The following is a 57,671-nucleotide window of genomic DNA, read 5'->3' on the forward strand; positions in this document are numbered from 1 at the left end:
GAAGCCGGTAAACGCTATTTGCTGCGCTGCGAACAGATCCTGGCCTACGTCGAAGAGGCCGAAGCCGAAGCCAGCGACGCCCACGCGCGCCCCGCCGGGCAGTTGAAAGTGCACACCATGACCGGCATCGGCCAGCACTTCGTGATCGACGCCATCGCCCGTTACCGCCGCACCCACCCGGACGTGACCTTCGACCTGACCCTGGCCAACCGCGTGCCGGACTTGCTCGACGAGGGCTACGACGTGTCCATCGTGCTGGCCAGCGAGCTGCCGGATTCGGGTTTCGTCTCTCAACGCCTGGGCATCACCTACAGCATTGCCTGCGCCTCGCCGGATTACGTCAAGGCCAAGGGCTGCGCGCAACGCCCCAACGATTTGCTCAACCACGCCTGCCTGCGCCTGGTCAGCCCGGTGATCCAGCTGGACAAGTGGACCTTCAACGGCCCTGAAGGCCAGGAAAGCGTGGCCATCAACAGCTCGCCGTTCCTGGTCAACTCGGCCGACGCGATGAAAACCGCGATCACCAGCGGCATGGGCGTCGGCCTGTTGCCGGTGTATGCGGCCATCGAGGGCCTGCGCAACGGCACCCTGGTACGGGTGATGCCGACGTACCGCTCGCAGGAGCTGAACCTGTACGCCATCTACCCGTCGCGCCAGTACCTGGATGCGAAGATCAAGACGTGGGTGGAATACCTGCGCGGCTCGTTGCCGGAGATTCTCGCGGCGCATCAGGCGGAGTTGGCGGCGTATGAGTTGAGTGGGGGGTTGGGGGCCGTGCGGTTGACCACTTGAGTCGCAGCCGTGTTCGTAAACAGCGCCGGCAATTACCCTTATCGTAGAAAGATCTGAAAAAATGCCGATAACTGTTATTTATGACAGTAGAAGCGCATGGCTCAACTTCTGACAATAAAGCGGAATCTCACTGTGGAGTTCCGCCATGTCGTCTTCCTCTCCCTCCGCCGTTCGCGAATGCACCGCCACGATAGCGACAAAACCTCGGTTTACCGCGACGCAAATCTCGTACTCAGTGAATCCTTTCTTCACCATTATCAAGGCCGTCGAAGACGTTGACGCGAACCTATCCAGGTCAATCGCAATAACGTTGGGCGTCTATATCCCCCTCGGCGACACCCCTTACGAACAAGGCAGCGAGCACTTCGCGCACTTCGCCTACTCGGAGACCACCCACCAATCAGGTTCCAGTACGACGATCACTTACAGCGGCGTTGATCATTCCGGTGGGGTAACCGTCATCCGTTCTGATCCTTCCAACAACGCAGTGCATGCCACCTTCAAGCTTTCGGTGCAAAAGGATAACGAGCAGCCATTGTCAGTGGACGGGTTGATCAACTACGACCTCAATTAAGGCCGTACCCACAGCAGTTTCTGCGGCGCGGGCTGCCCAATCGCCACGAGGAATGTTAGCTTGCTTGGCATTCTTCCGTAGTCGATGAGCCCGCCTGCAATGAAAAAGACTGTCCTCGCCTTCAGCCGCATCACCCCGCCCATGATCGAACGCCTGCAAGAGGATTTCGAGGTGATCGCGCCCAACCCCAAGCTGGGTGACATCAACGCGCAGTTCAATGAAGCCCTGCCCCACGCCCACGGCCTGATCGGTGTGGGCCGCAAGCTGGGCCGTGCGCAACTCGAAGGCGCGGGCAAGCTGGAAGTGGTGTCCAGCGTATCAGTGGGCTATGACAACTACGACGTGCCGTACTTCACTGAACGCGGGATCATGCTCACCAACACCCCTGACGTGCTCACCGAAAGCACCGCCGACCTGGCGTTCGCCCTGCTGATGAGCAGCGCACGCCGCGTCGCCGAGCTGGACGCCTGGACCAAGGCCGGCCAGTGGAAAGCCAGCGTTGGCGCGCCGTTGTTTGGCTGCGATGTGCACGGCAAGACCCTGGGCATCGTCGGCATGGGCAATATCGGCGCGGCCGTGGCCCGCCGCGGCCGCCTGGGGTTCAACATGCCGATCCTCTATAGCGGCAACAGCCGCAAGACGGAACTGGAACAGGAGCTGGGCGCGCAGTTCCGCAGCCTCGACCAGTTGCTCGCCGAAGCGGACTTTGTGTGCCTGGTGGTGCCATTGAGCGACAAGACCCGCCACCTGATCAGCACCCGCGAGCTGGGCCTGATGAAATCCAGCGCGATCCTGATCAACATCTCCCGTGGCCCGGTGGTGGATGAGCAGGCGCTGATAGAAGCGCTGCAAACCCAGCGGATTCGCGGGGCGGGGTTGGATGTGTATGAGCAGGAACCGTTGGCGGAGTCGCCGCTGTTCCAGCTGAGCAATGCGGTGACCTTGCCGCATATTGGCTCGGCGACCCATGAAACCCGTGAGGCCATGGCCAATCGTGCGCTGGAGAACCTGCGCAGTGCCCTACTGGGCCAGCGTCCGCAGGATCTGGTGAACCCGCAAGTGTGGAAGGGCTGACATAAATCTCCCTGTGGAAGCGGGCTTGTGTGGGAGCGGGCTTGCTCGCGAATGCGGTGTATCAGGCACAGATGTGTTGTCTGACCCACCGCATTCGCGAGCAAGCCCGCTCCCACATTAAGATCGAGTCCACAGAAAATCCGGTTAAAGCCTGGCTCCCCCAAGTCGATAACTCTGTATAGATCATCATCCCTGATCCACAGAAGGTTTTTATGTCCACCACCAAAGCCCGCGCAGATTCACTCTCGCTTCTGCTCTTTACCTTGCGCAGTGGCAAGCTGATGGCAATCAACCTGCTGAAAGTCAGTGAAATCATTCCCTGCCCGCCGCTGACCAAGCTGCCGGAGTCCCATCCCCACGTCAAAGGCATCGCCATCCTGCGCGGCGCTTCGCTGTCGGTGATCGACCTCAGCCGTGCGCTGGGGGAAATGCCCCTGCAAGACCCGGACGGTGGCTGCCTGATCGTCACCGATGTGAGCCGTTCCAAGCAGGGCCTGCATGTGCAGGCAGTGAGCAAGATCGTGCATTGCCTGACCACCGACATCCGCCCGCCACCCTATGGCTCTGGCGGCAACCGCGCGTTTATCACCGGGGTGACCCAGGTGGAAGGCGGCCTGGTGCAGGTGCTGGATATCGAGAAAGTCATCCACGGCATCGCCCCGGCGCCGATCGAAGCCGCGCCGACCGACCTGACCATGGAAGAAGCCGAAGTGCTGGGCAATGCCCGCATCCTCGTGGTGGACGACAGCCAGGTGGCGCTGCAACAATCCGTGCATACTTTGCGCAACCTCGGCCTGACCTGCCACACCGCGCGCAGTGCCAAGGAAGCCATCGATGTGCTGCTGGAGCTGCAAGGCACGGCCGAGCAGATCAACGTGGTGGTGTCAGATATCGAGATGTCCGAAATGGACGGCTATGCGCTCACCCGCACCCTGCGCGAAACCCCGGATTTCAAGGACCTCTACGTACTGCTGCACACCTCCCTGGACAGCGCGATGAACAGCGAAAAAGCCCGCCTGGCCGGTGCCGATTCGGTGCTGACCAAATTCTCGTCGCCCGAGTTGACCAAGTGCCTGGTGGTGGCCGCGCAAACGGTGGCGCAAAAAGGCCTGTGAGCGAATATTTCCAACTGCTGCGCCGCGATCTCACCGCCAGCCTGCCCGCGCCGCAATGGCCGGCGGGCACGCAGTTGGATCATTACCGCGACGAGCTGGCCCCGGCGATTCATGCGGTATTGCGCATGACCCAGGACCAGGGCGGCGGCCGCGTGCCAAGCCTGGAGGAATGGCGCCAGCAGTTCGTCAGCGATGCCGAGTTCGACCCCACGCTATGCCTGGTCGCCAGTAACGCCGAGGGCATCCTTGGCGTCGCGCAATGCTGGACCAGCGCCTTTATCAAGAATCTTGCCGTTCATCCCTGCGCCCAAGGCCAAGGGCTGGGCCGCGCGTTGTTGCTGCACAGTTTCCAGGTATTCAAGCAACGCGGCGAACCCTATGTGGACCTCAAGGTGCTGGAGAGCAACCTGCGCGCACGCAAGCTCTACGCCAGCGCAGAAATGCGACTTGTCCTACGCGATGTAGTGGCAGCGGACTGAAGGCACTGGCGCACAACTTGCTTCCAGAGTGGCAATACGGTGAACAGAGGTAAAATCCCGTCACCGTTCCAGCGAGCCCTCTGACCTAGCCTGGTGACAGATCCGCCCATGAACACCCATTTTTCCTGCGTCGGTTGCGGCAAGTGCTGCACCGACCACCACGTCCCCCTGACCCTCGACGAAGCCCGCATGTGGGCGGCGGACGGCGGCAATGTCATCGTTTTGGTCGAAGGTTTCCTGGCCAACGGCCTGGGCCTGCCCACGCAACAACGCGAGCATGCCGAGCGCCGTTCGGTGGTGGTGCCCAGCGGCAACACAGAGGCATTTGTAGCAATCACCTTTGCCGCCTACAACGCCGGGCGCTGCCGGAATCTTGACGAAGACAACCTGTGTCGCATCTATGAGCGGCGACCGTTGGTGTGCCGGATCTATCCGATGGAGATCAACCCGCATATCCCCTTGAACCCTGGTGCCAAGGACTGCCCACCCGAATCGTGGGAGCAAGGCCCGGCGTTGATCGTCGGCGGTGAGCTGGCGGATCCGCAGTTGGCCGCGCTGATCCAGCGCTCACGCCAGGCCGACCGCGACGACGTGCAGACCAAGGAAGCGGTGTGTGCCTTGCTGGGTATCCGTACCACGGCGCTCAAGGGCGATGGGTTTACCGCGTATCTGCCGGACATGGGCGCGTTTGCCCAGGCGATTGAATTGGCGGGCGAGCAGCCATCGGTGGCCAATGAGTGGGTGTTTCATGTGTCCGGGGTGGATATCGCCGGGCAGCTGTTGGATGCCGGGGCGCAGATTGCCACTGAGGTGCCGGCGAACTATGCGTTTATTTCGTTGAGGGCGGCGTAGGGCTTACCGGCCTCATCGCGGGCAAGCCCGCTCCCACAGGGAAGCGCATTCCAAAATGTGGGAGCGGGCTTGCTCGCGAAGAGGCCCGCACCTTCACTACAAATTCCCGCTAGTGCCGCTTCCCCCAAAACTCCTGCGCCAACTGCCGCAAATCCTCCGCCAACGCCGCTACATCCCCTGAACTGAGCTGGCTCTGCTGTCCCGCACTGACAGTGGCCTCCCCGGCATTGCGAATACCGACGATATTGCGATTGATATCTTCACTCACCGCACTTTGCTCCTCCACCGCCGCCGCAATCTGCTGGCTCATGGCGGTGATCTGGCCAACACGCTGGCTGATCCCATCCAAGGCCGCTGCCGCCCGTTGCGCCTGCTCGACGCTGGCATCGACATGCTCGCTGCTTTGCGCCATGGCCTGCACCGCATCCCGCGCGCCGCCTTGCAGGGTGCTGATCATGCGCTGGATTTCGTTGGTTGATTGCTGGGTGCGTTGCGCCAGCCCGCGCACTTCGTCGGCGACCACGGCAAAACCACGGCCCTGTTCACCCGCTCGCGCCGCTTCGATGGCGGCATTGAGGGCCAGCAGGTTGGTTTGTTCGGCAATGGTGCGGATCACCTCCAGCACACCGCTGATTTCACCGCTGTGGCTTTCCAGCTGGTGAATCACCTCGGTCGCGCGGGCCAGTTCCTGCGACAGGCGCAACACCGCGTCGCGACTTTCATCCACCCGCAGATGGCCCTCGCGGGTTTCACTGCCCGCCTGGTCCGCCGCCTTCGAGGCTGCGACAGCATGGTTGGCCACCTCGGCCACGCTCGCCGCCATCTGGTGGATCGCCGCTGCGACCTGATCGGTCTGGGTCTGCTGGCCCAGGCTACTGGTGTGGCTGCTGTCCAACTGCTCGACCAGTTGCGCCGCATGCCCAGACAGGCGCAGGGACGCGTCGCCGATCCGCCCGACCACTGCGCCCACTTGGGCTTCGAGCATGTGCAGGGCAAATTCGATCTGCCCGCATTCATCATCGCGCCCGGTGTAGACCCCCTGGCTCAAGGGGTTGTCGGCGATTGCGCGCGCGCGTTGATCCAATTGTGCCAAGGGCCGCAGGATGGCTTTGACACCCACCGCGCCGACCACGCCGCCCGCCACCAACGCCAGCAGTTGCCAGACCAGCGAATAGGTGGCCAAGCCCAGTCCCAGCGCCCAGGTCACGCTACTGATAGCAGCCACCCAGGCCGTTAATTTCACCCCCAGGCCGAGCCTCGGCAAGCGCCGTCGCTTGCCCGCCCGCAGCCGCGCGTAGGCACGTTCTGCTGCTGCCACCCTGCGCGCATCGGGCTTGGTGCGCACCGATTGGTACTCCACCGTCACGCCATCCCGGGTCACCGGTGTGGCGTAGGCGCTGACCCAATAGTGGTCACCGTTCTTACAGCGGTTTTTCACCATGCCCATCCACGAGCGCCCGCTTTTCAAGGTTTTCCACATGTGTGCGAACGCCGCAGCAGGCATGTCGGGATGACGCAGGAGGTTATGCGACGCGCCGATCAGCTCCTCACGGCGGTAGCCGCAGACGTTGATAAAGTCCTCGTTGGCGTAGGTAATCGCGCTGGTCAGGTCGGTGGTCGAGAGGATATTGGCGTCAGGGGCAAAGTCCACACTTCGACCGGTAACCGGCAGATTGATTTTCATGGATAAGCGCGCTCGTGATTGTTGAAGGAGTCGGCAGGGCGACCGACTCTAAGCGCACGGAGGGGGCAAATACTGATCCAGCGCATGTTCTGCGCAATTAGTTCGCCATCATTGCGTGGCGGAAGGGCTGGCATCCAGGCGATAGGGTTGGATGATCCGCTGGTACTCGCCGTTGTGGATCAGTTGCTCAAGGGCGCGGTTGAGGTCGCTGCGCAACGCCGTATCGGGCTTGCGCACCGCAATCGCCACGCTATCACCCAACAATTGCGCTGAGACGGCCGGCCCGAGGAAGTCGAAGTCCTGGCCATCGGCGGTGTCGAGCAGGGCTTCGCGAATTTCTACGGTGCCTTGCAATGTTGCATCGATGTCGCCGGCCACCAGGCTGCGGACCAGATCCTCGTTGAGCCAGAAACTCTTGACGATTACGCCGGCAGGCGCCCACTTCGCCAGGGCGAAAGCCTCGCGATTACTCTTCAATAGCACCCCGACACGCTTGCCTTTGAGTGACTGCTTGGTCGGCAGCAAGCCGGAAGCCTTGCGCGCCACCAGGCGCGTGGTAAAGGGATAGAGGTCTTCGGTGAAGCTCACCCGCTGGCGCCGTCTGGACGTAGGAGCCATGCCCATGATCGCGTCGAACTGCCGCGCTTCAAGGGCCGGAAAATTTTCCACCAGGACCTGATCGACCCAGATGCAACGCACATTGAGTTGCTGGCACAGCGCATTCCCCAACTCGATGTTCAAGCCCACCATCTGCCCTTGGCTGTCACGGCTTTGGAAAGGGGGGAACTGTGCGGCGACGGCGAAGCGGATTTCGCGGCGTGCCGGCTCCTCGGCCAGCGTGTTGGCGCAGGCGAGCACGCCCAACAACAGCACGACGAGGGAAATACGCAGGTAGACAAGTACCATCAGGAACGTCCTTTTCCAGAAAGCCGGCGCCACCCTCACCCAGTCCGATGAAAAAACCGGGGCGAGCAGGCGGCGTGAAAGCTTTCAAAAAAAAGACGTGGGCCTACAATCAGAAACGTCAGCGCTAGCTGTAGGCGATAACCACTACATAACGTGGATTCTACTCTTAGCGTTTACCCATGGAACGACGAGTACCCGGTGGCGCCATGCCTGGGGATTTGGTGTGGCCGTTCTTTGCGCCGTTTTTGTACCAAGGCTGGGCAGCATTCTTGGCACCCGATAGTTCACCGGGTTTAAACGGAAACTTGAAGGCCGGAATCTCGGCTTTTTCAACGCCGTCGGCATTGGCCGATTCGACGAGGTCGACCGCTTCAATAGGGGTTTGTGTCGGGGAAGTCATGAGCGCTCCGGAGCGTGCAAAAAATGATGCGGACCCGAGTTGCGAGCCACAATGGCTGGAAGTATACCTGCGCACCTCAGATCTTTGACCAACGTCGTACGAATGGTCAGGCGCTAACTGTCGTGGCTGTCAGATAGCGGTCACTTTACTGACCGGGTCTACGCGCTATAAATACTCCCCCGTCTCTCCATTCCCTGCCCTGGCGCCTTACAAGCATGCACACCCTTAAAAGAAGAACTGTATTGATCGTGGCAGTCCTGCTGGTACTGGCTGTCGCGGCCTGGGCGTTGACCCGGCCCGCCAAGACCAGGTTGGTGGCTTCCACGGCCGTGCCAGTACGGGTGATGAAAGTCGTTGAGCAAGACCTGCCACGTTATGTCACGGGGATCGGCTCGGTGCTGTCGCTGCACAGTGTGGTAATCCGCCCGCAGATTGATGGCGTTCTCACCAAGCTGCTGGTCAAGGAGGGTCAGTTGGTCGAGGCCGGCGACCTGCTGGCAACCATCGACGACCGTTCGATCCGCGCCAGCCTCGACCAGGCCAGGGCGCAATTGGGGCAAAGCCAGGCGCAACTGCAAGTGGCGCTGGTCAATCTCAAGCGCTACAAGGACCTGAGCGTCGATGACGGCGTGTCGAAACAGACCTACGACCAGCAACAAGCGCTGGTCAACCAGTTGAAGGCGACGGTGCAAGGTAACCAGGCCGCTATCGATTCTGCCCAGGTACAACTTTCCTACACCCAAATACACTCGCCAGTCACAGGTCGCGTTGGCATTCGCACCGTGGATGAAGGCAACTTCCTGCGTATGAGCGACGCCCAGGGGCTGTTCTCAGTGACCCAGATCGACCCGATTGCCATCGAGTTCTCCCTGCCGCAGCAGATGCTGCCGACACTGCAAGGCCTGATCGCCGCCAGCGACCCCGCCCGCGTCGATGCCTACCTGGGTGCCGATACCGAGGGCGCCAACAGCGACCTGCTGGGCCAGGGCCGCTTGAGCCTGATCGACAACCAGATCAGCAGCACCACCGGCACCATCCGCGTCAAGGCCGAATTCCGCAACAACGCGCAGAAGCTGTGGCCTGGGCAACTGGTGACGGTCAAGATCCAGACCGCACTCGACCGCAACGCCCTCGCCGTCCCGCCCACTGTGGTGCAACGCGGCCTCGACGCGCACTTTGTGTACCGCGTCAACGGCGACAAGGTGGAAATCGTGCCGGTGCAGGTGGTGTATCAGGACAGCGATCGCAATATCCTCAAGGGCATCCAGGCCGGTGATGTGCTGGTCAGCGACGGTCAGTCGCGGCTCAAGGCGGGGGCCCAGGTGGAGATTCTCAAGGACACGCCCCAGGTGAACCAGACCGCCGATATCCAGGTGCAACCATGACGTCGCGGGGTTCGATTTCCGCCTGGTGCATCGACCGCCCGGTCGCCACCTTGCTGTTGACGTTCGCCTTGGTGCTGCTTGGGCTGATTGCCTTCCCTAAGCTACCCATCGCCCCACTGCCGGAAGCGGAATTTCCGACGATCCAGGTCACCGCACAGTTACCCGGAGCCAGCCCCGACACCATGGCATCGTCGGTCGCCACGCCGCTGGAGGTGCAATTCAGTGCCATCCCCGGCATGACCCAGATGACCTCCAGCAGTGCCCTGGGCTCCAGCCTGCTGACCCTGCAATTCACCCTCGACAAAAGCATCGACACTGCTGCGCAGGAAGTCCAGGCGGCGATCAACACCGCCGCCGGCAAACTGCCCAGCGATATGCCAAGCCTGCCGACCTGGCGCAAGGTCAACCCGGCGGACAGCCCGGTACTCATTCTCAGTGTCAGCTCCCATGACATGCCCGGCACCGAACTGAGTGACCTGGTGGAAACCCTGCTGGCCCGGCAGATCAGCCAGATCGACGGCGTCGGCCAAATCAACATCACCGGCCAGCAACGCCCGGCGATCCGGGTGCAGGCCTCGCCCGACAAACTCGCCGCCATCGGCCTGACCTTGGCCGACGTGCGCCTCGCCATCCAGCAATCGAGCCTCAACCTGGCCAAGGGCGCGCTGTACGGCAAGAACAGCGTCTCGACCCTGGCGACCAACGACCAACTGTTTCACCCGGACGAATACGGCGACCTGATCATCTCCTACAAGAACGGCGCTCCGGTGCAGCTGCGTGATGTGGCCAAAGTGGTCAACGGTTCGGAAAACGCCTACGTCCAGGCGTGGGCCGTGGACACGCCCGGCGTCAACCTGGTGATCACCCGCCAACCCGGCGCCAACATTGTCGAGACCGTCGAGCGTATCCAGGCCGAGCTGCCGCGCCTGGAGGCGATGCTGCCCGCGTCGGTGCAGGTCAGCGTATTGATGGACCGCACCACCACCATCCGCGCCTCGTTGCACGAAGTGGAAATGACCCTGCTGATCGCCGTCTTGCTGGTGGTCGGGGTGATGGCGATTTTCCTGCGCCAGTGGTCGGCAACCCTGATTGTGTCCAGTGTGCTGGGGGTGTCACTGATCGCCAGTTTTGCCCTGATGTATGTGCTGGGTTTCAGCCTGAACAACCTGACCCTGGTGGCCATCGTGGTCGCCGTGGGGTTTGTGGTGGACGATGCCATCGTGGTGGTAGAGAACATTCATCGCCACCTCGAAACCGGCCTGGACAAACGCGAGGCGGCGCTCAAGGGCGCCAGCGAAATCGGCTTTACCGTGGTGTCCATCAGCGTGTCACTGGTGGCGGCTTTCATTCCGTTGCTGTTCATGGGCGGGGTGGTCGGCAGGCTGTTCAAGGAGTTTGCCTTGACCGCCACCTCGACCATTCTGATTTCCGTGGTGGTGTCCCTGACATTGGCCCCGACATTGGCCGCACTGTTCATGAAAGCACCGAGCCATCGCCCCCACGACAAGCCCGGTTTTGGCGAGCGCCTGCTGGCGGCCTACGAACGCACCCTGCGCCGCGCTCTCGCCCACCAACGCACGATGGCGGGCATCTTCATGCTGACCCTGGCATTGGCTGTGGTGGGTTATGTGTTTATCCCCAAGGGTTTCTTCCCGGTGCAGGACACCGGTTTTATCCTCGGCACCAGCGAAGCGGCGGCAGACGTGTCTTACCCGGACATGGTCGCCAAGCACAAGGCGCTGGCAGAAATCATGAAAGATGACCCGGCCGTACGGGCGTTCTCCCACTCGGTGGGTGTGACCGGCAGCAACCAGACCATCGCCAACGGCCGCTTCTGGATCTCCCTCGTGGACCGGGGTGACCGGGATGTGTCCGCCAGCCAATTTATCGACCGCATCCGGCCCAAGCTGGCCAAGGTACCGGGGATCGTCCTGTACCTGCGCGCCGGCCAGGACATCAACCTCAGTTCCGGCCCCAGCCGCAGCCAATACCAATACGTGCTCAAAAGCAACGACGGGGCGACGCTGAACACCTGGACCCAGCGCCTTACCGAAAAACTGCGGTCAATCCCCGCCTTCCGCGATATTTCCAACGACCTGCAATTGGGTGGCAGCATCACCCACATCAGCATCGACCGTCGCGCCGCCGCACGTTTCGGCCTGACCGCCACCGATGTCGACCAGGCGCTGTACGACGCCTTCGGCCAGCGCCAGGTCAATGAGTTCCAGACCGAAATCAACCAGTACCAAGTGGTGCTGGAACTGGACACCCAACAACGCGGCAAGGCCGAAAGCCTGAACTACTTCTACTTGCGCTCGCCACTGACCAACGAAATGGTGCCGCTGTCGGCCTTGGCCACGGTGGATGCGCCCACGGTCGGGCCGTTGTCCATCAGCCATGACGGCATGTTCCCGGCGGCCAACCTATCGTTCAACCTGGCGCCCGGGGTGGCGTTGGGGGATGCGGTGATCCTGCTCAACCAGGCGAAAAACGAGATCGGCATGCCGGCTTCGATCATCGGCAACTTCCAGGGCGCAGCGCAGGCGTTCCAAAGCTCGCTGGCCAGCCAACCGTGGCTGATCCTTGCGGCGCTGGTGGCGGTCTACATCATTCTCGGCGTGTTGTATGAGAGCTTTGTACACCCGCTGACGATCATCTCGACGCTGCCCTCGGCGGGCCTGGGAGCACTGATCATGCTGTGGCTGTTGGGCCAGGACTTTTCGATCATGGCGCTGATCGGCCTGGTGCTGTTGATCGGCATCGTCAAGAAAAACGGCATCCTGCTGATCGACTTCGCCCTGGAGGCCCAGCGCGAGCGGGGATTGTCGCCTCACGATGCAATCTTCGAAGCCTGTATCACGCGGTTCCGGCCAATCATCATGACCTCCCTCGCCGCGTTGCTCGGTGCTTTGCCGCTGATGCTCGGCTACGGCGCCGGCGCGGAGCTGCGCCAGCCGCTGGGTATCGCGGTGGTCGGCGGCCTGCTGGTGAGCCAGGCGCTGACGCTGTTCACCACACCGGTCATATACTTGTACCTTGAGAAGTTCTTCCACAGGCCCAAACCAGCGCTTGAGCTGGCGACCACACATTAAGGCCTAGGCCCCGTCCTGGAACAAAAGGCTCATGCGCGTCCTGATTATTGAAGATGAAGAAAAAACCGCGGACTACCTGCACCGCGGCCTGACGGAGCAAGGCTACACCGTCGATGTGGCGCGCGAAGGCGTCGAGGGGTTGCACCTGGCGCTGGAAAACGACTACGCGGTGATCGTGCTCGACGTCATGCTGCCGGGCCTGGATGGCTTTGGCGTATTGCGTGCGTTGCGCGCCCGCAAGCAGACGCCGGTGATCATGCTCACCGCCCGCGAACGCGTGGAAGACCGCATTCGCGGCCTGCGTGAAGGCGCCGATGATTACCTCGGCAAGCCTTTTTCCTTCCTGGAACTGGTGGCGCGCCTGCAAGCCCTGACCCGCCGCAGCGGTGGCCATGAACCGGTACAGGTCACAGTCGCCGACCTGTGGATCGACCTGATCAGCCGCAAGGCCAGTCGCAATGGCCTGCGCCTGGACCTGACCGCCAAGGAGTTCTCGCTGCTCAGCGTGCTCGCGCGACGCCAGGGCGAGATCCTCTCCAAGACCGCAATTGCGGAAATGGTCTGGGACATTAATTTCGACAGCGACGCCAACGTGGTGGAAGTGGCGATCAAGCGCCTGCGTGCCAAGCTGGACGGGCCGTTCGAACAAAAATTGCTGCACACCATTCGTGGCATGGGCTATGTGCTGGAGAGTCGCAGTGTCGACTAACTCAATCGCGCTGCGCCTGAGCGGCATGTTCACCCTGGTGGCGCTGCTGATTTTCGTATTGATCGGCGGTGCGCTGTATCAACAGGTGGACCGGGGCCTCGGCCTGTTGCCGGAGGCTGAACTGGATGCGCGCTACAGCGTGCTGGAGTCGTCGGTGGGCCGCTTCGGCACGCCCGATCATTGGGCCAAGATCACCAGCAAGCTCAAGCTGCTCAGTGAAGAAGACAAGCGCATCCGATTCTGGGTGGTCAGCAGCGATCCGTCCTACGAATATGGCAGCCCCGATGCGCAGATCCGCGCCTTTGCCGAAGGCGGTAGCGGCAAGCGCGATTTGCGTCTGCCAGGCTACGACCATCCGTTCAAGGCGCTGGTGAGCCAGTTTCCGGCCAAGGACCAGCGGCCGCCGTTGCGTTTCATCATTGCCATCGACACCGAAAACTTCCACGCCACCCAGCATCAGTTGCTGATGGCGCTGATCGGCCTGGCGTTTGTCGGTGTGGTGCTGGCCGCGCTGCTGGGGTTCTGGGTGTCGCGAATCGGCCTCAAGCCGCTGGGCAAACTCTCGGATGAGGCGCAAAAACTGGCGCCGCCAAAACTCTCCGGGCGTCTGCAGTTGTCACCGCTGCCGCCGGAATTGAGCCAGTTCGTCAACTCGTTCAACGCCACGCTGGATCGTGTGGAACTGGCCTATTCGCGCCTGGAATCGTTCAACGCCGACGTAGCCCATGAGCTGCGCTCACCGCTGACCAACCTGATCGGCCAGACCCAAGTGGCGCTGACGCGCGGCCGCTCGGCGGAGCATTATTTCGAGGTCCTGCAATCCAACCTCGAAGAGCTGGAGCGCCTGCGTTCAATCATCAACGACATGCTGTTCCTCGCCAGCGCCGACCAGGGCAGCAAGGCCACCACGCTGATTGAAAGCTCGCTGGCCGACGAAGTGGCAACCACCCTCGATTACCTGGACTTCATCCTTGAAGACGCCCAGGTCCAGGTGCGCGTACGCGGTGACGCCACGGTACACATCGAAAGAGCCCACCTGCGCAGGGCCTTGATCAACCTGCTGAGCAATGCGGTGCAGCACACCGCGCCAGGGCAGGTCATCGATGTGAAGATAGACCTGCAGGCAAACCGCGTGGCAATCGCGGTGACCAACCCTGGCGACGTGATCGCCAGCGAGCACTTGCCACGGCTGTTCGAGCGGTTCTATCGAGTTGATGCGTCGCGCAGCAACAGCGGCGGCAATCACGGCCTGGGGCTGGCCATCGTCAAGGCGATTGCGCTGATGCACGGCGGTGATGTGTTCGTGCGTAGCGAAGGCGGCGGCAATACCTTTGGTATCACCCTGCCCGTCTAGACACCTCGGATAAAAAATGTGGGAGCGGGCTTGCTCGCGAATACGGTGTGTCAGTGATACATAAGTTGACTGACCCACCGCATTCGCGAGCAAGCCCGCTCCCACATGGACTCTGCTTCTTTGCCACTGTTGCGATTTGGGCAACAGTCATTATCTTGTTACACTCTGTATCGCACCGCTCGCCTGCGTTAATTTGACGCACCGATGAGCGCGACGGCAAAGACAGTTATCCGCTTACCCGAATTTCCCTCGACTTATTTCCAGGGCTCTACACTGGGAATCTGTTTTAAAGCCGCTGACTTCAGCGGCTTTTTTTTGCCGTAAAAAAGGCCAGGAACACCCCCACGACATGGCCGTTTTCGATTGACCAAAGGAGCTCCACCGGTGAAGAACTCGCTGACGTTCACCCCGCTATTCCTGGCGATTGCAGCAACGATCGCCCCTCTCGCCCACGCGGCAGACACCACCCCCGCCGACGGTTTCGTCGAAGGCTCCCACCTCACGATCAACACCCGCAACTACTACATGAACCGCGACCGTCGCGATATTCACACCGATGACAGCAAGGAATGGGGCCAGGGTTTTCTCGGCACCTTTGAATCCGGCTACACCCAAGGCACCGTCGGCTTTGGCCTGGACGCCCACGCCATGCTCGGCCTCAAGCTCGACGGCGGTGGCGGCACCGACGGCTCCAGCATCCTTCCCTACGGCGGTGGCAACGGCAAGGCGCCCGGCTCGTTCTCGACCGCCGGCGGCACCTTGAAAATGCGCGCATTTGACACCGAGCTGAAGGCCGGCGACCTGTTCCTCAACAACCCGGTGATCGCCGGCGGCATGACGCGCATGCTGCCGCAGACTTTTCGTGGCGTCAGCCTGAACAACCACAGCTTCGACGGCTGGATGTTCGAAGGCGGCCAGGCCAGCTTCACCAAACTCTACAACCAGAGCGGCCACCAGCGCATCGGCACCAGCTACGGGGCCCTGCCAAGCCATACCGACGCCCAGCACATCAACTGGGCCGGCGTGTCATTCAGCGGTACCCCCGGGCTGACCAGTAACCTCTACGCCTCCGAACTCAAGGACGTGTGGAACCAGTACTACTACGACCTGGACTACACCTACGCCCTGAACGACCTGGTCAGCCTCAACCCGGGCCTGCACTACTACCACACCCAAGACACCGGCCAATCGCTGCTGGGGGATATCGACAACAACACCTACAGCCTGCACTTCACCGTCGGCGTGGGTCATCACAGCGTCACCGCCGCCTACCAGCGGGTCAACGGCAACACGCCGTTCGACTACATCACCCAGGGCGACAGCGTGTACCTGGACAACTCCCAGCAATACTCGGACTTCAACGGCCCCAACGAACGGTCGTGGAAACTCAAGTACGCCTACGACTTCGCCGGCCTCGGCCTGCCTGGCCTGACCTCGGCCGTGTCCTACATCAGCGGCAAGACCGACCTGACCAAGGTCGACCCGCAAAGCCGTGGCTACAGCCGCTGGTACAGCGCCGATGGCAAGGACGCCAAGCATTGGGAACGGGACATCGACCTCAAATATGTGGTGCAAGGCGGCAAGGCCAAGGACTTGGCCGTGCGCCTGCAATGGGCGACCAACCGCGGCAGCAACGGTTATTCGGCGGTGGACAATGACGTGGATGAGTACCGCGTGATCGTCGACTACCCGATCAACGTGTTCTAAGCCGCGAACTTTCTTTCTTAACCAACTATTTAATTTTCATCGGGTAGCACTAAACTGCCAGCATCCCAAGTGCTGAAGTCTGCCCGATGAGCCAAGACCGTGGTCGTACCCTGCCTTTACGCCCAGAGCTATTGCTGCTGCTGGGCAGTGGCCTCACTGTCGCCCTTATCATGGTCATTGTCGCGGCGCTGCTGATCCGCGAGCACGCCAGCACCCTGCAGGCGGCGAAGCGCGCCACCACCAACATTACCCAACTGATCAATGCCGATGTGCTGCGTAACGTCGAACTCTACGACCTGGCGCTGCAAGGGCTGATCGCTGCCACCACGCGCAAGGACTTGGCACAGGTGCCGGTGGATATCCGACACCTGGTGCAGTTTGATCAATCCACGGCAGCGCCCTTCAAAGGTGAGGTGTTGTTGCTGGACGCCAATGGCGCGGTGGTTGCCGACTCTTCGACGCTGTGGCCAACGCCACGTAATTTCGCCTACCGCGATTATTTCCAGATTCATCAGAACAACGCCCAGGCAGGCCTGTTTATCAGCCGCCCGTTCAAGATCCGCTGCGCCTGCGATCAAGTGTGGCGCATCGCGTTCAGCCGGCGCGTATCGGGGCCAGACGGTGAGTTTGCCGGCGTTGCCGTGGCCACCATGCGCCTGGCGTATTTCGATCAGTTGTTCAACCGCCTGACCATCGGCAATGGCAGCAGCGTGAACCTGATGAACACCCACGGCATTCTCCTCGCCCAACAGCCGTTGCTGGAACGCGACATGATCGATAAGGACCTCAGCGACCGCCCCAACTTCAAACGCATGTTGCGCGAAGGTGAAGGCAGTTTCCGGGCGATCTCCTCCATGAGCGGCAAAGAACGCTTGTACACCTTCAGCAACGTCGGTGAACTGCCGCTGATTGTGGTGGTGGCCCTGTCCAGCGAAGACGTATTCGCGCCCTGGGAACGCGCCGCACTGTTGACCGCCGGCGCCACCGGCGTGTTGTGTATCGGCTTGTTGTGGTTGACCTGGATGCTGCGCCGGGAACTGCGCCGCCGTTATCGCACCGAGCGGGTGCTGTCAGAACTGGCAGCCACCGACGCCCTCACCGGCCTGGCCAACCGCCGTATCCTCGACGAGCGCCTGCGCCTGGAATGGGACCGCGCGCAACGCTCGGCCGAGCCGATGACACTGCTGATGATCGACGTGGACCACTTCAAGGCCTTCAACGACCGCCACGGCCATCATGGCGGCGATGAGGCGTTGCGCACCGTGGCCCAGGTGATCGGCACCAATATCCGCCGCCCCGCCGACTTGGCAGCACGTTATGGCGGTGAGGAGTTTGCAGTGGTGTTGCCGCACACCGATGCCAAGGGCGCCGAGGTGATCGCCGAACATATCCGCAGCGGCATTGAGCACTTGCCTAGGGTGGCGGGCGATGAGCGGCCGATCACGGTGAGTATTGGGATGAGCACGTGGGACAAGCGCAGCCGTATGTCGTTGGAGGCGTTGTTGTTGAGTGCGGACCAGGCGCTGTATGAGGCCAAGCATACCGGGCGCAACCGGATTGTGGATGCTGCGACCCTCTGACTTGTAAATGAGGTCCAATGTGGGAGCGGGCTTGCTCGCGAATGCGGTGGATCAGTAACAGATGCAATAACTGACACACCGCATTCGCGAGCAAGCCCGCTCCCACATTTTGATCTCCATAGGCAGTGGGCAATCGGCATAAAAAAAGGCCACCCGAAGGCAGCCTTTCAAAACTAAAGAAAGAGAGTTGTTACTTACACCGCCGCAACGGGACGCATGTAAGAGATCGGTGCGGTGCTGGCATCTTCGAAGGTCACGACTTCCCAAGCGTCTGTCTGCTCAATCAACTTGCGCAGCAGCTGGTTGTTAAGGGCGTGGCCCGACTTGAAGCCTTTGAACTCGCCTATCAGGCTATTGCCCAGCAGGTAGAGGTCACCGATTGCATCGAGGATCTTGTGCTTCACGAATTCGTCTTCATAGCGAAGGCCGTCTTCGTTCAGTACACCATCCGCGTCGACCACAATGGCGTTTTCAACGCTGCCGCCGAGTGCGAGGTTGTGCTTGCGCAGGTACTCGATGTCACTCATGAAACCAAAGGTACGGGCGCGGCTGACTTCTTTTACGAACGAAGTGCTGGAAAAATCCACGCTTGCACTTTGGGTGCGGTCACGGAATACCGGGTGATCGAAATCGATCTCAAAGCTCACTTTAAAGCCTTCGAACGGGACGAAGGTGGCGCGCTTGTCGCCGTCTTCTACTGTCACTTCCCGCAGAATGCGAATGAACTTCTTGGCTGCGTCCTGTTCTTCCAGGCCGGCAGATTGAATCAGGAATACGAAAGGTCCAGCGCTACCATCCATGATCGGGACTTCAGACGCGGAGAGCTCGACGTAGGCGTTATCGATGCCCAGGCCAGCCATGGCCGAGAGCAAGTGCTCCACCGTGTCCACTTTGACGTCACCGTTGACCAATGTGGTCGACATGGTGGTTTCGCCAACGTTTTCCGCGCGAGCAGGAATCTGCACCACAGGGTCCAGGTCGGCACGAACAAACACGATGCCGGTGTCGACAGGTGCAGGTTTGAGGGTCAGGTATACCTTCTCCCCGGAGTGCAGACCTACACCTGTGGCACGGATAATATTCTTCAGGGTGCGTTGTTTAATCATGGCTTGGACCGCTTGAGCGCAAATTGCGAACTGGTATCAACAAAGGCTGGCGATAATAGCAGACCAGACCTTTGCTGAACACCAATCACCTTCATAGCCCTGATACATTCCATCAATCGGCCTGACGACGCAGGAATGCCGGGATGTCCAGGTAGTCCAGATCATCTTGCGGATTCGGGCTACGGGACGCCGCAGCACCGGCCTGAGCCTGGTTGCGCATCACGGTCGGACGGTCCAGGTCACGGTAGTTCACCGACGGCAGTTCCTGGCGCGAAGGCGCTGGAGCGGCAGCCGCTTGGCTCACCTGGCTGGTGTGCAGGGTGTTGTCGATGACCTTCACAGGCTTCTCGATCTTGGCACCCAGGCCGGTCGCAACCACGGTCACGTGCAGTTCGTCGCGCATGTCCGGGTCGATAACGGTACCGACTTTGACCATGGCGTGCTCGGAAGCGAAGGCTTCGATGATGCTACCCACGTCGGAGTACTCACCCAGGGACAGGTCAGGACCGGCGGTGATGTTCACCAGGATGCCGCGTGCGCCTTGCAGGTTCACGTCTTCCAGCAACGGGTTGCGGATGGCCGCTTCAGTGGCTTCACGTGCACGGTTCGGACCGCTGGCGCAGCCAGTGCCCATCATCGCCATGCCCATTTCGCTCATCACGGTACGTACGTCGGCAAAGTCGACGTTGATCATGCCTGGGCGCTTGATGATGTCGGAGATACCGCGAACGGCACCGGCCAGTACATCGTCAGCCTTGGCGAATGCGGACAGCAGGCTCGCGTCCTTGCCCAGGATAGTCAGCAGCTTCTCGTTGGGAATGGTGATCAACGAGTCGACGCTTTCAGACAGCAGACGGATGCCTTCGTCGGCGATCTGCATGCGCTTGCGGCCTTCGAACGGGAACGGACGTGTCACGACAGCGACAGTCAGAATGCCCATTTCCTTGGCCACTTCGGCAATGATCGGCGCTGCACCGGTACCGGTACCGCCGCCCATGCCCGTGGTGATGAACACCATGTTGGTGCCTTGCAGCACTTCGGCAATACGCTCGCGGTCTTCCAGGGCGGCTTGACGGCCGACTTCCGGGTTGGCGCCAGCGCCGAGGCCTTTGGTCACCGCGGTGCCCAATTGCAGGATGGTCCGCGCGCCGATGCTTTTCAGCGCCTGGGCATCAGTGTTGGCGCAGATGAATTCAACGCCTTCAATGTTGCTCTTGACCATATGGTTGACAGCGTTGCCGCCGCCACCGCCGACACCGATCACTTTGATGACCGGGCTTGCGGGGATGTTGTCTACGAGTTCGAACATGTTCCCTCTCCTTTCGTTTTCTCTAGTTTTTTCGCCTACTGCTTCCAGCGGTGTTGCGGTAAAGCTTTAAAAATTGCCTTTGACCCACGCTTGCAGACGCTCGAACAACGGCGCTTTCGCCTCGTCGTCACTGCGGTAGCTGTCGCGGATGCTCGGGCCCGACAGGGAAATGCCGTCGGTCTGCTTTTGCAGGCCGTACAACAGCAAGCCCACGCCAGTGGAATAAATCGGGTTGCGCACCACGTCGCCCAGGCCTTTGACGCCATGGGGCACGCCCAGGCGCACCGGCATGTGGAAGATTTCCTCGGCCAGTTCGACCGCGCCTTCCATCTTCGAGGTGCCACCGGTCAGCACGATGCCGGCCGGGATCAAATCTTCGTAGCCGCTGCGACGCAGCTCAGCCTGGATCAGGGTGAACAGCTCGTCGTAGCGCGGCTCGACCACTTCGGCCAGGGCCTGGCGCGACAGTTCGCGCGGTGGACGGTCGCCCACGCTTGGCACCTTGATGGTCTCGCCGGCACCGGCCAGTTTGGCCAGGGCGCAGGCGTAGCGGATCTTGATTTCTTCGGCGTACTGGGTCGGTGTGCGCAGCGCCATGGCGATGTCGTTGGTCACCTGGTCACCGGCAATCGGGATCACGGCGGTGTGACGGATCGCACCTTCGGTGAAGATCGCGATGTCAGTGGTGCCGCCGCCGATGTCCACCAGGCACACGCCCAGTTCTTTTTCGTCGTCGGTCAGCACGGAGTAAGCCGATGCCAGCTGCTCCAGAATGATGTCGTCGATTTCCAGGCCGCAGCGGCGCACGCATTTTTCAATGTTCTGTGCGGCGTTGACGGCGCAGGTCACCACGTGGACCTTGGCTTCCAGACGTACGCCCGACATGCCCAGGGGCTCGCGAACGCCTTCCTGGTTATCGATCACGTAGTCCTGCGGCAGCGTGTGCAGCACGCGCTGGTCAGCCGGGATCGCCACGGCCTGGGCAGCGTCGAGTACACGCTCAAGGTCGGCGGCGCTGACTTCACGGTCGCGGATCGCCACGATGCCGTGGGAGTTCAGGCTGCGGATATGGTTGCCCGCAACGCCGACGAACGCCGAGTGGATCCGGCAACCGGCCATCAGCTGCGCTTCTTCGATGGCGCGCTGGATCGACTGCACGGTGGACTCGATGTTCACCACCACGCCCTTCTTCAGGCCCCGGGACGGATGCGTGCCGATACCGACGATCTCGATTACGCCGTCTTCTCCGACCTCGCCGACCAGCGCCACCACCTTGGAGGTGCCGATATCGAGACCGACGATCATTTTGCCGCTTTGCACGTTTGCCATGGGTCCTGCCTCTTCTTAATTCTTCGCGACAGCGGGTTGCGCTGCCGTGGGCGCAGCCGGTTCACGCCAGCCGACGGCAAGGCCGTTGGCGTAACGCAGGTCGACGCTCGCAATGTTCGTAATCTGTTCTTTCAAGGTCTTGTCATAGATGGCAATAAAGCGGCGCATCTTTTCCACCAAGCGGTCGCGTCCCAGCAACAACTGGATGCCCGGGCCGGAACTGCCGGCCCCGGTGGTCAAAAACCAGCTGCCCCGCTCACGCAATTCCAGGCGTGCAATGGAGAAGCCCATTGGCCGCAGCATCTGGCTCAAGGCCTGATACTGCTGCATCACTTGCTGCTGCGCCCGCTGCGGCCCGAACAACTGCGGCAGGTGCTCGTAGTTGGCCAGTTCACGCGGCGTAAACGCCTGGCCCTGGTTGTTCAACAGCGCTTCGTCACCCCAACGGGCCACGGGCAGTTGTTCTTCCAGGCGGATCGTCACCTGGTCCGGCCAGACGCGGCGGACTTCGGCGTGGGCGATCCACGGCATCTGTTCCAGCTCACCGCGCATACCGGCCAGGTCGATGGTAAAGAAGCTCGCCGCCAGGTACGGGCCGATGCGCTGCTGTACCGCCTGCTGGCTGATGTAGCTCAAGTCGCCCTGCACGCTGATCTTGGTGATCGGCCGGTCGGCATACGGCAACAGGCGCTGCGCGCCCTCGTAGGTGCCGAAGCCCAACACCACCAGCAACACCGGCCAGAACAGCGCCTTGAGAAAACCAAAGTTGGCTTTCGGCAGGCGCGCCGACATCGGCTCTTTAGCCACCATGCGGCTGGCACCCCGTGGCACCGGCTTGCGGCCGGGTGCTGGGGGTTGCTGATGTCGAAGCGATGCGCCGTTCATGTCTGTCAGCCTCTAGGCTCAATGCTTGCGGCAAGGATCGCCAGCACCAACTGCTGGAAGTCCAGGCCCGCTGCACGAGCAGCCATGGGTACCAGGCTGTGATCGGTCATGCCCGGTGCGGTGTTGACTTCCAGGAACCAGAAATTCCCTTGGTCATCCTGCATCACGTCTGCCCGCGCCCAACCGGCGATACCCAGCGCCTCACAGGCTTTCGCCGTGAGGTCCATCAATTCCTGTTCCTTGGTTGCGTCGAGGCCACACGGGATCCGGTACTGGGTATCGGAGGCCACATACTTGGCGTCGTAGTCGTAAAAGGTGTGGGGCGTGCCCAATGCGATAGGCGGCAAAACCTGGCCACGCAGGGTGGCGATGGTGAACTCGGGACCTTGAATCCACTGTTCCACCAACACTTGTGAGTCGTAGGTACTTGCCGCTTTCCATGCGTCGATCAATTCGGCGGCCGAGTTCACTTTGGCCATGCCGATACTGGAGCCTTCATGGGCAGGTTTGACGATCAAAGGCAGGCCCAGTTCCTTGGCTGCAGAAATACAATCGTCTTCGCTGCACAAAACGCTGTGACGCGGGGTTGGAATGCCCAGGCTGTGCCACACCTGCTTGGTGCGCAACTTGTCCATGGCCAACGCGGAAGCAAGAATGCCGCTGCCGGTGTACGGGATGCCGGCGCATTCCAACAGGCCTTGCATGCTGCCGTCTTCACCGCCACGGCCGTGGAGGATGACGAAGGCGCGGTCGATCTTCTCGGCCTGCAAGCGGGCGAGGAAGTCATCACCCACGTCGATGCCGAAGGCGTTCACGCCAGCACTTTGCAGGGCTTCAAGCACGGCATTGCCGGACTTGAGCGACACTTCGCGCTCAGCACTTTTGCCGCCGAACAATACCGCTACGCGACCGAAGTCGGCAGGGGCGATTTTGGAGAACAGGGAGGCGTAGTCAGTGGTCATTTCGACTTCCCCTTTTCGGCGGCGGCAAACAACGGGCTCGCCAGCAATTTAGGGGCAAGGCCACCAATGTCACCGGCGCCCTGGCACAGCAGGATGTCACCGGCACGCAGCAGCGGCTTGACGATTGGCGCCAGGTCCACACCACGCTCGATGTAGATCGGGTCCAATTGGCCACGCTGACGGATGCTGTTGCACAGCTTGCGGCTGTCGGCGCCCGGGATCGGCTCTTCACCGGCCGGGTACACCTCCATCAGCAGCAACACGTTGGCATCGGCCAATACATTGACGAAGTCGTCATACAGATCGCGAGTACGGCTGTAGCGGTGCGGCTGGTAGACCATCACCAGACGGCGCTCCGGCCAGCCACCGCGTACGGCCTTGATCACGGCCGCGACTTCGGTCGGGTGGTGACCGTAGTCGTCCACCAGCATCACGTCGCCGCCTTCTACCGGCAGTTGGCCGTAGACCTGAAAGCGCCGACCCACGCCGGCAAAACGCGACAGGCCTTCGACGATGGCTTCATCGCTGACGCCCTCGTCGCTGGCGATGCAGATGGTCGCCAGGGAATTCAAGACGTTGTGGTTGCCCGGCATGTTCACCGACACATCCAGCGGCTCGCGATCAGGACGCAGCACGGTGAAGAAGGTTTGCATGCCTTCCTGGCGCACATTGATCGCACGCACGTCGGCGTCTTCGCTGAAACCGTAGGTCACGGTCGGGCGCTTCACCTGGGGCAGGATTTCACGCACCACCGGGTCGTCCAGGCACACCACGGCCAAACCGTAGAACGGCAGGTTGTGCAGGAACTCGACGAAGGTTTTCTTCAACTTGTTGAAGTCACCGTCGTAGGTGGCCATGTGGTCTTCGTCGATGTTGGTGACGACGGCGACCAGCGGTTGCAGATGCAGGAAGCTCGCGTCACTTTCATCGGCTTCGGCGATCAGGTAACGGCTGGTGCCCAGTTGTGCATTGGTGCCGGCTGCATTCAGGCGGCCACCGATCACAAAGGTCGGGTCCAGGCCACCGGCGGCGAACACCGAGGCGATCAGGCTGGTGGTGGTGGTCTTGCCATGGGTACCGGCGACGGCGATGCCATGGCGATAACGCATCAGCTCGGCCAGCATCTCGGCACGTGGCACCACCGGAATACGGCGCTCTAGGGCGGTGGCCACTTCCGGGTTGGAAGTGTTCACGGCACTGGACACCACCAGCACATCGGCTTCGGCGGCGTTCTCGGCACGGTGGCCGATAAAGATCTGGGCGCCGAAGCTTTTCAGGCGATCAGTGACCGGCGACTCTTTCAAGTCCGAGCCGGACACCTGGTAGCCCAGGTTCAGCAACACTTCGGCAATGCCGCACATGCCCACGCCGCCGATACCGACGAAGTGGATACGACGGATGCGACGCATCTCGGGATGTGGCATGGCTTTCTGATTCTCAACCATGGGCCACCTCCAGGCAGATATCGACCACGGTACGGGTTGCGTCAGGTTTGGCCAGGCGGCTTGCGGTGCTCGCCATGCTGTTGAGTCGTTCCGGTTGCATCAAAACCTCGGTCAGGCGTGCGGCCAAATCGGCGGCGCCAGTCGTTCTTTGCGGCAGCAGGAAGGCAGCGCCCTCCCCGGCCAAATATTCGGCGTTGCGGGTCTGGTGATCGTCGATTGCGTGGGGCAAAGGCACCAGCAAGGACGGCAGACCGGCGGCGGCCAGTTCACTGACGGTCAACGCGCCGGAGCGGCAGACCACCAGGTCGGCCCAGCCATAGGCTTGGGCCATGTCTTTGATGAAGGGCTGTACGTTCGCCTCCACACCGGCTTCGCGATAGCGCGAGGCGGTGACTTCACCATGATCTTTACCGGCCTGATGGAAGACCTCCGGACGCAATTCCACAGGGAGTTGCGCCAGGGCTTCCGGCAGCAGTTTGTTCAAGGGCTCGGAGCCCAGGCTGCCGCCCATGATCAGCAGGTGCGCCTTGCGCCCGCTCAGTGCTTCGCGAGCAATGTCCATGAACAGTTCGGTGCGCACCGGGTTGCCGGTGGTGCGCAGTTTGTCGGATGCGTCGAAAGTCTTCGGGAAGGCCTCGCACACCCGTGCAGCCAGGGGCGCCAACAGGCGGTTGGCAGTCCCGGCCACGGCGTTCTGCTCGTGCACGATCACCGGCACACCGGCGAGCCTGGCGGCGACGCCACCCGGGCCTGTCACATAACCACCAAAGCCCAGCACACACACCGGCTGCAATTCGCGAATCACCTTGCGCGCCTGCCACACCGCCTTGAGCAACACGAACGGCGCCTTGAGCAGGGACAACTTGCCCTTGCCACGCAGGCCGGTGACGTTGATCAAGTGCAGCGGCAAACCGGCATTCGGTACCAAGTCGTTTTCGATACCGCGCGGCGTGCCCAACCAGTGCACGGTGTAGCCACGGTTCTGGAACTCACGCGCACACGCCAAGGCCGGGAACACATGGCCCCCGGTGCCGCCCGCCATGATCAGCACGTTAGCGCCCATGGGTTGGCTCCTCGGCAAAATCGCTCTCACTGAATTCCATCTCTTCGCTGCCCAAGTGGGTTCGACTCTCCCACTCGATGCGCAGCAACAAGCCCAGGCACGCGCAGCAAATCACCAACGAACTGCCGCCGTAGCTGAGGAACGGCAAGGTCAGGCCCTTGGTCGGCAGCAGGCCGACGTTCACGCCGATGTTGATCAGGAACTGGCCGATCCACAGGAACGACAAGCCGTACGCCACATACGCGGCGAAATACTGTTTGGCCTTCTCGGCCCACAAGCCGATGTACATGCCCCGCACACACACGAACACGAACAGCGCAACGGTGCACAGCGAACCCACCACGCCGAGTTCTTCGGCGAGCACCGAAAACACGAAGTCGGTGTGGGCTTCCGGCAGGTAGAACTGCTTCTGCACGCTGTTGCCCAGGCCCACGCCCAACCACTCGCCGCGCCCGAATGCGATCAACGCCTGGGTCAACTGGTAGCCGGAACCGAACTGGTCGGACCACGGATCGGTAAAGGTAATCAGACGGGCCATCCGGTAGGGTTGCGCCTGCACCAGGATGGTCACGGCCGCGACGGCCAGTACCACCATCAAGGTGAAACGGAACAGGCCGACGCCGCCCAGGAATAGCATCGCCGCCGCTGCCCCCATCATCACGACGGTGGCACCGAAGTCGGGCTCCATCAGCAACAGGCCAGCCATGGGCAGCAGCACGATGAACGGCTTGAAGAAGCCCATCCAGCTTTCGCGCACTTCTTTCTGGCGACGCACCAGGTAGCCGGCCAGGTAGATCACCACGAACACCTTGGCGATTTCCGACGGCTGCACGTTGAACGCACCGAAGCCGATCCAGCGCATCGAACCGTTCACCTCGCGGCCGATGCCGGGCAGGATCACCATGATCAGCAAGCCAAACGCACCGATCAGCATCAGCCAACCCAGGCGCTGCCAGGTGGCGATGGGAATCATCATGGTGACAATGCAGGCGCCGAGGCCGAGCAACAGGTACACCAGGTGACGGATCATCATGTACAGGGTGTTGCCCGACTGCACGGCGGCCACTTCGGACGACGCCGACGTGATCATCACCAGGCCCAGGCCCAGCAGCGCGAGGCAACCGGCAAGCATGGGGAAGTCGAGGTCGATACCGCGCCCGGTGATGATCGGCGACGGGTACGGCTTGATGATGTTTCTCAGACCGAGGCTCATACCAAAGCCTCCACGGCGCGGGCGAACAACTGGCCGCGCTCTTCGTAGTTCTTGAACATGTCGAAGCTGGCACACGCCGGCGACAGCAGCACCGCATCGCCCGGCTGGGCCAGGGCCTTGCACTGGGCAATAGCGTCGTCCAGGGACGTGGCGCGCACTTGCGGCACTGCGTCACCAAGGGCGGCGGCGATCAGATCGGAATCGCGGCCCATCAGCACCACGGCGCGGCAATGTGCGGCGACCGGACCTTTGAGGTCCTTGAAGTCGGCACCCTTGCCATCGCCACCGGCGATCAGCACCAGCTTGCCGTCGATATCGGCACCCAGGCCTTCGATGGCAGCCAATGCGGCGCCGACGTTGGTGGCCTTGGAGTCGTTGTAATAGCTGACGCCATCGAGATCGCGTACCCACTGGCAGCGATGCTCAAGGCCGCCGAAACTGCGCAGCGCCGCCAGCATGGCGTCGAACGGCAGGCCCACGGCATGCCCCAGCGCCAGCGCCGCAAGAGCATTGGACTGGTTATGGGCGCCACGGATTTTCAGCTCGCGCACCGGCATCAGGTTCTGGAATTCGAAGGCCAGGTATTTCTCGCCGTTCTCTTCCCGAATGCCAAAGGCTTTGAAATCGGGTTTGCCGAGACCAAAGGTCCAGCAAGGCATGCCCTCCCCCATCAGCGGACGGCTCAGGGCATCCTGGCGGTTGACCACAAATTGCTTGGCGCCACGGAAGATCCGGTGCTTGGCCAGGTGATAAGCCGGCAGGCCGCTGTAGCGGTCCATGTGGTCTTCACTCACGTTCAACACAGTGGCCACTTCGGCACCGAGGTCGTGGGTGGTTTCCAGTTGGAAGCTCGACAGCTCCATCACGTACAACTCGACGTCGTCGCTGAGCAGGTCCAGTGCCGGCACGCCAAGGTTGCCGCCCACGGCCACGCGCTTGCCGGCCGCAGCCGCCATCTCGCCGACCAGGGTGGTCACGGTACTTTTTGCATTGGAGCCGCTGATGGCCACAATCGGCGCCTTCGCGTTACGCGCGAACAGGTCGATGTCACCGGACAGCTTCACGCCACGTGCGGCGGCGGCTTGCAGGGCCGGTGTCGCCAGGGCCAGGCCGGGGCTCACGTAGAGCTCGTCGGCACGGCAGAGAAACTCGACATCCAACTCGCCACAACGCACTTCCACGTGCGGGTAGTCACGGCGCAGCGTGACCAGCTCCGGTGGATTTTCCCGCGTGTCGGCGACGGCAAACGACGTGCCCCGGTTCGCCAGGAAGCGAACCAGGGACATGCCGCTCTTGCCGAGGCCGACAACGATGCGGAAGTGGTCTGAAGCGATCAGGGACACTCGTTTCTACCTCAGTTTCAGGGTGGCAAGGCCGACCAGCACGAGAATCACGGTGATGATCCAGAAACGGACGATCACACGCGGCTCAGGCCAGCCCTTGAGTTCAAAGTGGTGGTGAATCGGCGCCATGCGGAACACGCGGCGCCCGGTCAACTTGAAGGAGGCCACCTGGATGACCACCGACAGGGTTTCCATCACGAACACACCGCCCATGATGAACAGCACGATTTCCTGGCGCACGATCACGGCGATGGTACCCAGGGCTGCGCCGAGCGCCAGTGCGCCGACGTCGCCCATGAACACTTGCGCCGGGTAGGTGTTGAACCACAGGAAGCCCAGGCCGGCACCGATCAGCGCGCCGCAGAACACGATCAGTTCGCCCGCGCCCGGTACGTAAGGGATCAGCAGGTATTCAGCGAATTTCACGTTACCCGACAGGTAGCAGAAGATGCCGAGCGCGCCGCCCACCATCACCGTCGGCATGATCGCCAGGCCGTCGAGGCCGTCGGTGAGATTCACCGCGTTGCTGGAGCCGACGATCACGAAATAGGTCAGCACCACGAAGCCCACGCCCAGTGGAATGCTGGCGTCCTTGAGCATCGGGATGATCAGGGTGGTTTCCACCGCACTTGGCGCGGTCACGAACAGGAAAATCGCTGCGCCCAGGCCAAACACCGACTGCCAGAAATACTTCCAGCGGCTTGGCAGGCCTTTCGAATTTTTCTCGATCACCTTGCGGTAGTCATCGACCCAGCCGATGGCGCCGAACAACAGGGTCACCAGCAACACCGTCCACACGTAGCGGTTGTGCAGGTCGGCCCAGAGCAAGGTGCTGATGCCGATGGACGACAGAATCAGCGCGCCGCCCATGGTCGGGGTGCCGGATTTGGACAGGTGCGACTGCGGGCCGTCATTACGAACCGATTGACCAATTTGCAGGTTCTGCAGGGTGCGGATCATCCACGGCCCCAAAAACAGCGACAACGACAGCGCGGTCAGCACACCCAGGATCCCGCGCAGGGTCAGGTACTGAAAGACCGCGAAGCCTTTGTGGAACTGTTGCAGATACTCAGCCAGCAGCAGCAGCATTAATGTTTCTCCGTACTTGAGCCACACAAGGCCGCGACGACGTTTTCCATCACCGCGCTGCGCGATCCCTTGATCAAAATGGTTGTGTGTTTGTCTTGTTCGGCCGCAGCCAACGCCTGGATCAACTCGGCCTGGGTGGCGAAATGCCGTGCGCCAGGGCCGAAAGCGTTGACCGCGTGGGCCATGTTCGTACCCACGGCATACAGCGCGTCGACCTTGCCGGCGGCGTAGGCACCGACTTCGCGGTGGCCTTGCTCAGCCCAGTCGCCCAGTTCGCCGATGTCGCCCAGCACCAGCACCTTGCGCCCGGCAAAGCCCTTCAGCAGATCAACAGCGGCATTAATGGAGGACGGGTTGGCGTTGTAGGTGTCATCGATCACGCGCATGCCATTGGTCGCCAACTGCGCCACGGTACGGCCCTTGACCGGCTGCACGGCGCCCAAGCCCGTGGCGATACCAAACAGCGACACGCCCAGGGCGTGAGCGGCGGCGGCGGCGGCCAGTGCATTGGCGACGTTATGGTTACCCAGCAGGTTCAACTGCACCTGCTCGCTGCCTTGCGGCGTGTGCAAGGTGAAGGACGGGCAGCCACGGGCATCAACGGTGATGCTGGACGCATGAAAATCAGCCGCGGCATTGCACACGGCAAACGTCAGGACCTTGCGACCGGCGGCGCGTACACGCCAGGTCTCGAAGGCCTTGTCGTCGAGATTCAATACAGCGGTGCCCGATGCATCGAGGCCTTCAAGGATTTCGCCCTTGGCTTCGACGATTTTCTCCGGGCCGCCGAACTCGCCAACATGGGCGGTACCGGCGTTGTTGATGATCGCTACGTGGGGCTTGGTCAGCGCCACGGTGTAGGCGATTTCGCCAATGCGCGACGCGCCCAGCTCGATGACGGCCGCCGTGTGTTCCGGGGCCAGTTCGAGCAGGGTCAGCGGTGCGCCAAAATCATTGTTCAGGTTGCCACGGGTAGCGAGCACTGGGCCGCGCGTGCGCAGGATGCCGGCAAGCAGCTCCTTGACCGTGGTCTTGCCGCTGGAGCCGGTGATGGCTGCAACAGGCTTATCGAACGCGGCACGGTTCAGCGCGCCCAACTGGCCCAGGGCCAAGCGGGTATCGGCGACCAGCAATTGCGGCAAGGTGGAATCTGCTACTTCGCGCTGCACCAAGGCGCCCACGGCACCGTTGGCAGCGACGTCATTCAGGTAGTCGTGGCCATCGAAACGCGGGCCTGCCAAAGCGACGAACAATTGGCCCGGCTTGATGTTGCGGCTGTCGATACTGACACCGTCGAAGCGGCAATCGCTCGACAGAACACGGGCCGCCAGGGCCTGGGTCAGTTCGCTGAATGTCATCGCTTTAAGCATGGGCGACCTCCCAGGCGGTCAAGGCGTGATCGGCCTCGACCAGATCGGAGAAGGCATGGCGTTCGCCGTTGATTTCCTGGTAGTCCTCGTGCCCCTTGCCGGCCAGCACCACGACGTCATCCACACCGGCGCTGGCAATCAGTTGGGCAATGGCGGCGCCACGACCGGCGACAAACGTCACCTTGGACGCGTCTTGGAAGCCGACACGGATGTCGTCGAAAATCTGGCTCGGGTCTTCGCTGCGCGGGTTGTCGTCGGTGACGAGCACACCGTCTGCGAGGCGCTCGACGATCTCGGCCATCAGCGGACGCTTGCCGCGATCACGGTCGCCGCCGCAGCCGAACAGGCAGAGCAATTTGCCCTTGGCATGTGGGCGCAGGGCAACCAGGACTTTTTCCAGGGCATCCGGGGTGTGGGCATAGTCGACCACCACCAGCGGCTGCGAACCGCCACCCAAACGCTGCATGCGCCCGACCGGGCCTTCCAGCTTGGGCAGCACCCGCAGGATTTCGTCCAGGGCGTAATCCAGGCCAAGCAACGCGCCAACGGCAGCGAGGACGTTGCTCAGGTTGAAGCGACCGAGCAGGCTGCTACGCAAGTGGTGCTCGCCTTGTGGCGTCACCAGCGTGGCACGCACGCCCTCGTCATTAAATTGGGCCTCGCGGCAATACAGGTACGCGCTGGAATCTTCCAGGCTGTAGCTGATCAGGCGCGACTCATGCTCTTGCGCCGCCAACTGGCGACCGAATTCGTCGTCCAGGTTCACCACGCGGCACTTCAGGTCATTCCAGGCAAACAGCTTGGCCTTCTCGGCAGCGTAGGCCTCCATGGTGCCGTGGTAGTCCAGGTGATCGCGGGACAGGTTGGTCATCACCGCCACATCAAAGGCCAGCGCAGCAACGCGCCCCTGGTGCAGGCCGTGGGACGAGACTTCCATGGCAACCGCCTTGGCACCGGCCTTTTTCAGGTCGGCCAGGGTCGCTTGCACGGCGATCGGGTTCGGCGTGGTGTGCAGGCCGCTGTGCAGCGCGCCATAAAAACCGGTGCCAAGGGTACCGATAATGCCGCAGTGCTGGCCGAGCAGGTCCAAGGCCTGGGCGACCAACTGGGTCACGCTGGTCTTGCCATTGGTGCCGGTGACGCCCACCAGATTGACGTGACGGCTCGGGTCGCCATAAAAACGTCCGGCGATGTCCGACAGCTGTTTGGCCAGGCCCTTGACCGGAATCAACGGCACGTCGGTGATCGGCAGCACGGTGGCGCCTTCCACTTCATAAGCTACTGCCGCCGCACCGCGCTGCAAGGCATCGGCGATATGGTCACGACCATCGACCTTGCCACCTGGCACAGCCAGGAACAGGTCACCGGCACGCACATTGCGGCTGTCCAGGCTCAGCTCGCGGATCAGCAGATCGCGGCCAGCGTGGGCGAAAATCTTGTTCAGGCTAAGAGACATCAGCCGCGCCCTCCATTGGCTTTTACGGCAGCGGCCGGTGGTCCGGCGTTCGCTTGTTGGGTCGGCGGCAGGTTGTCCGGCGTGATGTTCATCAGGCGCAGGGTGCCGGACATCACTTTGCTGAACACCGGCGCCGATACCAGGCCACCGAAGTAGCCCGCTTTACTCGGTTCATCGATCACTACGACGATTGCGTAGCGCGGGTCGCTCATCGGGCCAAAGCCGGCGAACAGCGAGCGATAGGAGTTTTCGGCATAGCCCTTGGTACCCACCGACGTTTTACGCGCGGTACCGGACTTGCCTGCCACGTGATACGCCGGCACCTGCGCACGGAACACACCGCGCGGGGCTTCGATCACTTGTTGCAGCATGCCTTGCATGGTCTTGGCGACGTTTTCCGGGATCACCTGGGTGGCTTTCGGCGCTTCGTCGACATGGATCAGGCTCAGCGGAACCATGCGGCCATTGTTGGCCAAAACAGAGAACGCGTGAGCCAGTTGGATCGCGGTCACCGACAGGCCGTAGCCGTAGGACAGCGTGGCGGTCTCGGCTTTTTTCCAGTCGCGGTAGTTCGGCAGGTTGCCCACGCGCTCACCTGGAAAATCGAGGCCGGTGGGTTGGCCCAGGCCGATTTTCTGCGCCAGGTGGTAAATGGTTTCACCGCCGATATCGAAGGCGACCTTACTCATGCCCACGTTACTGGAGTTGATCAGGATACCTGTCAGATCCAGCACCGGACCTTCGGTGCGGGACACGTCACGAATGGTGTATTTGCCCAGCTGCAAGGTACCCGGATACACCTCGACCTTATCGCTGGGCTTCCAGCGGCCGGTTTCGAGGGCGGCGCTCATGGAGATGGCTTTCATGGTCGAACCCGGTTCGAACACGTCGATCATCGCGCGGTTACGCATCATCGCCGGTTGCAGGTTGCGACGGTTGTTCGGGTTGTAGGTCGGCTGGTTGACCATGGCGAGGATCTCGCCGGTCTTCACGTCCATGATCACCAGGCTGCCGGCCTTGGCGCCGTTCTCGATGATAGCGTTACGCAACTCGCGGTTGGCCAGGTATTGCAGGCGCAAGTCAATCGACAACGCCAAGGGCTTACCGGCCTTGGCGTTTTTGGTGACTTGGACATCCTTGATCAGTCTGCCGCGCCGATCCTTGATGACTTGTCGTTTGCCGGGAACCCCGGCCAGCCATTCATCGTAGGCCAGTTCCACGCCTTCGCGACCGTGGTCGTCGATGTCGGTAAAGCCGACCATATGGGCGGTGGTTTCACCGGCTGGGTAGAAACGGCGGAATTCCTCGATGCCATAGACGCCGGGGACTTTAAGGTCGAGCACTTGCTGACCTTGTTCAGGGGTGAGGCCGCGAACAAGGTAGATGAATTCTTTGTTGGCCTGGGCTTCCAGGCGTTCGGTCAGGGCTTTCGGGTCTTGGCCGAGGGCACCGGCCAGCGCCGGCCAGCGGTCCTTGGCTACCTGCAATTCCTTGGCGTTGGCCCACAGGGTGGTCACCGGAGTACTGACGGCCAGGGGCTCGCCGTTACGGTCGGTGATCAGGCCGCGGTGTGCAGGAATCGGGATATGACGCAGGCTGCGGGCGTTACCCTCGCCGATCAGGAAGTCGCGATCGACCACTTGCAGGTCGATGATCCGCCAGGCAATCGCGCCCACCATCAATGCCAGCAAGCCGAGCATCAGGCGGAAGCGCCATGGGTAGAGTGCGCCTTCGAGTTTCATCATGGCGCCACCATGCGGACTTCGGCCGCGCCAGGGATGTGCATTTTCAGCTGTTCGGTGGCCAGCACTTCGATACGGCTATGGGCCGTCCAGGTGCTTTGTTCCAGGATCAGCCGGCCCCATTCCGCTTGCGCCTTGTCGCGCACACTCAACTCCCCATACAGGGTGTTGAGCAATTGGCGGTTGTAGTGGGCGCTGTAGGACACCGCAATCGCGGACACCAGCACGCCGACGTACAGCAGCATCATGAAGAAGCTGCCGCCCGGGAGGGGCTTGGCAAAAAGCTTGCTCACCGCAGCTTCTCGGCAACGCGCATGACAGCGCTGCGGGAGCGTGGGTTGGCCTTGAGTTCGGCTTCGGAAGCGAACTGCGCTTTGCCATGGATTTTGATTTTCGGCACAAAGGCTTCGAAACGTACCGGCAGGTTGCGCGGCAGGTTGTCGGACTCACCCTTGACCAGGCGACGCATGAACAGTTTGACGATACGATCTTCCAGGGAGTGGAAGCTGATCACCACCAGGCGACCGCCCACTTCCAAGGCGTCCAGCGCGGCTTCGAGGCCCGCCTCCAGATCGCCCAATTCGTTGTTGACGTGAATGCGCAGGCCCTGGAACGCACGGGTTGCCGGGTTCTTGCCCTTTTCCCACGCCGGGTTGGCGACTTTCAGCACTTCGGCCAGGTCGGCGGTGCGCTCGAACGGCTGTATTTCCCGACGCTCGACCACGGCACGCGCCATGCGGCCGGCGAAGCGTTCTTCACCGTATTCCTTGAACACGCGAGTGATTTCTTCATGGGGCGCGGTGGCGATGAACTGCGCAGCGCTGATGCCCCGGGTAGGGTCCATGCGCATGTCGAGGGGACCATCGTTCATGAAGCTGAAGCCACGCTCCGGGTCGTCGAGCTGTGGCGAAGACACGCCCAAGTCGAGCAAAACCCCGGCCACCTTGCCTGCCATGCCGCGTTCGGCCACTTCGGCACCCAGTTCGGCAAAGCTGCGCTGCACAACGACAAAGCGGCCGTCTTCGGCCGCTAGCGCTTGCCCGGTGGCAATCGCTTGGGGGTCTTTATCGAACCCGAGGAGTTTACCGTCGGACCCGAGCTGGCTGAGTATCAACCGGCTATGCCCGCCCCTGCCGAATGTGCCATCCAGATAGCAACCATCCGCGCGCACGGCGAGAGCCTCAACGGCTTCGTCAAGCAATACGGTGATGTGGTTAAAGCCGCTATCAATAGTCACAGGATCAAATCACGCAGTTCATCAGGCATGGCGCCCGGTTGTTGAATAGCAGCCAGGTCAGCTGCAGAAACAGCATCCCAGGCATCTTCGTCCCACAATTGGAACTTGTTCAGTTGGCCCACCAGCATTGCGCGCTTGTCCAGCTTGGCGTACTCGCGCAAACGCGGCGGCACCAGAAAACGACCGCTGCCATCGAGCTCGAGGTCGACGGCGTTGCCAATCAGCAAACGCTGCAGGCGGCGGTTTTCTTCACGCAATGAAGGCAGGGCACGCAACTTGGTTTCAATCAGCTCCCACTCATCGAGGGGGTAAACACATAAACAAGGGTCAACGGCATCGATCGTGATGATCAGTTGCCCGGAACTTCGCGAAATCAGCTCGTCACGATACCGGCTCGGCATAGCGAGACGGCCTTTTGCATCGAGACTGATAGCGTTAGCTCCGCGAAACACAGATGCGTTTCTCCAAATCTTAGCGTTTTACGTTCAAAAAACCCACTTTGTGCCACTTTCCGCCACTTGCGCACACTATAGGAATGCGCCTACCACACCGTCAAGGCGCGGATTCAAGGAAAAGCCTTACAGAACGGAGATTTAGGAGCGTAAAGGGAGGAGAAACGAGAGTTTGGCGATGTTTTTGACCCAACAAGCACAAACAGCTCAAAGAGCTATGGCTCGAAGTTAAAGTAATTTATTAAGAGTAAGATTTTTTTGGTATTACGAAGATGCATCTGCCAATGATTCGGCAGGGAGGGATTCTTGCGTTACTACCGGGTTTCTGCCCGAGATTCGGACAGAAGGAAAAAAGGTGGAGAGTCGATCTGTAAGCCGGGTTCTGTCTTGAACAGTCATTCGTCTACGATGGCCATCACTGGACACCTTTAGCAACCTACCCGGTCCCAGCGCGGGCCACGCCTTGGGACCCTATTTGGTCTTGCTCCAAGTGGGGTTTACCTAGCCACGAACTGTTGCCAGTCGTGCGGTGCGCTCTTACCGCACCTTTTCACCCTTACCGGCACCGAAGTGCTTAGGCGGTTATTTTCTGTGGCACTTTCCGTAGGCTCACGCCTCCCAGGCATTACCTGGCACTTCGCCCTATGGAGCCCGGACTTTCCTCCCCCCCCTAATTTTCATAGAGGGCAGCGACTGTCCAATCGACTCTCCGCCGCGCAGGTTAACGGCACGGCGGACTTAGGACAAGTAATAAAAGTTCAGAATTGCCATCACGTTCAGACGAAATACAGCTTTCGCCCCTGAACTATTCGCCTTTCTGTTTATCCAGCGCCACTTGATACAACACGTTCTTGCGCAGACCGGTAATTTCCGCAGCCAATGCAGCGGCACGCTTGAGGGGCATCTCCTTGAGCAACACGTCGAGGATGCGCATGGCTTCGCTGCCCACGGCATCTTCGCTCTCCGGCGCCGTCCAGCCCGCGACCAGCACCACACACTCGCCGCGCTGCTGGTTGCTGTCACCCTCGACAAAGGCGCGCAGCTCTTCCAGAGGCAGGCCCTTGAGGGTTTCAAAGGTCTTGGTCAGCTCGCGGGCCAGCAGCGCCAGGCGCTCGCCGCCGAATACCAACTCCATATCCTGCAGGCATTCAAGGATGCGATGGGGCGCCTCATAGAAGATCAACGTGCGCGGCTCCTCCTTTACCGCCTCAAGGCGCGCACGCCGCCCCACCGCCTTGGCCGGCAGGAAACCTTCGAAAATAAAGCGGTCCGACGGCAGGCCCGCTGCAGACAATGCAGCAATCAGCGCGCACGCCCCCGGAACAGGCACTACATTGATACCAGCGGCCCGCGCCTGGCGCACCAGGTGATAACCCGGGTCCGAGATCAACGGCGTGCCCGCATCGGAGATCAGTGCCACATCGTCACCGGCCAGCAGGCGCACGATAAAACGGCTGCCTTCTTCACGCTCGTTGTGCTCGTGACAGGCCGCTAGTGGCGTGCTGATACCAAAGTGCTGCATCAAGCGTTGGGAGTGCCGCGTGTCTTCCGCCGCGATCAATTTAACGTCACGCAACACTTTCAGCGCCCGGGCACTGATGTCGTCCAGGTTGCCAATGGGCGTCGCCACGACAAAAAGCGAGCCTGCAGTGGAATTCAAAGGACCTGGAGCAGTCAAAACGCACACCTCGATGGTTGGCAAAAGTCGCATTGTAGCGCGTAGACGCCTGGAAAATATGCCATCAGGGTCGATGCCTTTTCAGCCACGGACGGTCACCCGCAACATTTGCACGACCTAATTCGACGGTTTCACGCCAGTAACATCGCGCCTGGGCCAGTGCTTGGGTACAATTCCACGCTAATTTGATCGGTATCAGGAACACTTACATGATCGCTTGCCTGCGGCTGCTCTCCGCCCTCTGCCTCGCTGCCCTCCTGGCGGCCTGCGCCAGCTCGCCCTCGTCCAGCCTTGGCGACCTTCCACGGACCCCGGACGCCAGTATCGAGCAATTGCTCGAACAGGCCACCACCGCCAAGACGCCAGAAAAGGCCGCATTGCTGCGCCTGAGTGCGGCAGACATGGCCTACAAGCAGAACAACCCTGGCCGCTCGTCGCAGATTCTTGCGCAAGTGCCCCTGGATGTCCTCAAGCCCGCCGCGCAAGTCTTTGCCAGCACCCTGGCCGCCGAACTGGCCATGGCGCGCAACCAGCCCAAGGCCGCGCTGACAGCGCTGAGCCATCCCAGCCTGCTCAGCCTGAAGGACCTGCCGACCGAGCAGCAGCTGCGCACCGGCAGCGTGCATGCCCGCGCCTATGAAGCCGATGGCCAGACACTGGCCGCCGCCCGCGAGCGCGTGGCCATGGCCCCGCTGCTCAGCGGCGATGCCGCCAAAAGCAATCACGAAGCTATCTGGGCCCTGATTGCCGCTGTGCCTGCAGACCAACTGCAAGCCAGCGGTAACCCGACGCTCGACGGCTGGATCACCCTGGCCCAGGCGGTCAAGGGCGCCGGCACCCTGGAGCAGCAGCAAGCCGCCATCGACACCTGGCGCGCGCAGAACCCAGGCCATCCTGCGGCGCTGCAACTGCCGACTCCGCTGATCAAACTCAAGGAACTGGCCAGCCAGCCCCTGACCAAGATCGCCCTGCTGTTGCCGCAGGAAGGTCCGCTGGCTTCCGTTGGCAAGGCACTGCGTGAAGGCTTCATGGCCGCGCACTACCAGGCTGAGCAAGCCGGGCAGAAGCCACCGGTCATCGAGTTCTTTGACAGCTCGCGCCTGACCTCCATCGATGACTTCTACGCCAAGGCCCAGGCTGCCGGCGTACAACTGGTAGTCGGCCCGCTGGAAAAACCGCTCGTCAAACAGCTGAGCGCCCGCCCGCAATTGCCGATCACGACCCTGGCACTGAACTACAGCGAGGCCGACCAGAACCCGGCGCAGCTTTTCCAGTTCGGCCTGGCGGCTGAAGACGAAGCTCGCGAAGTCTCGCGCCGCGCCCGCGCCGACGGCCTGCATCGTGCGGCGGCCATGGTGCCGCGTGGAGAATGGGGCGAGCGTGTCTATAAAGCCTTCCGTCAGGATTGGGAAGCCAATGGCGGCACCGTTGTCGGCGTCGAATACGTCGATCAACCGGTGGCCCTCGCCCAGCAGATCGCCGACCTGTTCCAACTGCGCAAAAGCGAAGGCCGCGCCAAGAGCCTGCAAAGCACCGTCGGCACTGACGTTGCTGCACAGCCTTCGCGCCGCCAGGACATCGAATTCATCTTCCTGGCCGTGACCCCGCAACTGGCCCAGCAGATCAAGCCGACCCTGAACTTCCAGTACGCCGGTGATGTACCGGTGTATGCGACGTCCCACGTGTTCAGCGCCAGCGGCGACAAGAACCAGTACCTGGACATGACCAACGTGATGTTCTGCGAAACCCCTTGGCTGCTCAACAGCACCGACCCGCTGCGCAATCAGGTTGCCGCACAGTGGCCACAAGCCAATGGCAGCCTGGGTCGCCTGTACGCGATGGGTGTTGACGCCTATCGCCTGGCGCCGCGCCTGGGCCAGCTCAAGGCATTGCCGGACACCCGCATTGATGGCCTCTCTGGCAACCTGGGCATCAGCGCCAGCCAGCGCGTTGACCGCCAGATGCCATGGGCCAAGTTCGTCGGCGGCGACATCCAGCGCCTGCCCGACACACCGCGCTGATGCCCGAACGGTCAAACGTACAAAGCGGCAAGGACGCCGAACTGCAAGCTCTGAAGTATTTGCAACAGCAGGGTCTGCGCCTTCTGGCGCAGAACTGGTTATGTAAACGCGGTGAGCTTGATCTGGTCATGCTTGACGGCGATACAGTAGTATTCGTCGAAGTCCGCTACAGAAAACACGCACAATGGGGTGGCGCGCTCGCCAGTATCGACGAGCGCAAGCGTCAGAAACTGATACTCGCCGCGCAGTTTTTCCTGCAAAAAGAGCATCGCTGGGCCGACGCCCCCTGCCGTTTCGATGTGGTTGCCATACAAAGCACACCGTCTGGTCAGGCTGATCTGAACTGGCTCAAAGATGCCTTCGACAGCTGATTCGCCGGACATCTTCACCACACACTTTTGCTCTTTGCTTTGCGGGCTGCACATTCCTGTGCCAAACAGCCGCGCTACTTAAGGTCACACAGATGGACATGCAATCCCGAATTCGCCAGCTTTTCCAGGCCAGCATCGACACCAAGCAACAGGCGATGGACGTACTTGCACCGCACATCGAGCAAGCCAGTCAGGTCATGGTCAACGCCCTGCTCAACGAGGGCAAAATGCTTTCGTGCGGCAACGGCGGTTCGGCCGGTGATGCCCAGCACTTCTCGTCCGAGCTGCTCAACCGCTTCGAACGCGAACGCCCGAGTCTGCCGGCCATCGCCCTGACCACCGATTCGTCGACGATCACCTCGATCGCCAACGACTACAGCTACAACGAAATCTTCTCCAAGCAGATCCGCGCCCTGGGCCAGCCCGGCGACGTGCTGCTGGCGATTTCCACCAGCGGCAACTCGGCAAACATTATTCAAGCGATCCAGGCCGCACATGATCGCGAAATGATTGTCGTAGCATTGACCGGCCGCGATGGCGGCGGCATGGCGTCGCTGCTATTGCCAGAGGACGTGGAGATTCGCGTCCCGGCCAACGTCACTGCACGTATCCAGGAAGTCCATCTGCTGGCGATCCACTGCCTGTGCGATCTGATCGACAGCCAATTGTTTGGGAGTGAAGAATGACCGTTAACCGCCTCAGCCTATTGGCCATCACGCTGTGCCTTGCTATCACCGGTTGCAGCACCGCCATCACCGCAACACGTGACACGCCGATCCAGGACGACAAGGGCACTCGCACCTTCGGCAGCAAGATCGACGACTCGTTGATCGAAACCAAGGTTGAGGTCAACGTCGCCAAAGCCGCTACCGACCTGGGCAACGGCGCATCGCGCATCGTCGTCACCAGCTTCAACGGCGTGGTCCTGCTGGCCGGCCAAACCCCGCGTGCCGACCTCAAGGCCCAGGCTGAACAAGCCGCCTCGGCTGTGCAGCGCGTGAAAAAAGTCCACAACGAACTGCAGGTCATGGACCCGATCACCCTGCTGGCCATCAGCAATGACGCGCTGCTGACCACCAAGATCAAGGCCCAGATGCTGACCGACAACGCCATTCCCGGCTCCCGGATCAAAGTCGTCACCGACAACGGCATCGTCTACCTGATGGGTCTGTTGACCCAGGCGGAAGCCACCCGCGCAGCCAACCTGGTGCAGGGCGTGTCCGGTGTGCAGAAGATCGTCAAGGTGTTCGAGTACATCGACTGATGTAACCAAGCAGCCACAAAAAAGGGCGCCGTGCATTGACTGCACGGCGCCCTTTTTATTGGTGCGGCGTTATTGGTACTGCGAGTACGGGTTGCCCTGGAACTGGTTGTTCTGTTGCGGCGCCTGGGCGCCTGGCTGGCCGTACTGCTGGCCTGGGATCGGGCCGAGGTTCACTTCTACGCGACGGTTCTGGGCACGGCCGTTGACGTCAGCGTTGCTGGCAATCGGGTTATCCGGGCCGGCACCACGCACACTCAGGTTGGCCGAGCTCACACCCTGGGAAGTCAGGTAGTTGGCCACGCTCTGCGCACGGCGCTGGGACAGGTCCATGTTCAACTGGCGGCTGCCGGTGCTGTCGGTGTAGCCGACGATCTGGATGGTGTTCTGGTTGAACTGCTTGAGGGAGTTGGCCAGGTTGTTCAGCGGCTGGTAGAAGCTGCTGGAGATCGCATCCGAGTTGGTGGCAAAGGTGATGTTGCCCGGCATGATCAACTTGATCTGGTCACCCTGGCGCTGCACTTCAACCCCGGTATTGGCCATGCTTTCACGCAATTTCTTTTCTTGCTGGTCGGCGTAGTAGCCGTAACCCGCAGCACCCGCGCCGGCCACCACGGCACCAATCAGCGCACCCTTGCCACGGTTGTTATGGTCGATGGCGGCACCTGCCAATGCACCGGCCAGAGCACCCAGGCCACCATATTTGGCAGTCTTGCTCATGCCGCCGGATTCATTACTTGCCTGCCCCTGGCTGCTGCCGTCATAAGGGTTAGGCGTAGCGCAGCCGGATAACAGGGCCACGACGGTAGCGACAACAAGCAGACGACGGGAAGTGAACATGAAGGAAGCTCCTACTTTTGCATTCTGTGATGCAGAGGACATTGGCAATGGACCTGTGCCGAGTTTGGAACACGAGAAAGGGTAAAAATTCCATGGGCGGCAGGCGCCCGCTCTACAACAGGTGGGCACACTAAAACCCTAGCAGACACTAGCTGAACGGGAATTGTCTTTTTCTCTGTAAGTTTCGTCGGACGATTGCCACTGGGTATCCGGAAAAATACCCAGGAGCTCCTCAAGCCCTGACAAACGGGTTCTCACGCATCTCGTCACCCAGTCGCGTGTCCCGCCCATGCCCGGTCACAACCGTCGCGTCTTCGTCCAGGGTATACAAGCGCTGCTTGATCGAGCGCACGATGGTTGCCTGATCCCCGCCCCACAAGTCCGTGCGCCCCACACCGCGCCGAAACAAGGTGTCCCCGGCAATCAGCAGCTTGGCATCGGCAAACCAGAAGCTCATCGAACCCGGCGTATGCCCCGGGGTATGCAGCGCTACACCACAACCGCAGGCCAGCTCCTCATCATCTTCCAGCCAGCGATCCGGCGACGGCACCGGGGTGTAGGGCACGCGAAACATCTGGCACTGCATCTCGAGGTTGTCCCACAGGAATTGGTCTTCCTTGTGCAGGTGCAAGGTGGCGCCGGTCTTCTCTTTCAACTGGCCGGAAGCGAGGAAGTGGTCCAGATGGGCGTGGGTATGGATGATGCTCACCACCTTGAGGCCCAGCGCATCCAGACGCGCCAGGATCAATTCGTGATTGCCACCCGGATCGACCACGATGGCTTTTTTGGTGATGGGGTCGCCGATGATGGTGCAGTTGCACTGCAACGGGCCGACGGGGAAGGTTTCGCGGATAAGTGTCGGTGTCACGGTTTCCATGAACGGTCCTCTAGTGCAAATCACATGGAATTTTCGGGCGACTATCGCCGGAATAATTGCACTATTAAACCAGACTGGCCCCACCCTTCAGCCAATCAACCGCAACTCCTGCGCCCGCGCCACCGCCTGGGTGCGTCGCTCCACACCCAGCTTGCTGTTGATATGGCTCGCGTGGGTCTTGACCGTGTGCAGGGAGATAAACAACCGGTTGCTGATTTCCTGGTTCGAACAGCCCTCGGCGATCAATTGCAGCACCGCCATCTCCCGCGCGCTCAGGGTTTCCTGCATGGGCAAGGCGTCCGCCACCACGACCGCCGGCAACAGCGCCAGCAACGCCTGGTTCAATAGGCCGTGGGGGTCTTTGCCCAGATGTTCGCGCATCCACTCGGGATGGTTTTCCAGCAGGCGCTGGAACGGTTGCAGTGCGCCGCCGGCGCCCGACTCCAGAGCCTGGGCCACGATCAGGCGGGCCTTGGCGTCGTGGCCACTCTCCAGCAGCAACTGCGCCTGCTGGGTCAGGGCCATGAGGGCGATCATCTGCCGGCCGCTGTTATGTGCCTGTTGCGCCAGCTCTTCAAGGCGATGCAGGGCAGCAGCGGATTGATGGCGCGTGGCATCCAGCGCGGCCTGCTGCAAGCCGATATGTTGCGGCAGGTGCGGATGAAACTCCGGCGCGGCCGCGGCGTGTTCGCCGTTGTAGGTTTGCCCCAGCCGGGTCAACCAGGCATCGGCCAGGTCGGTGCGGCCCTGGGCCAGCCACAGCTCGCATTTGATCAGGGTGATCATCGCCAGGTAGTAGATCGGCGGCACGTCCCAGATATGCATCAAGCGCTCGGCTTCGGCCAGCTCGGCGAATGCCTTGGGGAAGTCACCGCGCCGCCCTTCGAAGTTGGCGATCACGCAATGCCCAATGAGTACGCTGATATCGCGGCAAGCGCGGGCTTCGGCCAGGCCAGCACGCAAACGCGTGATCCCGGCTTCGGGCTGGCAGCGCATCAGCAACAAGTAGCCTTCGTACAGCGCCAGGCGTGCACGCACCGCGTACAGCCGCTGCGGCGCAAGGCCCTGCAAGCGTTGCAAGCCCTGGCGGACTTCGTCCAGGGAACGCAGGATTTCGCCACGGGCCTGTAGGACGCGTGCGCGATCGTAGTGGGCCAAGGCTTCAAACAGTGGATTGCCGACACGTTGCGCCAGCTCCAGGGATTCGCGGTTCAAGCCACGGGCGCGCCACAGATCGGCATCGACGATGGCCAGGTTGGAGAGCGTCGACAGGCACATCAACCGCTGGCCGTAACGTCGCTGCGGCAGGCTGTCCAGCGCTTCAGTGCAGTAACGCTGGGTCAGCTCGCGATCACCCCGGCCGCGCGCAATGATCCCGCTCAGCGCCAGCCACTGGGCCAGCATCGATTTTTGCGCAGTGGCCGACGGCGCCGGCAGGAAGCGGCTGAGGTAGCCGGACAACTCTTCCGCCGCATCCAGTTGGCACGCCAGGCCCAGGGCCCAGCTATAGAGCACGATCAAGCGCGGTGTGCTGATCAGCAGGCTGTCGGGCAAGTCCATCTTCCAGCGCAGCAGCATGCCGACATTCTGCTCGGCCAGCAGTTGCTCCTCGGACAGGTTCTGCACCAGGTTGGCCGCCACATCCAGGTGACCGGCGCGCAGCGCCTGCTCCACCGCCTCGTCGATCAAGCCCTGGGCATTGAACCAGCGGCAGGCGCGCAAATGCAGGCTGGCGGGCGGCAATACGTTGCTGCTGGCACGACGGGTGCGCAGCAAATCAGAGAACAAATGGTGATAACGGTACCAGTGGCCCTGTTCGTCCAGCGGCACCAGGAACACTTGGTGGGCTTGCAGGTAGCGCAGGATTTCGGCGCTGTCGTGGGCTTCGCGGACGGCGTCGCATAATTCGCTGCAAAACCGCTCTTGCGGCGCGGTGTCGTAGAGAAACGCCTGCACTTCCGGGGGCAGGCAGTCGATGACCTCTTCCAGCAGATAGTCACGGATCAGCCCTTCACCACCATGCAGGCTTTGCGGCAACGCAGCGTCGCTGCCGGCTTCGGAAGCCGCCAGCACCCAGAAGCGCAGGCCAGCCACCCAGCCTTCGCTGCGGCGAATCAGGTTGTCGAGGGCTTCGCCGCGCAATGAGCTGCTGTGGCGGTCCAGCACGGCCAGGGACTCGGCATGGGTCAGGCGCAAGTCTTGCTCATGCAGCTCCAGCAAGTGCCGCGACAAACGCAGCCGCGCCAGATGCCAATCGGGACGCTGGCGGCTGGTGACCAATACCACCAGGCCATCGGGCAAATGATTGAGGAAAAATTGCAGGCAACGGTCGAGTACCGGGCCCTGGGCCAGATGATAGTCATCCAGCACCAGCAACAGCGGCGCGCGGGTGGACAGGTGCACGGTCAACTCATCGAGCAGGCCATCGAGCCATTCTTCAAAGGCAAACGGTTGATGACGCTGGCGCATCTTCAACAGACCCAGGGATTGGGCGCCGAGTTGCGGGAAATAGTGCTGCAAGCCGTCGAGCAGGCGTTCCAGGAAACGGCCGGGATCATTGTCTCGTGGGCTCAGGCCCAGCCACAGGCTTTGCCAGTGCGCGGGCAGGCTCTGGCAGAACTCCACCGCCAGCGAACTCTTGCCGAACCCCGCCGGCGCGCTGACCAGCAACAGTCGCCCATCCAGCCCGGCAGCCAGCCGTTCACACAGCCGCGGTCGCAGCACGTAGCCGTCAGGCAGGGGGGGCCTGTAAAAGCGACCTTCCAGGGTCGGAATCACCGCACTGGCAGGCCCTTGGATTCGGGACAGATCAGTCATCGCCGGGCTCTTGTAGAAGGCTATTGTCGGCATTGCAGATGTCCGCAGACTAGCGGTAAAAGCGGCAGGTTTGTAGATCTTTGCAACATTTGCCTGAAAAAGAACTGCGACAAAAAAATTCGACACAAGCAAATGTGGGAGCTGGCTTGTGTGGGAGAAGACTTGTCCGCGATGCAGGCACTTCGGTTTATCAGAGCTACCGAGGTGATGCTATCGCAGGCAAGCCAGCTCCCACACAAGCCCAGCTCCCACATAGGTGAATTACATCGTTATCGCAGGTTAGCGAACACCGTCCTGGCGCAGGGCCGCTGGGGTGAAGTCGCTGGTGCTGGCCTTGAAGCCGAAGTCATACGCCTGTTTCTCTTCGTTCTTCATACCCAGGGCCAGGTAGCGACCGGATTGCAGGTCGTAGATGGTTTCCACGGCATACCACGGCACTTGCTTGTCGTAGTAGTTCTCGGCATGGGCTTCCGAAACACGCCACAGCTGGTTGCGACCGTCGTACTGGTCGATCACCGCAGCCTGCCAGGTATCTTCGTCGATGTAGAAGTCACGCTTGGCGTAGATATGACGCTGGCCTTCCTTCAAGGTGGCGACCACGTGCCAGACGCGGCGCAGCTCGTAGCGGGCCAGGTCCTGGTTGATGTGGCCGGCCTTGATGATATCGGCATACTTGAGTTTCGGGTCGTCAAGCTTGTAGCTGTTGGAGGCGATGTACATCTCTTTCTTGCCTTCCAGCTTCCAGTCGTAGCGATCCGGTGCGCCGTTGTACATGTCGAGGTTGTCGGACGTGCGCAGGCCATCGGCGGCCGTACCCGGGCCGTCATAGGACACTTGCGGGGCCCGGCGCACACGGCGCTGGCCAGCGTTGTAGACCCACGCCGAACGCGGTTCCTTCACCTGGTCCAGGGTTTCATGCACCAGCAATACGGTACCCGCCAGACGCGCAGGCGCGGTTACTTCCTGCTTGAAGTAGAACAGGATGTTTCCCGGGTTTTTCGGATCGTAATCCTTCATCTTGTCGCGGAAAACAAACTGGTCCTTGAAGTACACCAGGCTGTAGGAACCGTTCGTTTGCGGAGTAGCCTGGGTTACCAGGCGCGTCACACTGCCGCCGCGATAGCGGGTGATGTGGTTCCAGATGACTTCGACGCCGCTTTTCGGAATAGGGAACGGAATGGCGGACTCGAAGTTTTCCAGGCCGTTGCCGCCGGACACCAGGTTGGTGCTGGTGGCGTTCTTCTTGATCGAGGCAAACACATCAGCCGGCACCGTGGCGCCACGATGGGTCGGGTAGACCGGGATCTTGTAGGTGTCTGGGTAACGCTTGAACATCGCGTACTGGCCAGGGGACAAGTTGTCCTTGTACTGATCGACGTTCTGCGCGGTGATGACGAACTTGGGCTGCTCGTTGGCGTAAGGGTTGGCCAGGAAACCACGGGCGTCAACGGCGCCCGCGTTGGTCGCCAACGGCTGCCAGGCGGTGATGGTGCCCGCAGCGTTGGCGCCGCGCTCAGCGCCCATCGGGGTCAGGGTTGTGTCGAGCTTGGCGGCCTCGCTCGCCGAGACTGCCGCCATGACGTTGCTCGCCAGGATCGACAGCCCAAGCACACCCACGTGCAACAGACTTTTAGTTATTTTCATGTTCTGGTTCTTCCTGAAATACGGTCGCTTAGAAGTTCATGCCGAAGCTGAGCGCAACAAAATCCCGGTCATCCACCGTGGTGTACTTGCCATCAAAGAAGTTGGTGTACGACAGGCCGGCGGTGTAGGTGTTCTGGTATTCCGCATCCAACCCAAGGCTGACAGCCTTGCGGCCTTCTTCGAAGTTGCCACCAGGGCCAGGGGAATAACCGCTCACGTCATGGGACCAGGCCACGCTTGGCTTGAGGTTGACGCCGGCGAATACGCTGTTGTAGTCCCAGATTGCCCGCCCGCGGTAACCCCAGGAGTTGGCCGTGGTGAAGCCGTCGTTTTCGCAGTAGCGCGACACGTTGTTCATGGCTGCGCCGGCCAATGTGCTCGCATTCAGAGTCTGGCAGCGGCCATTCGGCAGAGGACCTGGCCCATAAACCGGGTCGCGGCCATAACGTGCTTTCGACGTGCTTTCCAGCCCGCCCACATGGGTGAAGCCAATCTCGCCCACCAGAGTCAGCCGCTCTGCGCCCATGACTTGGTCGAAGAAGTGGGTGAACGTTGTCTGCAGTTGGGTGATTTCCTTGCGGCGATAGCCCGGCTGGTCGGTATCCGCCTTGCCTTGCAGAACCGACGCATCCTTGTCCAACGGGGTCAGGCCGGAATAGAGGATATCGGTAGTATTGAGCTGTACAGGCGCGTTCGGGCGATAGCTGATTTCACCGCTCCAGGCCGTACCGGTAGGCAACGTGGTGGAGAAGCTCAACCCGTAGAGGCGGATGTCTTCAGGGTACTCGACGTAGTAGCTGGAGTTACCCGCAACCACCAACGGCATAAGGGATGCCAGTAGCGCTGGGTTGGTCGCGATCCCGGCCGGGACGCCCGCCCCAATCAAGGAACCGGCCAATGCATTAGGGTTGTAGGCACTTGCAGGCGCCCCTCTACCGCTGAAGATCGGAGCACGGCTGTGGTAGTTCATGAAGTAGGCACCGAACTCGGTGTCCAGCGGCTCGAACATGTAACGCAATGCCAAACCGAACTGACCGCTGTCACGCGCGTCGCGATCAGGGCCGCGTTTGACAATGGTGCCCTCATCCGGGCTACCGAAATTCACGCCTCGTGCCTGCAGGGTGTTGATGATCGAGGAACGGAAGTTGGCCGGAATCCCACGGGCAGCCAGGCCATTGTTCAAGTTGTTACGGGTAGCCAGTACGGCCAGGTTGTTATTGCAACCGTCGGAAATCACGTCAGGCTGCGAAAAGAAGGTACCGCAGTTATCGGTGACGGTCTGATCCCATTCAAGCTGATAAAAACCTTCGGCCGAAAGGTTGTCGGTAATGCTCTGGGACAGATAGAACATGTTGACCGGAATCAAGCCTTCCTTGATCTCAGCCCCCGGACGACGGAACGCAGACACGTCGATCGGGTTGATGGAGTTGATACCGCCGCCGATGAAGGTACTTTCACCCCAGCTCACAACTTGCTTGCCGAAACGCACCGAACCCGGCAGATCGGCAATGTTGTAGTTGTGATAGATGAAGGCGTCGAGGATCTGCGCGCCCGAGGACTTGGCGCCCTCTTTGCGGTTGCTGTCGCTGATGTCCTTGAACGGACGGCTTTCATCCTTGAGTTCGAAGTCGTACCAATACTTGCCACGCACAAATACACCGGTGTCGCCGTACTTCAGTTCCAGGTCGTGGATACCCTTGAAGATCTTCGAGAACGTTTCGCCGCGCTTGAAGTTCAAGTGCCCGTCGTCGGAAGTCTGCGAGAGACCATGCCCGCCGTTGTTGGAGCCGATGAGGTTCTTGTTGGCTTTTTCTGTAGACCAACTGGCACCCACGGAAAGAGACGAGTCAAAACTCCCTTCGATTTCACCGACGTTGAAACTGACGCCGAATGCGGGCCCGGCGAGCGTAGAAGCGAGACTGACGGCCAGGGGCAGTCTTGCCCGGCGCCAGAACTGGTTTACTGAGGTCATCGACGCTACTCCATGTGCATTATTGTTATGGCAGTGAGTTCAATCTTCTGGATGCATGTAACGGCCGGAATACAACGATTCCAATGCCGGACGGCAACCGAGCCCCCATGGCCCGAAGCGCAACATCCTTGAAAAACTCAGGGGGGACTATAGCCAGCAGGGGGTAGTGCTTGATCCCTCTAAAGTGTGATTTGCATCACCGACCCGTCTGCCTCAACCCTTTCGCCACGTCGGCGAGGGCCGACGCGGCAAGGATGGCTGAAAATCGGCAAATCACAAGTAAAGGTGCCAGATAGAGCGTTGCCGTGCCCGAACGGGCACGGCGAAGGGCGTCAGAGGGTGGACAGGAACGTGCTGTTGTTGGCCTGCCATTCAATGATGTCGATACGGATACGTTTTTTGTCGAGCTTGCCGACACTGGTCTTGGGAATTTCCGTAACAACGGCAATCTGGCTCGGGATCGCCCACTTGCTCAAATGGCCCAATTCCACAAACGGCTTGAGGTGTTCCTTGAGCTCGCGGGCCCCTATCACATGGCCATCACGCACCACCAGCAAGGCAAACGGGCGCTCGCCCCACTGCGGATCGGCAATGCCCACCACCGCTACTTCGCGTACCGCCGGGTGACGGCTGACCAGGTCTTCGAGGGCCAGGGACGAAACCCACTCGCCACCGGTCTTGATCACATCCTTGATGCGGTCACGGATATCGATCACCCCGAACGCATCCAGCGTGGCCACGTCGCCGGTGTGCATCCAGCCGCCCTCCCACAGCTCGGCGCCCTTCTGCGGCTCGTTGTAATAGCCTTCGGTCAGCCACGGCGCGCGCAGCACCAGTTCGCCCTGGGACTCGCCATCGGCGGGCAGGAAGTTGCCGTCACCGTCGACAATCGCCGCCTCCACCAACGGCCCGGGCACGCCGGCCTTGATGCGGTAGGTGGTGCGCTCGTCTTCGCTGCCGGCCATCAACTCTTCGTTGAGGTGCGCACAAGACACCAACGGCCCGGTCTCGGACATGCCGTACGCAGCCGTCAGCTGGATCCCACGCGCCTTGGACGCTTCGTACAGCGTTCGGTTAAGCGCACTACCACCAATGACGATTTTCCACCCGCCAAAGTCCACGCCCTGCGCCGCCTTGGCGTTGAGCAGCATTTGCAAAATGGTCGGCACGCAGTGGGAGAAGGTGACCTTTTCCTTGCGCCACAGCTCCACCAGGTATTCCGGGTCGTAACGCCCGGGATAGACCTGCTTGAGGCCAAGCATGGTCGCCACATACGGCAGGCCCCAGGCGTGTACGTGGAACATCGGCGTGATCGGCATGTACACGTCGTTGGTGCCCAGCAGGCGCACGCTGTCGACGCTGCCCATGATGGTCGCCACACCGATGGTGTGCAGCACCAGTTGGCGGTGGGTGAAGTACACGCCCTTGGGATTGCCGGTGGTGCCGGTGGTGTAGAAGGTGGTCGCGACGGAATGCTCGTCGAAGTCCTGGAAATCGTATTTCGGGCTGGCGGCGGCCAGCAGGGTTTCGTACTCGCCCACGAGGTTGGGCAGCTCGGCGGTTTTCGCGTCCCCATCGGTCAACAGCAAGGTCTTGTCGACGGTGGTGAGCTGCCCGGCAATCGCTTGGTAAAGCCCCACGAACTCACTGTTGACCAGCACGAAGCGGTCCTCGGCGTGGTTCATGGTGTAGAGGATCTGCTCTGGCGACAGGCGCACGTTGATGGTGTGAATCACCGCGCCAATCATCGGGATGGCAAACATGCATTCCAGGTAACGATGGCTGTCCCAGTCCATCACTGCCACGGTATCACCGGCCTTGACCCCGGCTTCGGTCAACACATTGGCCAGGCGCGCGACGCGCTCGATCAGGGTCGGGTAGGTGTAGCGCAGCTTGTCGCGGTACACGATTTCGCGGGTTTTCTCGTAGCGGGCCCCGGACATCAACAGGCGCTTGATCAACAACGGGTACTGGTACGCGCCTTCGGCGGGCGGGATAACACGGGTCTGCAACATAGGAATCCCTTTTTATGACTGCACGGTCTTGGCTGAAAGATCTGCACTGTAGAGCGCTTATGTTTCAGCCAAATCAGCCAAAGGAATGATTTGCAGAGGGTGGTGAATGCTGTCTTTGCGCCACTATCTGACCCTTTTCTGTTACTAATCCTTGCATAGAAGGATCAGGAAGCCCCCCTCGCCACAAAGCGAACTTTCCGACACCCATCATCGATAACAACTCTTTACGCTCTGGCTTTCACGCGTTCAGGAGTAAAGGAATGGCTTCCAACGGATTACCGGGCCCACTTTTCGATCACAGCCGGCAGGCGGCTGGTGTTACATCTGGCTGGGTTGCCTCGAAATTCGCTGAGTCCCTAGATGATGAAATAGAAGAATTTACCAAATGGAAAATCAGCTAGAACAAAGAAAGCTCTGGTCGGCGCTCTCTGATTTATTTGTAGACTCTAAAGTCGATTACAAGCAAATCGCAGAAACAGTAAAAAACTTTTCCATTGAAGAAATTGAGTTCGCCTTGTTCGAAAGAGTAGCGCCTGTTTGTATCGGCAACATGCTCGCCCCCATACCGCCCATTTGGTGGTACTTCGACGAAGACCAATTGGTCTTGGACATTGAGTCCTTGGTAAAGAAAAGGGCTCGACAGGGAGTCATCGCCAACTGCGCATGTGCGGTGCAGAGGCGCCTGATACGACGTATTAGCTCGGGTACGTGGGCTGAACTAAAAGTGGAAATTGAGAACGCCAAATCAGCCAAATAAATGATTTGCAGAGGGCGGGAAACGCTAGCTTTGCGCCATCAGTGTGGGCCGATGGGGATCAAATGTGGGAGCGGGCTTGCTCGCGAAAACGGAGTATCAGTCGAAAAATATTGTGACTGATCTAGCGCATTCGCGAGCAAGCCCGCTCCCACAGGGACTGTGCTCGCTCAAGTTTTATTTCATGCTGGTGAAGGCTAGCTTTACGCCGATAGCAATCAGCACCGCCCCCATCGTCCGATCAAACCAATGCCCCATCCGCGCAAACCCCGCACGCACGCGTTGCTGGCTGAACAGCATCGCCACCAGGCAGAACCACACCGCCGTCGCCACCGCCAGGTACAGGCCATAACCCGCCTGGATCGCCAACGGCGTGTGCGGGTTGATCACCACGGTAAACAGCGACAGGAAGAACAACGTCGCCTTGGGGTTCAATCCATTGGTCACGAACCCTGCGGTAAACGCCCCGCGTGGGGTGCGCTCGCCGGCTTCGCGGTGCAGCTCGCCTTCGGCGGCGGGCTTGGCCGGTTGGGCACGCAGGGCCTTGAAGCCGATGTACAGCAGGTACGCGGCGGCGGCCCATTTCAGCGCGTTGAACAGCACGATGGACTGGGACACGATCAAGCCAATCCCCAGCAGCGAATACCCCACGTGCAGGAAAATCGCCGAGCCGACGCCCAGCGCGGTCCAGGTTCCGGCGCGGCGGCCGTGGGTAACACTTTCGCGTACCACCACGGCGAAATCCGGGCCCGGGCTGGCCACCGCCAACAAGTGAATCAAGGCCACGGTCAAAAACTCGGCGACGTACATGCGCGCTCCAATTCAAGTAACTGATTATTTCATCTGATAGGCTCGGGAGATTACGCCTTCGAACCCTGTCGCAAAAGGTACAGTTGATGACGAACAATCGCCGCGCGGTCTTCCTCGATCACCCCTCCCTGGACCTGGGAGACCTCGACCTCAGCGAGCTGCGAGACAGCTTCAGCGAACTGCAATTATTCGAGCAGACCACGCCGCAGAATGTGCTTGAACGCCTGCAGGGCGCCCAGGTGGCAATCAGTAACAAAATCGCGATCAACGCCGAAACCCTGGCGGCCTGCCCAGACCTCAAGCTGATCCTGGTGTCAGCCACCGGCACCAACAATATCGATCTGCAAGCCGCCCGCGCCCATGGCATCACTGTGAGTAACTGCCAGGGCTACGGCACGCCGTCGGTGGCGCAGCATACGATCATGTTGCTGCTCAACCTGGCGACACGCTTGCAGGACTATCAACGGGACGTCAGCGCCGGCCAGTGGCAGCAAGCCAAGCAGTTCTGCCTGCTGGACCATCCGATTGTCGAACTGGAAGGCAAAACCCTCGGCCTGCTTGGCCACGGTGAGTTGGGCAGCGCCGTGGCGCGCCTGGCCGAAGCCTTTGGCATGCGCGTGCTGCTCGGGGCGATTCCCGGGCGCCCTGCCCGCGCCGATCGCGTGCCGCTGGATGAGCTGCTGGCCCAGGTGGATGCCCTGACCTTGCACTGCCCGCTCAACGAACACACCCGTGACTTTATCGGTGCCCGCGAGCTGGCGCTGCTCAAGCCGGGCGCGTTTATCGTCAATACTGCACGCGGTGGCTTGATCAACGAACACGCCCTGGCCGATGCATTGCGCAACGGTCATCTGGGCGGCGCGGCGACCGACGTACTCAGCGTGGAGCCACCGGTCAACGGCAACCCGCTGCTGGCCGGTGACATCCCGCGGCTGATCGTTACCCCCCACAACGCCTGGGGCAGTCGCGAAGCGCGCCAGCGCATCGTCGGCCAACTGGCGGAAAACGCCCGGGGCTTTTTCAGCGGCGCCCCGCTACGTGTCGTCAGTTGATAAACTGCGCTCCTTTTCAAGGAGCAGACCATGGATCCGCGCAGTGAAGTACTGCTTCGTCAGGCCGAACTTTTTCAAGGCAACCTGCTGCTGGTAGGTTTGCCCGCCGACGACCTGCTGGGTCGCCTGCCCAACGCCCACGGCTGGTGCTGGCACGCCGGCGACCAGGCGGCACTCGATGCACGCTTCCCCGAACGCAGCCAGTTCGGGGTAAACGTGCCCGAACGTGCATTTGATGCGACGGTGATTTTCCTGCCCAAATCCAAGGACCTCACCGACTACCTGCTCAACGCAGTCGCCGCGCGCCTGCCCGGCGCCGAGCTGTTTCTGGTGGGCGAGAAAAAAGGCGGTATCGAAAGCGCCGCCAAGCAAATGATCCCTTTCGGCAAGCCACGCAAGCTGGATAACGCGCGGCATTGCCAACTGTGGCAAGTCACCGTGGCCAACGCACCGCAGGCGGTCGAGCTGGAAAGCCTGGCTCAAATGTTCGAAGTGCCGTTGCCTGAAGGTCCGCTCAAGGTCGTGAGTCTGCCGGGGGTATTCAGCCACGGCCGCCTGGATCGCGGCACTGAACTGCTGCTGGAACATTTGGACAAACTGCCCAGCGGTCACCTGTTGGACTTCGGTTGCGGCGCGGGCGTGTTGGGCGCTGCGGTCAAACGTCGTTACCCGCATAACACGGTAACGATGCTCGACGTGGATGCATTCGCCGCTGCCAGCAGCCGCCTGACCCTGGCTGCCAACGGTCTGGAAGCCGAGGTGCTGACGGGCGACGGGATCGACGCCGCACCGATGGGTTTGAACACGATTCTGAGCAACCCGCCATTCCACGTCGGCGTACACACGGATTATTTCGCTACGGAAAACTTGCTGCGAAAAGCAGCGAAACACCTGGCAAAAGGCGGCGAACTGCGCTTGGTCGCCAACAGCTTCCTGAAGTACCAGCCGCTGATCGAAGAGCATCTGGGCGTGTGCGCAATCAAGGCCGAAGGCAATGGTTTCCGCATCTACCGCGCCAAGCGCGGCTGACGGGCGTTTGAAAAAGAAGGCTTGCCGAATGGGTTTTGCCTAGGCAGAATCCGCTCCGTCCTAGGGGAGTAGTCTCCCACGAGCGCCATGCTCGTCCGGCATACGTCAACATACTTGGTCAACAGACCATGGCGTATGCGACCCAGGTGTCCGCACAGACGGACCGGGGTTTGACAAGACCTATGACACGCACACCTTACCCGGGGCGGGAAGGCTGTACGTGTCATAGCCGTGTCGACCCGCCCCTGGAAACCTACCTGATGCTGGATTCATTACTCGTTCCTACCGCAATCGTTGCCTTGGCCGAAATCGGCGACAAGACGCAACTGCTCGCGCTCATACTGGCCGCACGCTTTCGCAAACCCTGGCCGATCATCGCCGGCATCGTCGCCGCGACCCTGGCCAACCATGCAGCCGCCGGTGCCGTGGGGGCGTGGTTTGGCAGCTTCTTCTCGGATGCGGTGCTGCACTGGATCCTCGCGGCGAGCTTCTGCGCCACCGCGTTGTGGACCCTGGTGCCGGACAAACTCGATGACGACGAAGCCAGCACCACCCGCAAGTTCGGGCCGTTCCTGACCACGCTGATCGCATTCTTCATCGCCGAAATCGGTGACAAGACCCAGATCGCCACGGTGATGCTGGCGGCACAGTATCCGGAGTTGTGGCTGGTGATTATCGGCACCACCCTGGGCATGCTGATTGCCAACGTGCCGGTGGTTCTGGCGGGGAATTTTGCGGCTGAGAAGCTGCCGCTGACCTTGATTCGTCGATTGGCGGCTACGGCGTTCTTTGTGCTGGCGGTGGTTGCGGTGTACAAGGCCATGCAGAGCAGCGGCTGGATCTAGATTTGTAAACCCATTCCCATGTGGGAGCGGGCTTGCCCGCGATAGCGGTGGATCAGCTCAGGATGTGCAAGCTGACATTCCGCTATCGCAGGCAAGCCAGCTCCCACATTTGGATCTTCACAAGACTTCGATCATCAAGACTTCTTGGCCTGCTGATACAACGGCATCACCTTCGGAATCGCCGCCTGCAACGAGGCGATCCGGCTGTCCGACGCCGGGTGAGTACTCATGAACTCCGGTGGCGCTCCTTCCGAAGCCTTGGCCATCTTGTTCCACAGCGTGATCGCCGCATTCGGGTTGTAACCGGCGCGAGCCGACAGCTCCAGGCCGATCAGGTCTGCTTCGTTTTCATTGGCGCGGCTGTTGGGCAAGGTCATGCCGTAGTTGGCCACGGTATCGGCCAATGCCAGGCTGTCCTGACCCAGGCCGAACAGCGCACCAGCGCCCTGCTTGGCCATCTGGATACCATAGGCCTTGGACATGGCTTCGCGGCCGTGTTCGCGCAAGGCGTGGGCGATTTCATGGCCCATCACCGCAGCCAGTTCGTCATCCGTCAGCTTGAGGTTGTCGATCAGCGCGCTGTACACAAAGATCTTGCCGCCAGGCCCGCAGTTGGCGTTCATCTCGTCGCTTTTGATCAGGTTCACTTCCCACTTCCACTGCGCCGCATCGGGGCGGAAGGTCGGTGCCTGGGCGATCAAGCGGTTGGCGATGGCCTGCACACGTTTGGCATTGGTGCTGGTCTTGTCCAGTTGGCCCTTGGTGCTGGCTTCGCCCAAGGTCTGCTGGTAGGACTGGGCATACATCTGGTCGACTTCCTGGCTCGACAGCATGCTGAACATATATTGCTTGCGCTCAACCCCGACGGCACCGCCGCTGGTGGTGTTGACCGACTGGCAACCGGCCAGCAGCAGCGCGGCTGCCAGTACGTTTATTGCCAATGATTTCTTCATGAACACTCTCCCTGAAAACATGGCGCGTATCGTAGGCGGTCATTTGTATCGACGCCAGATACAACAGACGTGTAACCGCAGAATTTCAGATACATCCCACTCGCCGCTCAACCTGGCGTCAAACATTCCGGCCCGTTCAGCTTCGGATCGTTGACCATATTGGCCAAGACACGCTCACGCAACGCCGCAGGCTCGCTGGCCAATAACGCCTGAAGGGTGTGCAACGGTGTCTCAGGATTAAGCCAGGCCTCTTGCCCCGCCGCATCCAGGATCAGCGGCCGGCGCTGGCTCTGCGCCGGCTGGGTGACCACCGCCGTGCTCAGCCACACTTGCTCCTGCACCGGATAGGCCTCCCAGATCGCCGCAAAAAACAGCGTGGAGCCCTCCCCCGGCGTCAACCAGTACGGGCGCTTGCGCTGGGTGCCGCGCCATTCGTAGAAGCCATTGGCGGGCAGCAGGCAGCGGCGCTGGCGAAACGCTTCGCGAAACATCGGTTGCTCGGCCAGGGTTTCGGCGCGGGCATGGGCGGGCGTGCGCGAGAGGTCGGTCAGCCAGGGCGGTGTCAGGCCCCAGCGCGCGCGGGCCAGGGTGCGTTGGCCGGCGTCGGAACGCTGGATCAGCACCGAGTCATTCGGGGAGATGTTCCACTGGGCCTGCTGGTCGGCCGGAAAGCCCGGCAAGGCAGCAAAGGAGGGGTTCCAGCGAAACAGGGCATAACGTCCACACATGGGGCAACACGACTCTTGGGTAAACCGACCGACAGCCTAACAGACCAACACGTCGGGGAAGCTGTCGGGTTCATCGCCCGGCATGGGTTGCGCGCCGATGTAGGCAGTAATCAACTCACGGGCACACGCGGCCTGGTCGTTGTCCACTTCCAGCCCCAGCAAGCCGAAAATCGGCAGCTCGCCGGTGCCTCCGAGCAAATGGCGCCCCACCAGGTGCGCCTCGATACCCTCGCTGGCGAGCATCTGCTGCAGCAACTCGCCCTCCATCAGGTTTTCCGGTTCGTAGATTCGCTGCATGGG

50 protein-coding genes, 1 other RNA gene and 1 riboswitch (1 of these 52 only partly in view) are annotated in these 57,671 nt (G+C 61.2%); of the genes, 20 read left to right on the forward strand and 31 right to left on the reverse strand.

Annotated features, from left to right (window positions below):
- From DBR46_RS18950 to DBR46_RS18975, 6 genes are all read left to right on the forward strand, one after another.
- Positions 1-792, forward strand: partial view of a LysR family transcriptional regulator gene (locus tag DBR46_RS18950; RefSeq protein WP_124527412.1) — the 3' portion only. It extends 177 nt beyond the left edge of the window; the window shows 792 of its 969 coding nt (coding positions 178-969); the start codon falls outside the window, past its left edge; it ends in the stop codon at positions 790-792.
- A 145-nt stretch (positions 793-937) separates the two neighbouring features.
- A complete protein-coding gene (locus DBR46_RS18955) occupies positions 938-1,366 on the forward strand; it encodes a hypothetical protein (protein ID WP_124527413.1) in 429 nt (142 codons plus the stop codon).
- Between the two features lie 99 nt (positions 1,367-1,465).
- Positions 1,466-2,440 carry a D-glycerate dehydrogenase gene (locus tag DBR46_RS18960; RefSeq protein WP_124527414.1) on the forward strand — a complete coding sequence of 325 codons (975 nt, stop codon included), beginning with the start codon at positions 1,466-1,468 and terminating at the stop codon, positions 2,438-2,440.
- A 212-nt stretch (positions 2,441-2,652) separates the two neighbouring features.
- A complete protein-coding gene (locus DBR46_RS18965; RefSeq protein ID WP_124527415.1) occupies positions 2,653-3,555 on the forward strand; it encodes a chemotaxis protein CheV in 903 nt (300 codons plus the stop codon).
- On the forward strand, positions 3,552-4,034 hold the full coding sequence (locus DBR46_RS18970) for an N-acetyltransferase (RefSeq protein WP_124527416.1): 483 nt from the start codon (positions 3,552-3,554) through the stop codon (positions 4,032-4,034). The genes DBR46_RS18965 and DBR46_RS18970 overlap by 4 nt, the downstream gene beginning before the upstream one ends.
- A gap of 108 nt (positions 4,035-4,142) precedes the next feature.
- A complete protein-coding gene (locus DBR46_RS18975; RefSeq protein ID WP_124527417.1) occupies positions 4,143-4,886 on the forward strand; it encodes a YkgJ family cysteine cluster protein in 744 nt (247 codons plus the stop codon).
- A gap of 109 nt (positions 4,887-4,995) precedes the next feature.
- Here the strand turns inward: DBR46_RS18975 and DBR46_RS18980 are convergent, their stop codons facing one another.
- The 3 genes from DBR46_RS18980 to DBR46_RS18990 form a co-directional block, all read right to left on the reverse strand.
- Positions 4,996-6,570 carry a PAS domain-containing methyl-accepting chemotaxis protein gene (locus tag DBR46_RS18980; RefSeq protein WP_124527418.1) on the reverse strand — a complete coding sequence of 525 codons (1,575 nt, stop codon included), beginning with the start codon at positions 6,568-6,570 and terminating at the stop codon, positions 4,996-4,998.
- 108 nt (positions 6,571-6,678) lie between these two features.
- Positions 6,679-7,476: a transporter substrate-binding domain-containing protein gene (locus tag DBR46_RS18985; RefSeq protein WP_124527419.1), complete on the reverse strand. Its 798-nt coding sequence runs from the start codon at positions 7,474-7,476 to the stop codon at positions 6,679-6,681.
- 166 nt (positions 7,477-7,642) lie between these two features.
- Entirely contained in the window at positions 7,643-7,876 is a 234-nt protein-coding gene (locus DBR46_RS18990) for a hypothetical protein (protein WP_124527420.1), read from the reverse strand.
- 215 nt (positions 7,877-8,091) lie between these two features.
- On the opposite strand from DBR46_RS18990, the gene DBR46_RS18995 reads away from it, so the two are divergent.
- The 6 genes from DBR46_RS18995 to DBR46_RS19020 all read left to right on the forward strand — a co-directional run bounded on the left by DBR46_RS18995 (position 8,092) and on the right by DBR46_RS19020 (position 17,703).
- Complete coding sequence (locus DBR46_RS18995; protein WP_124527421.1) at positions 8,092-9,261, forward strand: efflux RND transporter periplasmic adaptor subunit; 1,170 nt, start codon at positions 8,092-8,094, stop codon at positions 9,259-9,261.
- Positions 9,258-12,353 (forward strand): multidrug efflux RND transporter permease subunit, encoded by a 3,096-nt coding sequence (locus tag DBR46_RS19000; RefSeq protein WP_124527422.1) that lies wholly within the window; start codon positions 9,258-9,260, stop codon positions 12,351-12,353. The genes DBR46_RS18995 and DBR46_RS19000 overlap by 4 nt, the downstream gene beginning before the upstream one ends.
- Positions 12,354-12,384: 31 nt before the next feature.
- Positions 12,385-13,062: a heavy metal response regulator transcription factor gene (locus DBR46_RS19005; RefSeq protein WP_124527423.1), complete on the forward strand. Its 678-nt coding sequence runs from the start codon at positions 12,385-12,387 to the stop codon at positions 13,060-13,062.
- Entirely contained in the window at positions 13,052-14,416 is a 1,365-nt protein-coding gene (locus tag DBR46_RS19010; protein ID WP_124527424.1) for a heavy metal sensor histidine kinase, read from the forward strand. The genes DBR46_RS19005 and DBR46_RS19010 overlap by 11 nt, the downstream gene beginning before the upstream one ends.
- Positions 14,417-14,800: 384 nt before the next feature.
- Positions 14,801-16,123 carry an OprD family porin gene (locus DBR46_RS19015; protein WP_124527425.1) on the forward strand — a complete coding sequence of 441 codons (1,323 nt, stop codon included), beginning with the start codon at positions 14,801-14,803 and terminating at the stop codon, positions 16,121-16,123.
- Positions 16,124-16,209: 86 nt separating this feature from the next.
- Complete coding sequence (locus tag DBR46_RS19020; RefSeq protein ID WP_124527426.1) at positions 16,210-17,703, forward strand: sensor domain-containing diguanylate cyclase; 1,494 nt, start codon at positions 16,210-16,212, stop codon at positions 17,701-17,703.
- Between the two features lie 194 nt (positions 17,704-17,897).
- Here the strand turns inward: DBR46_RS19020 and lpxC are convergent, their stop codons facing one another.
- The 18 genes from lpxC to rsmI all read right to left on the reverse strand — a co-directional run bounded on the left by lpxC (position 17,898) and on the right by rsmI (position 37,415).
- Entirely contained in the window at positions 17,898-18,809 is a 912-nt protein-coding gene (gene lpxC / locus DBR46_RS19025; protein WP_003171886.1) for a UDP-3-O-acyl-N-acetylglucosamine deacetylase, read from the reverse strand.
- 112 nt (positions 18,810-18,921) lie between these two features.
- Entirely contained in the window at positions 18,922-20,118 is a 1,197-nt protein-coding gene (gene ftsZ, locus DBR46_RS19030) for a cell division protein FtsZ (protein ID WP_017738690.1), read from the reverse strand.
- Positions 20,119-20,184: 66 nt separating this feature from the next.
- Complete coding sequence (gene ftsA, locus DBR46_RS19035; protein WP_017738691.1) at positions 20,185-21,447, reverse strand: cell division protein FtsA; 1,263 nt, start codon at positions 21,445-21,447, stop codon at positions 20,185-20,187.
- Between the two features lie 15 nt (positions 21,448-21,462).
- The gene (locus DBR46_RS19040) at positions 21,463-22,332 is read right to left on the reverse strand and encodes a cell division protein FtsQ/DivIB (RefSeq protein ID WP_026137037.1); all 870 of its coding nucleotides are present in this window, start codon (positions 22,330-22,332) and stop codon (positions 21,463-21,465) included.
- 5 nt (positions 22,333-22,337) lie between these two features.
- Positions 22,338-23,294 carry a D-alanine--D-alanine ligase gene (locus DBR46_RS19045; RefSeq protein WP_124527427.1) on the reverse strand — a complete coding sequence of 319 codons (957 nt, stop codon included), beginning with the start codon at positions 23,292-23,294 and terminating at the stop codon, positions 22,338-22,340.
- Positions 23,291-24,739, reverse strand: coding sequence for a UDP-N-acetylmuramate--L-alanine ligase (gene murC / locus DBR46_RS19050; RefSeq protein ID WP_124527428.1), 1,449 nt, complete (start codon positions 24,737-24,739; stop codon positions 23,291-23,293). The genes DBR46_RS19045 and murC overlap by 4 nt, the downstream gene beginning before the upstream one ends.
- The gene (gene murG / locus DBR46_RS19055; RefSeq protein WP_124527429.1) at positions 24,732-25,802 is read right to left on the reverse strand and encodes an undecaprenyldiphospho-muramoylpentapeptide beta-N-acetylglucosaminyltransferase; all 1,071 of its coding nucleotides are present in this window, start codon (positions 25,800-25,802) and stop codon (positions 24,732-24,734) included. The genes murC and murG overlap by 8 nt, the downstream gene beginning before the upstream one ends.
- A complete protein-coding gene (ftsW, locus tag DBR46_RS19060) occupies positions 25,792-27,003 on the reverse strand; it encodes a putative lipid II flippase FtsW (protein ID WP_177325355.1) in 1,212 nt (403 codons plus the stop codon). Before ftsW ends, murG begins: the two co-directional genes overlap by 11 nt.
- An 8-nt stretch (positions 27,004-27,011) precedes the next feature.
- Positions 27,012-28,358 carry a UDP-N-acetylmuramoyl-L-alanine--D-glutamate ligase gene (murD, locus tag DBR46_RS19065; RefSeq protein ID WP_124527430.1) on the reverse strand — a complete coding sequence of 449 codons (1,347 nt, stop codon included), beginning with the start codon at positions 28,356-28,358 and terminating at the stop codon, positions 27,012-27,014.
- 6 nt (positions 28,359-28,364) lie between these two features.
- Positions 28,365-29,447, reverse strand: coding sequence for a phospho-N-acetylmuramoyl-pentapeptide-transferase (gene mraY, locus DBR46_RS19070; RefSeq protein ID WP_124527431.1), 1,083 nt, complete (start codon positions 29,445-29,447; stop codon positions 28,365-28,367).
- Positions 29,447-30,817 carry a UDP-N-acetylmuramoyl-tripeptide--D-alanyl-D-alanine ligase gene (murF, locus tag DBR46_RS19075; RefSeq protein WP_124527432.1) on the reverse strand — a complete coding sequence of 457 codons (1,371 nt, stop codon included), beginning with the start codon at positions 30,815-30,817 and terminating at the stop codon, positions 29,447-29,449. Before murF ends, mraY begins: the two co-directional genes overlap by 1 nt.
- Positions 30,810-32,273 (reverse strand): UDP-N-acetylmuramoyl-L-alanyl-D-glutamate--2,6-diaminopimelate ligase, encoded by a 1,464-nt coding sequence (locus tag DBR46_RS19080; protein WP_124527433.1) that lies wholly within the window; start codon positions 32,271-32,273, stop codon positions 30,810-30,812. Before DBR46_RS19080 ends, murF begins: the two co-directional genes overlap by 8 nt.
- Complete coding sequence (locus DBR46_RS19085) at positions 32,273-34,015, reverse strand: penicillin-binding protein 2 (protein ID WP_177414099.1); 1,743 nt, start codon at positions 34,013-34,015, stop codon at positions 32,273-32,275. The genes DBR46_RS19080 and DBR46_RS19085 overlap by 1 nt, the downstream gene beginning before the upstream one ends.
- Positions 34,015-34,308 (reverse strand): cell division protein FtsL, encoded by a 294-nt coding sequence (gene ftsL / locus DBR46_RS19090; RefSeq protein ID WP_017738702.1) that lies wholly within the window; start codon positions 34,306-34,308, stop codon positions 34,015-34,017. Before ftsL ends, DBR46_RS19085 begins: the two co-directional genes overlap by 1 nt.
- Positions 34,305-35,246 (reverse strand): 16S rRNA (cytosine(1402)-N(4))-methyltransferase RsmH, encoded by a 942-nt coding sequence (gene rsmH, locus DBR46_RS19095; RefSeq protein ID WP_085986532.1) that lies wholly within the window; start codon positions 35,244-35,246, stop codon positions 34,305-34,307. The genes ftsL and rsmH overlap by 4 nt, the downstream gene beginning before the upstream one ends.
- A gap of 2 nt (positions 35,247-35,248) precedes the next feature.
- Positions 35,249-35,704, reverse strand: a complete 456-nt coding sequence (gene mraZ, locus DBR46_RS19100) for a division/cell wall cluster transcriptional repressor MraZ (RefSeq protein ID WP_003171868.1) — start codon at positions 35,702-35,704, stop codon at positions 35,249-35,251.
- Positions 35,705-36,059: 355 nt separating this feature from the next.
- An RNA gene (gene rnpB, locus DBR46_RS19105) (RNase P RNA component class A) lies at positions 36,060-36,413 on the reverse strand.
- Positions 36,414-36,509: 96 nt separating this feature from the next.
- Positions 36,510-37,415, reverse strand: a complete 906-nt coding sequence (rsmI, locus tag DBR46_RS19110; protein WP_177414094.1) for a 16S rRNA (cytidine(1402)-2'-O)-methyltransferase — start codon at positions 37,413-37,415, stop codon at positions 36,510-36,512.
- 176 nt (positions 37,416-37,591) lie between these two features.
- On the opposite strand from rsmI, the gene DBR46_RS19115 reads away from it, so the two are divergent.
- The 4 genes from DBR46_RS19115 to DBR46_RS19130 all read left to right on the forward strand — a co-directional run bounded on the left by DBR46_RS19115 (position 37,592) and on the right by DBR46_RS19130 (position 41,038).
- On the forward strand, positions 37,592-39,403 hold the full coding sequence (locus DBR46_RS19115; protein WP_124527436.1) for a penicillin-binding protein activator: 1,812 nt from the start codon (positions 37,592-37,594) through the stop codon (positions 39,401-39,403).
- Positions 39,403-39,774: a YraN family protein gene (locus DBR46_RS19120; protein WP_124527437.1), complete on the forward strand. Its 372-nt coding sequence runs from the start codon at positions 39,403-39,405 to the stop codon at positions 39,772-39,774. The genes DBR46_RS19115 and DBR46_RS19120 overlap by 1 nt, the downstream gene beginning before the upstream one ends.
- A 92-nt stretch (positions 39,775-39,866) precedes the next feature.
- Positions 39,867-40,460: a phosphoheptose isomerase gene (locus DBR46_RS19125; RefSeq protein ID WP_007904374.1), complete on the forward strand. Its 594-nt coding sequence runs from the start codon at positions 39,867-39,869 to the stop codon at positions 40,458-40,460.
- The gene (locus tag DBR46_RS19130) at positions 40,457-41,038 is read left to right on the forward strand and encodes a BON domain-containing protein (protein WP_124527438.1); all 582 of its coding nucleotides are present in this window, start codon (positions 40,457-40,459) and stop codon (positions 41,036-41,038) included. The genes DBR46_RS19125 and DBR46_RS19130 overlap by 4 nt, the downstream gene beginning before the upstream one ends.
- A gap of 69 nt (positions 41,039-41,107) precedes the next feature.
- Here the strand turns inward: DBR46_RS19130 and DBR46_RS19135 are convergent, their stop codons facing one another.
- The 6 genes from DBR46_RS19135 to DBR46_RS19160 form a co-directional block, all read right to left on the reverse strand.
- Positions 41,108-41,875: an OmpA family lipoprotein gene (locus tag DBR46_RS19135; RefSeq protein ID WP_026137042.1), complete on the reverse strand. Its 768-nt coding sequence runs from the start codon at positions 41,873-41,875 to the stop codon at positions 41,108-41,110.
- 232 nt (positions 41,876-42,107) lie between these two features.
- Positions 42,108-42,752: an MBL fold metallo-hydrolase gene (locus tag DBR46_RS19140; protein WP_124527439.1), complete on the reverse strand. Its 645-nt coding sequence runs from the start codon at positions 42,750-42,752 to the stop codon at positions 42,108-42,110.
- An 87-nt stretch (positions 42,753-42,839) separates the two neighbouring features.
- On the reverse strand, positions 42,840-45,569 hold the full coding sequence (locus DBR46_RS19145; protein ID WP_124527440.1) for a LuxR C-terminal-related transcriptional regulator: 2,730 nt from the start codon (positions 45,567-45,569) through the stop codon (positions 42,840-42,842).
- A gap of 279 nt (positions 45,570-45,848) precedes the next feature.
- On the reverse strand, positions 45,849-47,213 hold the full coding sequence (locus DBR46_RS19150; protein ID WP_124527441.1) for a DUF1329 domain-containing protein: 1,365 nt from the start codon (positions 47,211-47,213) through the stop codon (positions 45,849-45,851).
- A gap of 28 nt (positions 47,214-47,241) precedes the next feature.
- Positions 47,242-49,185, reverse strand: a complete 1,944-nt coding sequence (locus DBR46_RS19155) for a DUF1302 domain-containing protein (protein WP_124527442.1) — start codon at positions 49,183-49,185, stop codon at positions 47,242-47,244.
- 332 nt (positions 49,186-49,517) lie between these two features.
- Positions 49,518-51,200 (reverse strand): fatty acid--CoA ligase, encoded by a 1,683-nt coding sequence (locus DBR46_RS19160; RefSeq protein WP_124527443.1) that lies wholly within the window; start codon positions 51,198-51,200, stop codon positions 49,518-49,520.
- Between the two features lie 385 nt (positions 51,201-51,585).
- Here DBR46_RS19160 and DBR46_RS19165 point away from each other — a divergent pair, with 385 nt between their 5' ends.
- Entirely contained in the window at positions 51,586-51,957 is a 372-nt protein-coding gene (locus tag DBR46_RS19165) for a hypothetical protein (protein WP_124527444.1), read from the forward strand.
- Positions 51,958-52,131: 174 nt separating this feature from the next.
- On the opposite strand, the gene DBR46_RS19170 is transcribed toward DBR46_RS19165, so the two are convergent.
- The gene (locus DBR46_RS19170) at positions 52,132-52,764 is read right to left on the reverse strand and encodes a LysE family translocator (protein ID WP_124527445.1); all 633 of its coding nucleotides are present in this window, start codon (positions 52,762-52,764) and stop codon (positions 52,132-52,134) included.
- 86 nt (positions 52,765-52,850) lie between these two features.
- Between DBR46_RS19170 and DBR46_RS19175 the strand changes: the two genes are divergently transcribed.
- The 3 genes from DBR46_RS19175 to DBR46_RS19185 all read left to right on the forward strand — a co-directional run bounded on the left by DBR46_RS19175 (position 52,851) and on the right by DBR46_RS19185 (position 55,690).
- The gene (locus tag DBR46_RS19175; protein ID WP_124527446.1) at positions 52,851-53,816 is read left to right on the forward strand and encodes a 2-hydroxyacid dehydrogenase; all 966 of its coding nucleotides are present in this window, start codon (positions 52,851-52,853) and stop codon (positions 53,814-53,816) included.
- A gap of 30 nt (positions 53,817-53,846) precedes the next feature.
- Positions 53,847-54,845: a class I SAM-dependent methyltransferase gene (locus tag DBR46_RS19180; RefSeq protein ID WP_124527447.1), complete on the forward strand. Its 999-nt coding sequence runs from the start codon at positions 53,847-53,849 to the stop codon at positions 54,843-54,845.
- A gap of 51 nt (positions 54,846-54,896) precedes the next feature.
- A riboswitch (yybP-ykoY riboswitch) is annotated at positions 54,897-55,016 on the forward strand.
- Between the two features lie 89 nt (positions 55,017-55,105).
- Positions 55,106-55,690 carry a TMEM165/GDT1 family protein gene (locus DBR46_RS19185; protein WP_124527448.1) on the forward strand — a complete coding sequence of 195 codons (585 nt, stop codon included), beginning with the start codon at positions 55,106-55,108 and terminating at the stop codon, positions 55,688-55,690.
- Positions 55,691-55,824: 134 nt separating this feature from the next.
- Here DBR46_RS19185 and DBR46_RS19190 read toward each other — a convergent pair whose 3' ends face one another.
- The 3 genes from DBR46_RS19190 to DBR46_RS19200 all read right to left on the reverse strand — a co-directional run bounded on the left by DBR46_RS19190 (position 55,825) and on the right by DBR46_RS19200 (position 57,668).
- Positions 55,825-56,643 carry a M48 family metallopeptidase gene (locus DBR46_RS19190; RefSeq protein WP_124527449.1) on the reverse strand — a complete coding sequence of 273 codons (819 nt, stop codon included), beginning with the start codon at positions 56,641-56,643 and terminating at the stop codon, positions 55,825-55,827.
- A 107-nt stretch (positions 56,644-56,750) separates the two neighbouring features.
- Positions 56,751-57,371 carry an SOS response-associated peptidase gene (locus DBR46_RS19195; RefSeq protein WP_124527450.1) on the reverse strand — a complete coding sequence of 207 codons (621 nt, stop codon included), beginning with the start codon at positions 57,369-57,371 and terminating at the stop codon, positions 56,751-56,753.
- A gap of 36 nt (positions 57,372-57,407) precedes the next feature.
- Entirely contained in the window at positions 57,408-57,668 is a 261-nt protein-coding gene (locus DBR46_RS19200; RefSeq protein ID WP_124527451.1) for a DUF2007 domain-containing protein, read from the reverse strand.
- Between the last annotated feature and the right edge of the window lie 3 nt (positions 57,669-57,671).

The organism is Pseudomonas sp. KBW05 (assembly GCF_003852405.1).
In the GTDB taxonomy this organism is placed as follows: domain Bacteria; phylum Pseudomonadota; class Gammaproteobacteria; order Pseudomonadales; family Pseudomonadaceae; genus Aquipseudomonas.

Excerpts from the sequence above, each read along its gene's own strand:
- DBR46_RS18955 (WP_124527413.1), top strand. The coding sequence starts at position 938 with ATGTCGTCTTCCTCTCCCTCCGCCGTTCGCGAATGCACCGCCACGATA.
- DBR46_RS18960 (WP_124527414.1), top strand. The coding sequence starts at position 1,466 with ATGAAAAAGACTGTCCTCGCCTTCAGCCGCATCACCCCGCCCATGATC.
- DBR46_RS18965 (WP_124527415.1), top strand. The coding sequence starts at position 2,653 with ATGTCCACCACCAAAGCCCGCGCAGATTCACTCTCGCTTCTGCTCTTT.
- DBR46_RS18975 (WP_124527417.1), top strand. The coding sequence starts at position 4,143 with ATGAACACCCATTTTTCCTGCGTCGGTTGCGGCAAGTGCTGCACCGAC.
- DBR46_RS18980 (WP_124527418.1), bottom strand. The coding sequence starts at position 6,570 with ATGAAAATCAATCTGCCGGTTACCGGTCGAAGTGTGGACTTTGCCCCT.
- DBR46_RS18985 (WP_124527419.1), bottom strand. The coding sequence starts at position 7,476 with ATGGTACTTGTCTACCTGCGTATTTCCCTCGTCGTGCTGTTGTTGGGC.
- DBR46_RS18990 (WP_124527420.1), bottom strand. The coding sequence starts at position 7,876 with ATGACTTCCCCGACACAAACCCCTATTGAAGCGGTCGACCTCGTCGAA.
- DBR46_RS18995 (WP_124527421.1), top strand. The coding sequence starts at position 8,092 with ATGCACACCCTTAAAAGAAGAACTGTATTGATCGTGGCAGTCCTGCTG.
- DBR46_RS19000 (WP_124527422.1), top strand. The coding sequence starts at position 9,258 with ATGACGTCGCGGGGTTCGATTTCCGCCTGGTGCATCGACCGCCCGGTC.
- DBR46_RS19005 (WP_124527423.1), top strand. The coding sequence starts at position 12,385 with ATGCGCGTCCTGATTATTGAAGATGAAGAAAAAACCGCGGACTACCTG.
- DBR46_RS19020 (WP_124527426.1), top strand. The coding sequence starts at position 16,210 with ATGAGCCAAGACCGTGGTCGTACCCTGCCTTTACGCCCAGAGCTATTG.
- lpxC (WP_003171886.1), bottom strand. The coding sequence starts at position 18,809 with ATGATTAAACAACGCACCCTGAAGAATATTATCCGTGCCACAGGTGTA.
- ftsZ (WP_017738690.1), bottom strand. The coding sequence starts at position 20,118 with ATGTTCGAACTCGTAGACAACATCCCCGCAAGCCCGGTCATCAAAGTG.
- ftsA (WP_017738691.1), bottom strand. The coding sequence starts at position 21,447 with ATGGCAAACGTGCAAAGCGGCAAAATGATCGTCGGTCTCGATATCGGC.
- DBR46_RS19040 (WP_026137037.1), bottom strand. The coding sequence starts at position 22,332 with ATGAACGGCGCATCGCTTCGACATCAGCAACCCCCAGCACCCGGCCGC.
- DBR46_RS19045 (WP_124527427.1), bottom strand. The coding sequence starts at position 23,294 with ATGACCACTGACTACGCCTCCCTGTTCTCCAAAATCGCCCCTGCCGAC.
- murC (WP_124527428.1), bottom strand. The coding sequence starts at position 24,739 with ATGGTTGAGAATCAGAAAGCCATGCCACATCCCGAGATGCGTCGCATC.
- murG (WP_124527429.1), bottom strand. The coding sequence starts at position 25,802 with ATGGGCGCTAACGTGCTGATCATGGCGGGCGGCACCGGGGGCCATGTG.
- mraY (WP_124527431.1), bottom strand. The coding sequence starts at position 29,447 with ATGCTGCTGCTGCTGGCTGAGTATCTGCAACAGTTCCACAAAGGCTTC.
- murF (WP_124527432.1), bottom strand. The coding sequence starts at position 30,817 with ATGCTTAAAGCGATGACATTCAGCGAACTGACCCAGGCCCTGGCGGCC.
- DBR46_RS19080 (WP_124527433.1), bottom strand. The coding sequence starts at position 32,273 with ATGTCTCTTAGCCTGAACAAGATTTTCGCCCACGCTGGCCGCGATCTG.
- DBR46_RS19085 (WP_177414099.1), bottom strand. The coding sequence starts at position 34,015 with ATGAAACTCGAAGGCGCACTCTACCCATGGCGCTTCCGCCTGATGCTC.
- rsmI (WP_177414094.1), bottom strand. The coding sequence starts at position 37,415 with ATGCGACTTTTGCCAACCATCGAGGTGTGCGTTTTGACTGCTCCAGGT.
- DBR46_RS19115 (WP_124527436.1), top strand. The coding sequence starts at position 37,592 with ATGATCGCTTGCCTGCGGCTGCTCTCCGCCCTCTGCCTCGCTGCCCTC.
- DBR46_RS19120 (WP_124527437.1), top strand. The coding sequence starts at position 39,403 with ATGCCCGAACGGTCAAACGTACAAAGCGGCAAGGACGCCGAACTGCAA.
- DBR46_RS19125 (WP_007904374.1), top strand. The coding sequence starts at position 39,867 with ATGGACATGCAATCCCGAATTCGCCAGCTTTTCCAGGCCAGCATCGAC.
- DBR46_RS19130 (WP_124527438.1), top strand. The coding sequence starts at position 40,457 with ATGACCGTTAACCGCCTCAGCCTATTGGCCATCACGCTGTGCCTTGCT.
- DBR46_RS19135 (WP_026137042.1), bottom strand. The coding sequence starts at position 41,875 with ATGTTCACTTCCCGTCGTCTGCTTGTTGTCGCTACCGTCGTGGCCCTG.
- DBR46_RS19140 (WP_124527439.1), bottom strand. The coding sequence starts at position 42,752 with ATGGAAACCGTGACACCGACACTTATCCGCGAAACCTTCCCCGTCGGC.
- DBR46_RS19145 (WP_124527440.1), bottom strand. The coding sequence starts at position 45,569 with ATGACTGATCTGTCCCGAATCCAAGGGCCTGCCAGTGCGGTGATTCCG.
- DBR46_RS19150 (WP_124527441.1), bottom strand. The coding sequence starts at position 47,213 with ATGAAAATAACTAAAAGTCTGTTGCACGTGGGTGTGCTTGGGCTGTCG.
- DBR46_RS19155 (WP_124527442.1), bottom strand. The coding sequence starts at position 49,185 with ATGACCTCAGTAAACCAGTTCTGGCGCCGGGCAAGACTGCCCCTGGCC.
- DBR46_RS19160 (WP_124527443.1), bottom strand. The coding sequence starts at position 51,200 with ATGTTGCAGACCCGTGTTATCCCGCCCGCCGAAGGCGCGTACCAGTAC.
- DBR46_RS19165 (WP_124527444.1), top strand. The coding sequence starts at position 51,586 with ATGGAAAATCAGCTAGAACAAAGAAAGCTCTGGTCGGCGCTCTCTGAT.
- DBR46_RS19170 (WP_124527445.1), bottom strand. The coding sequence starts at position 52,764 with ATGTACGTCGCCGAGTTTTTGACCGTGGCCTTGATTCACTTGTTGGCG.
- DBR46_RS19175 (WP_124527446.1), top strand. The coding sequence starts at position 52,851 with ATGACGAACAATCGCCGCGCGGTCTTCCTCGATCACCCCTCCCTGGAC.
- DBR46_RS19180 (WP_124527447.1), top strand. The coding sequence starts at position 53,847 with ATGGATCCGCGCAGTGAAGTACTGCTTCGTCAGGCCGAACTTTTTCAA.
- DBR46_RS19185 (WP_124527448.1), top strand. The coding sequence starts at position 55,106 with ATGCTGGATTCATTACTCGTTCCTACCGCAATCGTTGCCTTGGCCGAA.
- DBR46_RS19190 (WP_124527449.1), bottom strand. The coding sequence starts at position 56,643 with ATGAAGAAATCATTGGCAATAAACGTACTGGCAGCCGCGCTGCTGCTG.
- DBR46_RS19195 (WP_124527450.1), bottom strand. The coding sequence starts at position 57,371 with ATGTGTGGACGTTATGCCCTGTTTCGCTGGAACCCCTCCTTTGCTGCC.
- DBR46_RS19200 (WP_124527451.1), bottom strand. The coding sequence starts at position 57,668 with ATGCAGCGAATCTACGAACCGGAAAACCTGATGGAGGGCGAGTTGCTG.